This is a genomic window from Vibrio sp. QJM3NY_21 (assembly GCF_057785975.1).
In genome coordinates, this window is sequence record NZ_CM173513.1 from 230,685 (window position 1) to 288,355 (window position 57,671).

The following is a 57,671-nucleotide window of genomic DNA, read 5'->3' on the forward strand; positions in this document are numbered from 1 at the left end:
TTAATTAGAGTCTTTATGTGTGTCGTGCCTAGTGTGCTTTTTTTATATTACCGCAATCACTTTAACATGCTTGTTAAAGAAAAACAGTTGTGGGGTTGGTTTTCATATGCATCATTAATTTCGTTCGCCATTTTGTTTTTAACATCTGCTAGTACTGCGGTAGATCGTGTTGCACTATATTTGCTACCACTACAATTAGTTGTTTTCTCCCACTTGCCTGAAGTTTTAGGAAATCCAAATAAGAAGAATAAACAATGGGTCCTGCTTATTTGTAGTTATTATTTCCTAGTTTTGTTCGTATGGCTTTTCTTTGCTGGGCATAGTTTTGCTTGGTTGCCTTATCAGTTTTACCCATTTACCTTGTTGTAATTAATTATGAATAAAGTAGTTTTTTCCGCCAATACATCTTGGTATTTGTATAATTTCAGATCGTCAACGATAAATGCTTTTCAGAAAAATGGCTTTAAAGTTGTTTGCTTGTCCCCTGCTGATGATTATTCACAGAAGCTAATTTATGAACTTGGTTGTGAGTGGCATCACCTTGAAATGGACAACAAAGGCAGTCACCCTGTTAAAGACTTAGCATTGGTTTATAGGCTTGTTCGCTTTTTTCTTGAAATTAAACCTGTTGTCACTTTTAACTTCACGATTAAAAATAATATCTATGGGACTTGGGCTGCTCGACTTAGTGGTGTGAAATCCATTAATAATGTATCTGGTTTAGGCACTGCTTTTATTAACGATAATTTAACGTCTAAGGTGGTGACGTTGCTTTATCGCTTATCCCAACCTTTTGCCAACAAAGTATTTTGCCAAAACCCAGAAGATATGGATTTATTGATTAGCAACAAGCTTGTACATAAAGACAAATTGACGCTGCTGCCTGGATCTGGCGTCAATATAGATAAGTTTGAACCGTCAATGAAAGTAAGTCGTTGTGCTGACAAACCCTTCCGCTTTTTGTTTGTTGGAAGAATGCTTGGTGATAAAGGGGTTCGAGAGCTTATAGCAGCAGCTCATAAACTGGCTGAAAACGGTTATGTATTTACGCTTGATCTGTGTGGTTTTGCGGGTGTGAAAAATGCTTCAGCTTTGTCATCAGATGAGTTAAATAAATTATCTAAATTCGATTACATTAACTGGCTTGGTCCAAATGATACGATAGCGCAGGTTTATGCTAATGCAGACTGTGTTGTATTGCCTTCTTACCGTGAAGGTATGCCAAGAACATTATTGGAAGCAGGTGCTATGGGTTTACCAAGTGTAACGACGAATGTGCCTGGCTGTAAGCATGTTATTACACATGGTTTTAACGGCTTGCTGTGTGAAGTGAAATCTTCAGATTCTCTGTATGAACAAATGGTTGCAATGCTTAAACTTGACGAAGAAGCATACATTCTAATGTGTTTAAATAGTCGAGCGCGTATTGCAGAAGAGTATGATGAACAAATTGTAGTTCAACATGCCTTGGAGTCCGTTATGAACCTAAGTTATGACTTACCTGTCCTTAATAAATAAAGGTTAAGAACGCATTGGCGGCTTACGGCCTTTTGTTTGATCATACTAAAAGCTTAGTCAGTCTTTGTTCATCGATTTTAGTGGGGTGGAAACCATAAGTTGGAGTCTACCTTTCCTCCGTTTTACAGCGTAACTATATACTTAGCCTCGATATTCACCATAGTAGGTTATGTTCTTTAGTGTGTGTATTCTCATAACTTCGTTCGTTCATTTGGAGCATTGACTTTGCTTGATTGGTTACTGACCCCTGCTGTTCAGGTATTTTGCTTGTTCATTGCAACAGTCTGCGGCTTGATACGCTTTCAGTCTCACTCTGATAGAGTGTTTGGCATATTGTTGTTGGTGCTTTTTAGTTGTTCTCTTGTTACGACAGAGCAAGTTATCTCAAGTTTTTCAAATAAAGGCTTACTCACCTTGATGTTGCTAATGGTTTGTTCGCTGGCATTAGAAAAAACAAAACTCCTACGGGTGATTACCAACTATGTGATTGGGTCTCACTATTACTCAACCTTACTCAGGTTATTTAGTTTAACTACTTTATCTTCAGCAATATTGAACAATACAGCCGTTGTTTCAACTATGTTGGCACCGATCCGCAACAACCCGCATCACAAGGCCAGTAAACTACTTATCCCTCTTTCTTATGCGGCCATACTAGGCGGGACCTTAACCTTAGTTGGTACGTCCACGAACTTAATAGTAAACAGTTTGGTTATCGACTCTGGTTTGCCCAGTTTGAGGTTTTTCGACTTTACCGCGGTGGGCTTATGTTTGGTGCTTGGCTGTGGGATGCTTTTGTTTGCATTAAGCCCATTATTGCCAGAGTATGATAAGAACCAAGTTCAGATTCGCGACTATATTATCGATACTGAAGTTGCCTCAGATTCAGAACTAATAGGAAAATCTGTAGAACAAAACGGTCTTCGTCACTTAGAGTCATTATTTTTGGTGGAAATCTTGCGTAATGAGCGCCTGATATCCCCGGTAACACCACAGGAAGTCATTCTGCCTGGCGATCGTTTGCTGTTTAGCGGCGATGTTAAGAAGGTCACTACTTTAACTCAATTTGGTGGGTTGTCTTTATTTGCCAGTGATATTGGTTTGCCCTTAGATAATCTTTCTGAGGTGGTGATTCGCCCTGAGAGTCACTTAATTGGCAAAACACTCAAGCATGCGGGTTTTCGCGCCTTGTTTGATGCAGCGGTTGTGGCGATTAAGCGCGATGGTGAGGCGCTATGTGGTAAGTTGGGTGACGTAGAATTGCAAGCAGGTGATTATTTAGTGCTTGCAGTGGGCGAGGATTATGCTGCTCGTAACAACATTGCTAAGAACTTCTTTTTATTGAGCGAAGTAGAAACCGAACATTGCCTAGATGGCTGGAAGGAGAAACTGGCAATAGGTGGCTTTCTTGCTGCTATTGTGTTTGCTGCTGTCGGTGTGGTGTCACTGTTTAAGGTGATGCTCATTCTCCTTGGTTTGTTGCTACTTTCTGGCTGCTTGAGTGCCAATGAAGTATTACAGCGCATACCAAAGAACATTTGGTTGATTATTTCCTCTGCATTATTGCTTTCCCAAGCGCTGTCTAACAGTGGTGCGCTTGATAGCTTAGAAACAATGGTACATTCTTATGACCATTTGTTCACACCGTTTATTGGGCTTGTAGTGGTGTATTTGTTGGCATGGCTGATGACCGAGCTAGTCACTAACAATGCGGCGGCGGCATTAGTGTTCCCGATAGGTATTGAATTAGCGTCAAGCTTATCAGCCAACCCTCAAGCTTTTATACTTGCTATTGCCTTTGGTGCCAGTGCGAGTTTTATTAGCCCGTATGGATACCAAACTAACTTGATGGTGTTTAATGCTGGGCAGTACAAGCTGCAAGATTTTGTCAAAGTAGGCGTACCCATGTGCCTGCTTTATGGCGCGATTGTGTTAACCGCAATCCCCGCCTTTATTGGATTGTAAATTAAGGATTTCTTTGAAATGAACATTTCTCAAGAACGCATGACTCACCTAAAGCAATTAGAAGCTGAGTCCATTCATATTATGCGTGAGGTAGCGGCTGAGTTTGATAACCCAGTGATGCTGTATTCGGTGGGTAAAGATTCTTCTGTGATGCTACATCTTGCGCAAAAAGCGTTTGCTCCCGCGATTCCACCCTTTCCGCTTATGCACGTAGACACTACGTGGAAATTCAAAGAAATGATTGAGTTTCGTGATTACATGGCTGAAAAAGTCGGCATGAAGTTGATTGTGCATCAAAACCCTGAAGGCGTGGAAATGGGCATCAGCCCATTCGAGCATGGTAGCTCTCTACACACTGACGTCATGAAAACTCAAGGCTTGAAGCAAGCGTTAGATAAATATGGCTTTGACGCTGCGTTTGGCGGTGCACGTCGTGATGAAGAGAAATCTCGCGCCAAAGAGCGTGTGTATTCGTTCCGTGATGAGCACCACCGCTGGGACCCGAAAAACCAACGTCCTGAGCTGTGGAATGTGTACAACGGCAAAGTGAACAAAGGTGAAAGCATTCGCGTGTTCCCGTTATCAAACTGGACTGAGCTGGACATCTGGCAGTACATCTACCTAGAGAACATTGAAATCCCAGGCTTGTACCTAGCGGATAAACGTCCTGTGATTGAGCGTGATGGCATGCTTATTATGAAAGACGATGAGCGCATGGAGCTGAAAGAAGGCGAAGTGGTTGAAGATAAGATGGTCCGTTTTCGTACCCTTGGCTGTTACCCGTTAACGGGCGCAGTAGAATCAGAAGCCGCCACTCTGCCAGAAATCATTCAAGAGATGCTGCTGACTACGACCTCTGAGCGTCAAGGGCGTGCTATTGACCATGATTCTTCTGGCTCTATGGAGAAGAAGAAACGCGAAGGGTATTTCTAAGCCGTTATGACGACTCCATACCAACGTAAAAACCATGACTCGGTAAGCAGTGATGTCGTATGGCATAACTCAACAGTCACCCATGAAGACCGTGTTGCGCTAAAAGGGCAAAAGCCCGTAATCCTTTGGTTTACTGGCCTTAGTGGCTCAGGTAAATCGACTGTTGCTAATGCCGTTGAAAGTAAACTGCTGCAAATGGGCAAGTACAGCTATTTGTTAGATGGTGACAATGTGCGCCATGGTCTGAACAAAGACCTGGGCTTTTCAGACCCTGATCGCGTTGAAAACATCCGCCGTATTGGTGAGGTGGCGAAACTGTTTGTGGATGCGGGCAATATTGTATTAACCGCATTTATCTCGCCGTTTATTTCTGATCGCCAGCAAGTACGTGAACTCGTCACCGAAGGTGAGTTTATCGAAGTGTTTGTGGATACGCCGCTTGAGGTGTGTGAAGCACGTGACCCGAAAGGACTCTACAAGAAAGCGCGTGCTGGTGAGATTAAACACTTCACGGGCATTGACTCTGAATACCAAGCGCCGGTGAATCCTGAAATCCACCTTTATACAGCAGACTTAAGTATTGAAGCGTGTGCGGACTTCGTTGTTGCTGAACTTGAAAAGAAAGGTTATCTACAACTTGGAGAGTGTGTCTAATGCATTACGACGTATTTAACGGTGATGCTGACGGTATCATTGCGTTGTTGCAGTTGCGATTCGCTGAGCCTAAGGAGTCTACACTGATTACTGGAGTGAAGCGTGACATCAAACTGCTAAAGCTAGTGGATATCGACACGGCTGAATCTGTGACGGCGCTGGACATCTCCATGGAGAAAAACCTGCCAGAGCTTGAAGCGCTACTAGAGAACAACGTAAAAGTGTTCTATTGCGACCATCATCGCAGTGGTGATATCCCGCAGTCAGATAACCTCGACGCGTTAATCAATTTGGACGCAGAAACCTGCACCAGCTTGTTGATTAATGAGCACCTAGGTGGACAGCACGCTAAATGGGCGGTTGCGGCGGCATTTGGTGACAACTTGTTTGCTTCTGCAGAAAAACTAGCCCAAGAGATTGGCTTAACCGAGTCAGAAACCGAGTTCTTAAAAGATCTGGGTACAATGATTAACTACAACGGTTATGGCGCCACGTTAAGTGACTTACACATTGAGCCAAAAGCACTTTATCAACAGCTGACGGCTTACGCTGACCCATTGTCGCTACTCGATGATGAACACTCACCGTACCACACGCTGAAGAAAGGCTATGAGCTTGACCGTAGTCAAGTGCTGAGCACCGTACCAAGTCATTTAGACGCGCAGTGCAAAGTTTTTGAGTTGCCATGTGAAGCGTGGGCAAGACGCATCAGCGGTGTGTTTGGAAACGAGCTGGCAAATCAAAGCCCAGATCTGGCGCATGCGGTATTAACGCTCAATGCAAACCACCAAAATTACACAGTGAGCGTACGCGCACCGCTGAATAATCGTGTGGGTGCGGATGATATCTGTACCTCATTTCCAACCGGCGGAGGCCGCAAAGCAGCTGCGGGTATCAACGAGCTCGCACTGGCGGATAAGCAGAGGTTTGTTGAAGTGTTGAGTGGGTATTACTCACGAGGTTAAAGGTCAGAGGAACAAGGTGAAAGGAAGAACGGAAGTTTAAAAACCATAAGTTAAAAGTGAGTGGTAAATAATCATTGAAGTTTTAGAACGGATGGGAAACGCATCGTACCTCGTACCTTGCAACACATTATTACGTCATTCGGGTGCTTGCGAGGCAAACGTCCGAAGTCGAACAAAATTAAAATTGTTTCGGGCATTGTTTCCCGATAAAGAATATTAGGAGAACGACATGTCTCACAGCTCAGAGCTTATCGCAACGGACATCGAAGCGTATCTGAAAGTCCATGAAAACAAAGATTTATTGCGTTTTTTGACGTGCGGTAACGTTGATGATGGTAAATCCACACTGATTGGTCGTCTGCTTTTCGATTCAAAGCTGATTTACGAAGACCAAATGGCGGCTATTGAGAAGGATTCTCAGAAGTTTAATACGACCGATGGTGATTTTGATTTAGCGCTTCTTGTAGACGGTCTTCAGTCAGAGCGCGAGCAAGGCATCACCATTGATGTAGCCTACCGTTACTTCTCTACCGACAAGCGTAAGTTCATCATTGCCGATACTCCAGGTCATGAACAGTACACGCGTAATATGGTAACGGGTGCGTCTACGTGTGACCTAGCGATTGTAATGGTCGATGCGCGTCACGGCATCCAAACGCAAACCCGTCGTCACAGTTACATTTGTAGCTTGCTGGGCATTAAGCACATTATTGTGGCTATCAACAAGATGGACTTAATGGAGTACAGCCAAGACGTATATCAGAAGATTAAAGCGGACTACCGCGAGATGGCGAAAAACTTCAACATCGACGACATTCGCTTTGTGCCTATTTCAGCGCTGAACGGAGACAACGTGGTGACGCCAAGTGAAGCGATGGATTGGTACCCTGGTGCAACGCTGATGAAGCTGCTTGAAACGGTGAAAGTTGACCAAGACAAAGACCTTGAGCACATGCGCTTCCCTGTTCAGTACGTGAATCGTCCAAATCTGAATTTCCGCGGCTTTTGCGGCACGCTCGCGTCTGGTTTAGTACAAGTCGGTGATGAAGTAACCGCGCTGCCATCCGGTAAGAGTTCACGCGTGAAGTCTATTTACACCTTCGATGGCGAATTGGGTACCGCACGCCCAGGGCAAGCGATTACCATCACCTTGGAAGATGAAATTGATGTGTCACGCGGCGATATGCTGGTACACAACGGTCATGAGCCTAAAGTCACCAATAAAGTGAACGCTCACGTCGTATGGATGGGTGAGAACCCAATGCGTACGCACAAAGAGTACATCTTTAAATTCGCGACCAAATCTTGCGTTGGTAAAGTGACTGGTATCCCTCATAAGATTGATGTCAATACGTTAGAGCAGCACGCTGAAGAGAGCGAAACGTTAGACCTTAACGAGATTTCTTTGTCTGAGATTACATTGACGGATAAGATCGCTGTCGATACTTACCAAACACTGCCACAAACGGGTTCATTCATTGTGATTGATCGTCACAATAATGTGACAGTGGGCGCGGGTATGGTTGCATCGATATCGGATGAAAAAGTAGAAGAAGGTCGAGATTACTCTCCATCAGAAAAAGACTTGAATGCCTACGTGCGTAAGCACTTCCCTGAGTGGGGTTGTGCTGAGGTATAATCTCAATTAGATTGTAACTGAATAAAAAGGGCTCAATCTCATATCGAGATTGGGCCATTTTTACGTTTAACTTGAAATATTTTAGACTTGAGCGCTTTTGCTCTTAATCATTTTCAATTGAAAACCTAAGCCATTAATACACTTTTTCTGGAAGGTTGCGACAAGTTCTAATCCAGCTTGTAATGCGCCAAACATAGCTCATGGCTACGGTGTAAGAGGCAAAGCACATCAGAAATAGGATAAACATGGTTGATTCGGTAATTTCTAGGAACTCACCAAAAATACCGAACCCAGCGAAGCTACTTGCGATTAAACAAATGATAGCCAGAGTTTGACGTGATGTGCATCCAAGGCGTTGGAAGATGTGGTGTAGATGTTCTCTGTCGGGCTTGAATGGGGAGTCACCGCGGCGTACGCGTCTGAACATGATGGCAGCCATGTCCATCAGCGGAACAGCAATTAACCACAGTGCAGTAATTGGTCGTATCAGAGGGTTGGCTATATCTTGGCTAGCGCCCAGCAGTAACCAGATTACGGTAAAGCCAATCATCATACTGCCGGCATCGCCCATGAATATTTTACGTTCGCGGCCAAGAATGCCGAGATTCATTAAGATATAAGGAATGATCGCGACAATAAACACCACGCATAAATACGCTAAGCCGTGTTGGCTGTCGACTTTGAGTAAAATCGCGATACCAGCAAAGGTTACAATCGCAAGCCCACCTAGCAAACCATCGATGCCATCCACCATGTTGAACGCATTGATAGCCCCAATCACTGCAAGTATTGTTACTACGGGGCTAAGAATCCCTAAATGCAGATCTCCAGTACCGAAAAGGTTACCAATATTCTCTAGTCGAATGTCGGCGAAATACATCATGCTGATGGAGAGAATAGCTTGAACCACAAGTCGTATCTTGAAGCTAATGTCGAATTTATCATCAAGCGCTCCGATAATAATAAGCGCTATAATGGATGCTAAAAAGAGTGGGCTATGAGGGATAACATCCGGGTGGGTAACGATGAATTGGCCGATAGTTAAGCTGATCGCTATACCTCCTACCAATGGGATCGCGCCTGTGTGTAGCTTTCTCTCATTCGGTTTATCCACTAAGCCAATGGATTTCGCCACTTTTCGCATCAAAAAGAGTGAGGAAAAGGAAAAGAAGCCAACAAATGATAGCTCTAATAACATGATTAACTCTAGCCAAATTTTTGTATGAATTTTAATTGCGTGTATTTTACGCTAAAAACTGTTTTATGTACATGCTGTTGATTATGATTGTTGTCAATGTAGCTACTGACTTTTATAGCTATTAAGCATGATACTCAAACACAAAATGATATTTTTTTTCATATCCGATCCTCCTACCTGCGCCCTTTCTTGATCTTCCGCTACAGTTTTGACTGTAAACTGTAGTAAAATTACGCTAATTTGTTTTTATACCGATTTATTTTGAATTGAACGAGGTCAGTCCTATGTCAGCTAAGAAGCCAATGGCTCTAGTGATCCTTGACGGTTACGGTTACCGTCAAGACAACCAAGACAACGCTATCGCGAACGCTAATACACCTGTATTAGACGGTCTTATTGCTAACCAACCTAACACGCTAATCTCGGCTTCTGGCTTAGATGTAGGCCTACCAGATGGTCAAATGGGTAACTCAGAAGTGGGTCACACCAACATCGGTGCGGGTCGCGTGGTATACCAAGATTTAACGCGTATTACTAAATCAATCGCAGACGGCGAGTTCGGTCAAACTGAAGCGCTAGTGAATGCTGTTGATAAAGCGGTTAAAGCAGACAAAGCCGTGCACATCATGGGCCTTATGTCTCCAGGTGGCGTTCACTCTCATGAAGACCACATCTACGCAGCTGTTGAAATGGCAGCAGAGCGTGGCGCAGAGAAAATCTACCTACACGCATTCCTAGACGGTCGTGATACACCGCCACGTAGCGCAGAAAACACATTAGCTCGTTTCCAAGAGCTGTTCGCTAAACTAGGCAAAGGCCGTGTGGCTTCTCTTATTGGTCGCTACTACGCAATGGACCGTGATAACAACTGGGATCGCGTTCAAGAATCTTACGACCTGCTTACTCAAGCGAAAGGTGAATTCACGTTTGATACAGCTGTTGCTGGCCTAGAAGCGGCTTACGCTCGTGATGAAAACGATGAGTTCGTGAAAGCGACGGAAATCAAAGCAGAAGGCGAAGAATCTGCCGCTATCGTTGATGGCGATGCGGTTATCTTCATGAACTACCGTGCTGACCGTGCGCGTGAAATTACTCGTGCATTCGTACCTAACTTCGACGGTTTTGAGCGCAGCGTATTCCCAGCAATCGATTTCGTGATGCTGACTCAATACGCTGCAGACATCCCACTTCTATGTGCATTCCCACCGGCTTCTCTAGAGAACACTTATGGTGAATGGCTATCAAAAGAAGGCAAAACGCAGCTACGTATCTCTGAAACAGAGAAATACGCGCACGTGACGTTCTTCTTCAACGGCGGTAAAGAAGACGAGTTTGAAGGCGAAGAGCGTCAGCTTGTTGCTTCTCCAAAAGTAGCAACGTACGACCTACAGCCAGAAATGAGCGCGCCAGAGCTTACTGAAAAGCTTGTTGCAGCAATCAAAGGCGGCAAATACGACGCTATCGTGTGTAACTTCCCTAACTGTGACATGGTTGGCCACACTGGCGTTTACGATGCAGCGGTTAAAGCCGTAGAGTCGCTAGACGAATGTCTGGGTAAAGTAGTTGAAGCAATCAAAGAAGCCGATGGTCAACTGCTTATCACAGCAGACCACGGTAACGCGGAAATGATGGTAAACCCAGAAACGGGCGGCATCCACACGGCTCACACTAACCTACCAGTGCCACTTATCTACGTAGGCAGCAAAGACGTTGAGTTCAAAGAAGGCGGCAAGCTGTCTGACCTAGCACCAACGATGCTGTCTCTGTCTGGTATGGATATCCCAGCTGAAATGTCAGGTGACGTGATCGTTAAGTAATGGTTTGGCTCAGCGGTTCACGTTGAGCTTTGACGATTTTGAAAGCCCGCACTTCAAAGTGCGGGCTTTTTTATAGATGCGAGATACGAGTAAACGAGATTCGAAGAGCTAAACGTTATTTGTAGAGTATGCAGTGTTGAATGAGCAGTTGTTCTAAGTTTTGTTTTTGCAATGCGATCACATCAACAATTACTCTCGTTTCTTTCGGATGAGCTGACGGTAACGTTCGGTAGATAATACGAAAACGATCGAGGTGAAATTCGCGAAAGTTTTTCACTCCAAGATCTAGTAAAGAAGGGGCAATGTTTGCAGCATGAGGGTTATCAGAGACTAAGGCTTCAAATCGGTCGAGAAGAGCTTCTATGCGTTCAATAACAGCCACTTCACTAGAATAATCACTTAAGTAATTAATTAAAGCATCAAGTAGTTGCTCAAAGGTGTCTGTGTACTCGATGGTTGTCATATTATTGAACCGACTGCTTACGCTTTGCCAGTTTATCTCGAATCTGAGAGCCGGAGTTTACTCGGCCATGTTTTTCATCATCAATAGAAAACGACAATAGTTTCATTAGCGCTATAGCTTCATCTCTACGTTTTCGATCTTCATAAGATTCAATCGTATAAGCGGGCTTACCATTTTGAGTAATGGTCATAGGCTCAGATAAATCGAGGTTAGCCGCGTGCTTTTTTAAGTAACTTATCGTTTCAGTGGACATTATCATCATCTCTTAATGTAGGAGTTTAAATGTAGACTATATTTAGTCTGATAACAACGGCGCTTCTTGATGGTGAAACTTTATATTATTGATCTAGCGAGATAAGGTTTGCTTCTTTTTATTCAAAACCGAACGCTCAAAATCCAACAACCATTCTTTGCGGTTCATGCCGCCAGTGTAGCCCGTTAATGTACCGTTCGCCCCAATCACTCGATGGCAGGGGACAACAATGCTAAATGGGTTCTTACCGTTCGCACCACCTACTGCTCTTACTGCTTTCGGGTTATCCATTCTTTTCGCTTGCTCGCCATAGCTGATGGTTTCCCCATAAGGGATACTGGTTAATGCGACCCAAGCTTTGAGTTGAAAATCGGTACCTTTGGGTTCTAAAGGTAAGTCAAAACGGGTGCGTTGGCCTGCAAAGTATTCGTCTAGTTGGCGAGATACTCTAAGGCATAACTCGTCGGGGTTTTCTGTAATCTCTGGTTCGGTATTGATATGGTCAATTTCAATAAGCGACACACCATTACTAACAATGATCATCTTGCCAATCGGTGCGTCATAGAACATTTTGTAAGTGGTGTCTTCCATGTCATCTTCCTTCTTCTAGTCTCTTTCTGCTCTCAAGCTCTTCGAATCTCGATACCCGAATCTCTCATCTGCTCTTAAATCTTTTCGCTTCCTGATTACTCGAATCTCGTATCTGCTCTTATATCTTTTCGCATCCCGGTTACCCGCATCTCTCATCTGCTTTTTTAGGCTCTTCGAATCCCGTTTACTCGCATCTCGAATCTTTCTCTACTCGAAGCGCAAACAAATACCCAGAAATACCGCCCATGATGTTTCCTAGTGCTAAACCAATAAACAGCCCTTCTACGCCATCGATTTGGCTGCCTATCCACGCAAAGGGCAAGGTAAACACAAACAAGCGCATGAAGCTCCATTGGAAGGCTTTCAGTGGTTGATGCATCGCGTTCATGCCGCTGATCAACATCATCACAATGCCTTGAAATCCATAGCTAAAGGGCACTACTAGCAGGTAATGCCACAATATGCCTCGTACGGATTCTTCTTGAGAAAACAGGGCGGCCAAAGGAATGCTTAGCGGCACCATCATTAAGAAAATCAAACCTTGGAACATCACAGCAAAACGCATACTTAGAAACAGTGCCTTAAAGCTGCGTTGAGGGTTGTTCGCGCCAAAGTTCTGCGCCATGAAAGGCGTAAGGGCAGAAGTCAGAGACATCAACACAATGATAAGAATGGATTCAATACGCTGGGCAGCACCATAAGCAGCAACGGCTTCAGTCCCTTGCTTGGCCAGCATCATCATTATGATGGCACCCGCTAATGGATTCAGTGCGTTAGACAGAGCGGCTGGTGTGCCTATTTTTAGGATTTGTCGCCAGTCACTGACGATGTTTATCAGCTTAGGAGGAGCAAGCAGTTTTTCTCGCACCATCAACACGTACAGTGAGCCACACAAAGCACCAAACCAACTGAAACCACTGGCAATGGCTGCGCCTTGAATCCCCAGTTCAGGAAAAGGCCCATAACCGAAGATGAGTAGTGGATCTAAAACGCCATTAATAAGCCCAGCCAGTAGCATGATCTTGGCGGGCGTTTTTGTATCACCTGTTGCTCGAATCGCGCTGTTGCCTGCCATGGGAATGACCAACAATGGGATCGCGAGATACCACACCGACATATATTCCGATATCAGCGGCAGCAACTCTTGCTTTGCCCCTAACAGGGTAAACATAGGTTCTAAGAAGGTAATACCTAGCGTAGAAGCGCAGCCGACAAGAAGCAGAGCCAGCAATAAGCCATGACAGGTAAAGCGTGCTGCATTTTGTGCACAGCCTTGGCCAAGCAATCGCCCAATACATGTCGAAAGGCCGATGCCGATTCCCATGGTGATGCAGTTGATGCCAAAGGTGACTGGAAAGGTAAAGCTCACCGCAGCTAAGGCTTGAGTACCCAGCAATGAAATAAAGAAAGTATCGACGAGGTTAAACATCAAGATCGCCACCATACCGAATATGGTCGGTATGGTCATGGTACGCAATGTACTCTCAATTGGGGCAGTTAATAGCCCGTGCTTATCTTGCATGTAAAACGCCGATAGAAACCAAAAGCGTAGGATAAACAGATGCGGGCGGGAAGGGAATAGCTTAAAGAGCAGATACGAGATGCGAGTAATCGGGATACGAAGAGCTTAAAAGCAGAAGCGGGATTCGAGTAAGCGAGATGCGAAGAGCTTAAAAGCAGATACGAGATGCGGGTAAACGAGTATCGAAGAGCTAAAAGCGGAGAAAAGAAAAGCAGCCTTCTTTTGCTTAACCCCCTGACATTTACACAGGATTATTCGCAGGGGCGTTTTTGTTTTTCGTATCTCGCATCCCGTTTACTCGCATCTGCTCTTATCTGCCTTTTAGATCACAATTTTTATCTTTTCCCCCTTGGGTTCTTCCACATCGCCCCAACATATTGGGTAACCCCATGCCAATCGTGGCAACTATCAAATTAAATGGAAATTATCAGGAGATCTGACCGATGAATATCCGTCCTCTACACGACCGAGTTATCGTTGAGCGCCAAGAAGTTGAATCTAAATCTGCTGGTGGCATCGTTCTAACTGGTTCTGCCGCTGAAAAATCAACGCGCGGTATTATTCTAGCTGTTGGCAAAGGCCGCATTTTAGAAAATGGTTCAGTGCAACCATTGGACGTTAAAGTTGGCGATACTGTTATCTTTTCTGAAGGCTACGGCACTAAAACTGAAAAGATCGACGGCAAAGAAGTTCTGATCATGTCTGAAAACGACATCATGGCGATCGTTGAGTAATCCGCGCCACACATTGAACTGATTTAATAAAGAATTTTAAAGGAAATTAAGATGGCTGCTAAAGACGTTAAATTTGGTAACGACGCACGTATTAAAATGCTAGAAGGTGTAAACGTTCTGGCTGACGCAGTAAAAGTAACGCTAGGTCCTAAAGGCCGTAACGTTGTTCTAGACAAATCATTTGGCGCACCAACGATCACTAAAGATGGTGTTTCAGTTGCACGTGAAATCGAACTTGAAGACAAGTTCCAAAACATGGGCGCACAAATGGTTAAAGAAGTGGCTTCGCAAGCGAATGACGCGGCGGGCGACGGAACAACTACAGCAACAGTATTGGCTCAGTCGATTATCGCTGAAGGCCTAAAAGCGGTTGCTGCGGGTATGAACCCAATGGATCTTAAGCGCGGCATCGACAAAGCGGTTATCGCGGCTGTTGAAGAGCTGAAGAACCTTTCTGTTCCTTGTTCAGACACGAAAGCTATCGCGCAAGTAGGTACTATCTCTGCGAACTCTGATTCGACAGTGGGTAACATCATTGCTGAAGCGATGGAAAAAGTAGGTCGTGATGGCGTTATCACGGTTGAAGAAGGTCAGGCTCTACAAGACGAGCTAGACGTAGTTGAAGGTATGCAATTCGACCGCGGTTACCTATCTCCTTACTTCATCAACAACCAAGAAGCAGGTTCTGTTGACCTAGATAGCCCGTTCATTCTTCTTATCGACAAGAAAGTGTCTAACATCCGTGAACTTCTTCCGACTCTAGAAGCGGTTGCTAAGGCATCTCGTCCACTTCTTATCATCGCTGAAGATGTAGAAGGCGAAGCGCTAGCAACTCTTGTTGTGAACAACATGCGTGGCATCGTTAAAGTGGCTGCGGTTAAAGCACCTGGTTTCGGCGACCGTCGTAAGTCTATGCTGCAAGACATCGCTATCCTAACGGGCGGCACGGTAATCTCTGAAGAGATCGGCCTAGACCTTGAAAAAGTAACGCTAGAAGACCTAGGTCAAGCTAAGCGCATTACGATCACTAAAGAAAACTCAACCATCATCGATGGTGCGGGTAATGAAGAGATGATCAAAGGTCGTGTTTCTCAAATTCGTCAACAAATCGAAGATGCGACGTCTGACTACGATAAAGAAAAACTTCAAGAGCGCGTAGCTAAGCTAGCTGGCGGTGTTGCAGTAATCAAAGTTGGCGCTGCGACTGAAGTTGAGATGAAAGAGAAGAAAGACCGCGTAGAAGATGCACTTCACGCAACTCGCGCTGCTGTTGAAGAGGGTGTGGTTGCTGGTGGTGGTGTTGCACTTATCCGCGCTGCATCTAAAGTTGCTGGCCTTGAGGGCGACAACGAAGAGCAAAACGTAGGTATCCGTGTTGCACTACGTGCAATGGAAGCGCCTATCCGTCAAATCACAACCAATGCTGGTGATGAAGAATCAGTTGTTGCTAACAATGTTCGTGCTGGCGAAGGTAACTACGGTTACAACGCGGCTACTGGCGAATACGGCGACATGATTGCTATGGGTATCCTAGATCCAACTAAGGTAACGCGTTCTGCACTTCAGTTCGCAGCATCAGTTGCTGGTCTTATGATCACAACAGAAGCGATGATCACTGACAAGCCACAAGATTCTGGCCCTGCAATGCCTGATATGGGTGGCATGGGCGGTATGGGTGGCATGGGCGGCATGATGTAATCATCCCCCTTTCTCGTAACAGAGAAAGTCATACATAAGCTTTAAAAAACGGAGACTTCGGTCTCCGTTTTTGTTTGCTCGTTATAATTGGATTCGTCGTTAAACTGAGATTCCAGATACTTCGTTCCTCAGTTCTAGAATGACGGTTGTTATTACTGGAGTTATTTTGCGTTTCGTCATTCCCTATAGCGAGGCACGAGCGTGATAGGGAACCTTTAGTGTTGTGCATCGAAATGTGTGCTGACGGCTACTCTTACTTCTCACCGTATCCCTTTCTTTATATTGCTCTTTATGGTTTTGCGTCTTATATTCAACAGTACAGTTATGACATTGATCTAACATGGATAGCTGTTGAATAAAGGATAATAAATGCTTGATTGAAAATGGATTAATCAAGTCAACAATAAGTCAGTGGAGACTCCCCAATGAAAAAATTACTTTCAGTACTTGCTGTTTCTGCAGCGGTAATGGCGCCAGCAGCATTTGCTTCTTCGCCTGTTATGTTTTCAACGATCAACGGCTTCAATGCTCCGGATTCAGATGCGGTTGGTGGTGTACGTTTGGCTCTGCTTCACGGACAAGTGAACGACGTTAAAGGTGTCGACCTTGCGGTTGTGGGTATGTCAGAAACACAAACCACGACGGGTGTGAACCTGGGTATTTTTGGTGCGCATAAAGTAAACCAAGAAATGACCGGTGCTTCTTTGGGTATATTCAACTGGAACCCAGGAAAAACAACGGGCTTGAACTTGGGTGCAGTGAACATCACCAATGATGTGAAAGGCGCGAACGTGAGCTTCGTCAACTACTCTGAAGGCAACACTATGGTTGATGTTGGTGCGGCGAACCTTTCAGAAGTGTCGACAGTTCAGGTTGGTATCTTCAATAAAACCAACAAAATCGAAGGCGTACAGATTGGTCTGATCAACTGTGCTGATAACGGTTTCTTCCCGTGCTTCCCGATTGTCAATTTCGCTAAATAGAATATGAATTTCACGAAATAGAACGCGGTTGAGCCTCTAGATTCACTATTGGTGAGTTAAGTGATTTATTAGTGCTCAAGCCTATCAATGCCTAAATTCTTTTGTTTAGGCATTATTCTTTTGTTTAGACACTGTTCTTTTGTTGAAGCACTGTTGTTTCAATCCCTTTTCCGATTTACATACCTCAAATTAGTTAATAAGCACTTGGTTTTATACTTTCTATTGCAGTATTTTTACTTATAAGTACAATGTGCGCTAAAATCACAACGTCGACTTATATGCTTTGATAAAACACCATACCATCGATTTTAAAAAGGCTTTCTTAAGCCTTACCGCCAGTTTTTTAGTCGTTTTGGGCTTATTGCTCGTTGATTCAGCGGAAGAATCAGATAAACAGTATGGAATCGAAAACCAAGGTGTCACGCGCTCTCTTGCTGAGCTCACAAAGATCATTAATGCCCTTGAATACAACATCACGGCACTTTACCCACTGCATGGCGATACTTATGTGTTCTCGCATGAAAAAAAGGTAGAGGGTGAGACGTGCTATTTCATCAGTGAGGAGCAACAAGCCCCTCGTTTTGACTTCATGTTCTCAGGCCCTAGCGAAATGTGTGATCCGAAGTCAGATCTTAACTCTGAAGCCGGTAAGCGCTTATTCATCGCTCCAACCATGGCTTATTTTGCCAATACTATTGATACCATCTCTGCGATTTACTTTATCTCGAAAGAGAAGTTTATTATCTCTTCGCCTTCTGATTTTGCTCGCACGATTAAGGGCGATACCTTTGACTCTGTGGTAAACAGTCGTCCGTACTGGGTGAATACGATTCGTTTTGGCTTAGCGCAAGGTCAAGAGCAAGTTGTCTATACGGGCCAATATGATGATTACCTGACGGGTAAAAAAGTCGTGACGTTAACCAAAGGCATTTACGTTAATGGTGAGTTTAAAGGGGTATTGGGTGTCGATGGCTATGTCTCTAACCTCGTATCGAACCCTACTCATGGTTATAAAGTCACCAGTACTCGAGGCGCAAACAAGTACGGGGTTATGGACTTTACCTATTCCAAGCCTTTGTATGTTGATGACATTAACACCCAGTTATATCTCAGTATTGAAGAAGAGAAGAGCGAGCACTTTCTGCATGTATTGGAGATGGAGAAGATTCAGCTTTCGATACTGTTTGTTTTGTATTTGCTCTCGGTTTTATGGCTATGGCGTTTTTATACAAGACAAGAACACCAGCGTTTGAATGACCTAGCAATGTGCGACCCATTAACTGGTTTACTGAATCGACGCGGCTTTGAAGCTCGATTACTGGCTCAGGACGAACAGCCGATTATTGGTGTTGGCGTGTTTGATATCGATGATTTTAAAGTGGTTAATGACCGCTATGGCCACAAAACAGGGGACGAGGTGATTTGCCATGTGGCTCAGTTGATGCTGAACAGCGTTAGGCAGCAAGATATCGTGGCACGGTTTGGTGGTGAAGAGTTTGTTGTCGCGATCACGGGGGAATCCTCAGAGCTGCTTTCGTCGATCTTTGAGCGAATTCAAAACGACATTAGCCTGCAAAGTTATCGATGTCCGACGGGTGACAAGGTGAGTATTTCTGTTTCTGGGGGAGCGACGCTCTATTCTCTGTACAAGTTCGACAGTGTTGGTCACTTGTGGGAAAACCAGAGTATTCGTTCTTCGGATGAGCAACTTTATAAGGCGAAAGCCGCGGGTAAGAATCAAGTGTGTATTCACGTGCATTAAGCGCTTGTCTAAAAACTCAAAGCCTAGTCGTTTGACTAGGCTTCTTTTTCGTTTCTAAGAATTCGTTTCTAAGAATTTGCCTCTAAGAAATAGAATCTAAGGACAAAATGTCTTTAACATAAACGCATCTAAAATTAGAGGTTACTTCTTCACGCGACCTTTATTCATCCACTTCTGATGCACACCACGACGCAGGCTTTGGAAACTGTTTTCCACCTTGTCGACACCAAGCAGTATGACAAGCGCCATTAAAGTGATGATGACAGACTGAGAAAGGTGTCCTAAGGCAATCATCATCCCCAACGCAGCCAACACCCAAATAATCGCCGCAGACGTGACGCCATGAATCTTGCCATCCAATGTCATCATTACCCCGGCCCCAAGAAATCCCACCCCCGTTATTATCTGACCAAGCACACGGGCTTGATCGAGTGTGTTGGGAGATAAGCTAATCGCCATGGTGAGAAAGAAATAAGTACCGCTGATAATCAAAATGGAGGTTCGTATTCCAACGGGTTTACCGCGGGTTTGCCTTTCGATTCCGATTAATGATCCACACAGCATACATGCTGCGAGGCCTGCCCAGCTAAAGGGGGCAAGGTTGAGAGTTTGTTCTATAAATTGTGGCATATCACCCCTCCTAAAAATTTAGAATAGAGCCGAGTATGCTAATAATAGACCGGACGATCGAACAAAAAATTTTTGTCTTAACGGTTGATAGAGGTGACTTAAAAGCTAGCAGCCGCTTGTCGTTAATTCAAAGCTAGGCGCAGAAGAAGAGGTTGCTTCGTTGTAAAGTAAGAAGCAGTCTTCCGAAGATTTCTTCTTACTTTTGGTCATGAAACGAATCCATGGTATTTCTTTAGAAGTATTATGGAAATACCATTCAGCAGGATCATTCGCATTAAATATGGAATCTGCGAAAGTACTTTCAATCAACAGACTCCAAGCATTTGCTGAGTCTGCCGCTGGGTATCCATATGCAAGTTCTATGTTGTCACCTTCGATTGTAATTTTAGCAGTGCTTAACTTTTCTAAACCTTGCTGAATTGCAATCGGGTAAACCATGTCAGCAGCACTTTGCATACCGCCTCTCAAACCTTGAAGGGCTGAAATACGAGCATCACTCTGTAGATTGAGAAACTTAGAAGCGGCAGTCACCGACACAATACCCAGAATGACAATTACGATAACCAATTCGATCATGGTAAAGCCTCGGTTAGAGGACCAGTTATTGTTCGGATGCGTCTTCATTTTGGTAACTTCTTTATTCAATATGTAAGTCGAGTGGTGTCTTGCTGCTACGGCCGCCAATCTCGCGAGTTAACTTAGGTACGAGGTAGCCAGAAACCTCAGAGATCAAACCCTTAAAGTGCATCTTTGCTTCTTCATCGGAGATATAGAAGTGAGCGGCGCCCTGAACTTTATCAAGTACATGCATATAGTAAGGTAAAACACCGGCATCGAATAGCTTTTCGCTTAATTCTTTCAAAGAGTTAGCGCTGTCATTTACGCCTTTTAGCATCACGCCCTGATTAAGCAGAGTAGCACCACTGAGTTTCAACTTATGGAAAGCTTGTTTGAGCTCCACGTTGATTTCATTGGCATGATTAATATGGCTGACCATCACCACGTTGAGGCGAGTTCGAGCTAACAATTGGCATAGCTCATCCGTCACTCGAGCAGGGATCACAACCGGTAATCGGCTATGAATTCGAACGGTTTTTACATGCGGAATCTGTTCGATGGCATTGATCAGCCATTCGAGTTCGCTGTCTTTGGCCATCAAAGGGTCACCACCGGATAAGATAACCTCGTTGATCTCTGGATGAGTGGCCACATAGTCGAGGCTAGTTTGCCACACAGACTTAGAACCCTTGTTGTCTTGGTAAGGGAAATGACGGCGGAAGCAGTAGCGGCAGTTGATGGCGCAGCCCCCTTTTACAATCATTAGCGCGCGACTTTTGTATTTGTGCAGCAGTCCTGGAATTGCGTTTTCTTGCTCTTCTAGTGGATCGGCGGAATAGCCTTGATGAACCTCGAACTCTTCGTTGAGTGGTAACACCTGACGCAATAGAGGGTCGTGTGGGTTGCCTTTTTCCATTCGCTCAACAAAGCTAAGAGGGACTCGAAGTGAAAACAGCTCACGTGCTGCGAATCCTTTTTGCCACGGTGTTGGGTCTATTTCCAATGCTTGAAGCAGTTTTGTCGGGTCAGAGATCGCATTCGATAGTTGTTTGAGCCAGTTTTGCTCAACAGATTCGACTTTTCGGGTTATGATATGCGGCATTGAAATTAACTCAAAGATGTGGAAGAGAAAATCATGGCGTCAGTAAGCACCAATGAATTCAAAGGCGGTTTAAAATTCATGTTAGATAATGAGCCTTGCGCAATTATCGACAATGAATACGTTAAGCCAGGTAAAGGCCAAGCGTTTAACCGTGTAAAACTTCGTAAACTGCTGTCAGGCAAAGTGTTAGAGAAAACATTCAAGTCAGGCGAAAGCTTTGAGCTTGCAGATGTTGTTGACGTTGAACTAGGTTACCTATACAACGATGGCGAATTCTACCACTTCATGAACAACGAAACATTTGAGCAAATCGCAGCAGACGTAAAAGCAGTCGCTGATTCAGCAAAATGGTTAGTTGAAAATGACGTTTGTACTCTAACGTTGTGGAATGATAACCCTATCACAGTTACTCCGCCAAACTTTGTTGAGATCCCAGTAACTGAAACTGATCCTGGCCTTAAAGGCGATACACAGGGTACGGGTGGTAAACCTGCAACTCTAGCAACAGGCGCGGTAGTTCGCGTACCTCTATTCATCGCTATCGGTGAAGTTGTTAAAGTTGATACTCGTACTGGCGAATACGTTGGTCGTGTAAAATAATTTGATTGTGTCCACCTTGTTTAAGGTGGCCCAGTGAAATAGAAAAGGTCGCTTATGAGCGGCCTTTTTTGTATCTCGAGATCAGATGCGCGTAAACGAGATGCGAGATACGAAGAGCTTGAAGGGCAGATGCGAGTAAACGAGATTCGGGATACGAAGAGCTTGAAGGGCAGATGCGAGTAAGCGGGATGCGAGATACGAGATACGAAGAGCGGGAAAGGCAGATTCGAGTAAACGAGATGCGAGATACGAAGAGCGGGAAAGGCAGATTCGAGTAACCGAGATGCGGGATACGAAGAGCTTGAAGAGCAGATACGAGTAACCGGGATGCGAGATACGAAAAGCAGGAAGATCAGAGCGAGTAAGAGAGATAAGAGATTCGACAAGCAATAAAAAAGCAGAGCTGGATAACCTAGCTCTGCTTTCGCTTTTCTGCTTTTAAGCTCTTCGATACTCGTTTACTCGAATCCCGAATCTGCTCTTAACTGTTAGATCATGAAGATGAAGATAACAGATAGCGCGCTGATTAGGCCTGCAACGAAGTAGCAGCCAACTTTACCTGCAACGCCGACGTGGAACTTAAGGTCGTGCATGCCGTGGTGAAGACGGTGCATTGCGTGCCACATTGGTAGTGCTAGTGTGCCGATGATGAATAGCGCACCGATAATGCTGGTGGCGAATTCAGATACACGTTCATAGCTCATTGCATCCGCATCGATAATGCCCATAGGCACTAAGATACCCAGCACTAGAATCGTGATCGGAGTGATCATCGCGAACCAAGTACCGCCAGCGCCAAATAGGCCCCACCAGATTGGTTCATCAGAGCGTTTCGGATCGTGGTTAACAGGTTTCATTTTGTAATTTGTGTTCATAACGAAGCTCCTTACACCACCATCAGAACGATTAAAGAAATAAATGCCACCGCTGCCCACTGGGTCAGTACGATGATTCTTTTATCTACCAATTTGCCTTTAAGGCGGATTGGCATTACTTGAGGCATCATGCTGAAGAAGGTCTGAGCGTGCAGTAAGCTGCCTAGCAGTGCCACGATATTAATACCGATAACGATAGGGTTAGCCATAAAGCTCAACCAACCTTCCCACGCTTCAGGACCTTTCACTAGCGAACCCAAACCGAAGGTTAGGAACAGAGTGAATAGAATCAAAGGCAGTACAGTCGCTTCACGTAGCATGTAGAAACGGTAGAACGGATGGTTGCTCCACCACGTTCTCTTCATTTCACGAACATAAGGTTTACGATTGCTCATATTACGCTTCCTCCGTCGCTTTAACCGGCTCGCCATCAGGTTTGAACATCGAAATAACGAAGTCCATTGAAGACTCAACTTTACCTTGGTTTACTGCAGCCGCTGGATCTACTTTCTTCGGACATACATCAGAACAGTAACCTACAAACGTACAGCCCCAAGCGCCATTGTCGCCATTGATAAGCTTCATACGTTCAGCTTTACCATTGTCACGGCTATCTAGGTTGTAGCGGTGAGCAAGAGCAAGTGCCGCAGGACCGATGAACTCAGGGTTTAGACCAAACTGAGGACACGCTGCGTAACACAAACCACAGTTGATGCAGCCAGCGAACTGTTTGTACTTCGCCATTTGCTCTGGAGTTTGGATGTTAGTGCCGTCTTCTGGCTTGCGGTCGTTACCAATGATGTAAGGCTTGATTGCTTCAAGGCGCTCGATGAACGGCGTCATGTCGACAATCAAATCTTTCTCGATTGGGAAGTTAGCCAATGGTTCAATCTTGAAGCCATTCGGGTAGTCACGTAAGAAGCTTTTACATGCCAGTTTTGGCACGCCATCAACCATGATGCCGCAAGAACCACAAATCGCCATACGACAAGACCAACGGTAAGACAGGTCTTTATCTAGGTTATCTTTGATGTAACCAATCGCATCAAGTACTGACATGGTTTCATCAAACGGAACTTCAAAGGTTTGAAAGTGAGGTTCTGCATCGTGCTCAGGGTCATAACGCAGGATTTCAATTTTTTGGATTCGATTCGCTGACATTATGCTTGCTCCTCTTCGCTCTTCTTCGCATTCTCTTCTGCTGCTTTTTCAGCGGCAGCGGCTTTCTCGGCTGCTTCACCGTATAGACGAGCTTTAGGTTGAGATTTAGTAATCTTAACGCCGCTGTAGTCGATAGTTGGTGCTGCATCTTCGTTGTAGAAAGATAGAGAGTGTTTCAGGAAGTTCACATCGTCACGTTCTGTGCAGTTGTCGTCTAGACGTTGGTGTGCACCGCGAGACTCTTTGCGAAGAATCGCTGAGTGAACCATTGCTTCAGCAACTTCAAGACCGTAGCCCACTTCGATAGCGTAAAGTAGGTCAGTGTTGAACACTTTGCCTTTGTCTTTAATGCTGATCTTCTTGTAGCGCGCTTTCAGTTCAGTGATTTTGTCGATGGTTTCTTGCATCAAGTCTTCTTGACGGTAGATACCACAACCCGCTTCCATGGTGTGACCCATTTCAGTACGGATATCAGCCCAGTTCTCATCGCCTTCTTGAGCTAAGATACCTGCGATGCGATCTTCAACCGCTTTAATTTGCTTAGTAATGGCTTCTTCATTCCAGCCTTTGAATTCAGCTGCACGTTTCACGGCTTGTTCACCGGCTACGCGGCCAAATACTACGAACTCAGCCAGAGAGTTAGAACCTAGGCGGTTTGCACCGTGCAGGCCAACTGAAGCACATTCACCAACGGCGAATAGGCCTTTAATGCGAGTCTCACAGGTACCGTTAGTTTCAATACCACCCATGGTGTAGTGAACAGTTGGGCGAATTGGGATTGGCTCTTTTGCTGGATCAACGTTTACGTACGCTTTTGCAAGCTCACAGATGAACGGAAGACGCTCTTGCAGATACTCTTCACCAAGGTGGCGAAGGTCAAGGTGTACGACATCACCAAGCGGGTGCTTGATGGTGTTGCCTTTCTGCTGCTCGTGCCAGAATGCTTGAGAAACTTTGTCACGAGGACCCAGTTCCATGTATTTGTTTTTCGGCTCGCCCACTGGAGTTTCAGGGCCCATGCCGTAATCTTGCAGGTAACGGTAGCCGTTCTTGTTGACGATGATACCGCCTTCACCACGACAACCTTCGGTCATCAAGATGCCAGTGCCCGGTAGGCCTGTTGGGTGGTATTGAACGAACTCCATATCACGCAGTGGAACACCGTGGCGATAAGCCATTGCCATACCGTCGCCAGTTACGATGCCGCCGTTGGTATTGCAGTGGTAAACACGACCTGCGCCACCGGTTGCTAATACAACAGATTTCGCTTTGATCGTAACAAGCTCACCTTCAGACATATGAATCGCGATTAGGCCTTGTACTTCGCCATCTTCAACGATCAAATCCACCACAAAGTACTCATCAAATCGTTTGATTGTGTCGTACTTCATCGAAGTCTGGAACAGAGTATGAAGCATGTGGAAGCCGGTTTTATCCGCTGCGAACCACGTTCTCTCTACCTTCATACCGCCGAATCGGCGTACGTTTACTTCACCGTTTTCTTTACGACTCCATGGGCAGCCCCATTGTTCCATTTGGATCATTTCGCGAGTCGAGTTTTCAACAAAGTATTCAACAACATCCTGTTCACATAGCCAGTCGCCACCGCCAACAGTATCGTTGAAGTGGTTATCTAGGCTATCTTCGTCTTTAATTACTGCTGCTGAACCGCCTTCTGCTGCTACCGTGTGCGAACGCATTGGGTAAACTTTAGAAATCAGTGCTACTTCCAATTCAGGATTAGCTTCAGCCGCAGCGATAGCTGTACGAAGACCAGCGCCGCCTGCGCCGATGACTGCGATATCTGTGGTAATTGTCTTCACAGTTATTCTCCAGTGTGATGCGGAGTATTCCGCTTGTTATTATAAAAAGCTTATTTAGGAGATTCTAAATCGTAGGAACCATTTAGCACCCCTAAGCCTTAAGTGGTAGGTTCAGTGTACGAGAGGAAGGTATTTGAAAAGTTGATGTATTTGGGTTTTTAGGTCGGTAATGCATATGGAGGCATAGAAATTATAGGTTATGTGACTGCAATCACGGCAATGAATTGTTGATAACGATTAACCCACAGGACTGGTGTTAACGGCTTGTTGAGTATGATTTTCGTTATCAATGTTGATGTGGAAGCTGTATTGATAATTGTATTGTAGAACGTAATTTTCTGGCTTCATTAAAACAACATTTTGCTTTCATCAATAGACAGATAGAAGCTTACAAAAGAGACGAAAGGTGGTAATTTTCGTCGCCTAGAATTCAGTGATATGGAACTTGATAATGCACTCTACATGGCAACCGGCCGCAACCATTAAGCAGTTAAAGCAACGTGCTGATATCCTTAATCAAATTCGTCAGTTCTTTACAGAACGAAACGTGATGGAAGTGGATACGCCTGCGATGAGTCACGCTACGGTGACGGATGTGCATTTGCATACGTTCAAAACTGAATTCGTAGGGCCGGGTTATGCGCACGGCCAGCCATTGTTCTTTATGACTAGTCCAGAGTTTCATATGAAACGACTGTTAGCGGCGGGCAGTGGCTGTATCTACCAAATTTGTAAGTCTTTTCGTAATGAAGAAAACGGCCGTTACCATAACCCTGAGTTCACCATGCTGGAGTGGTATCGCGTTGGCTTTGATCATCATGACTTGATGGACGAAATGGACGTGTTGTTGCAACAGATACTGAAGTCAGGCACTGCAGAAAGAATGACGTATCAACAAGCTTTTATTGATGTGTTAGGTGTTTGTCCGTTGGAAGACTCGATGGATACGTTGAAGCAAGCGGCTGCACCACTTGGACTCAGTGATATTGCAGATCCAGAACAAGACCGCGATACGCTATTGCAGCTTCTTTTCAGTATTGGCGTTGAAGCGAAAATAGGCCAAGACGTTCCTGCCTTTGTTTATGACTTCCCAGCATCGCAAGCAGCGTTAGCTAAGATCAACCCTAATGATGCTAGGGTAGCGGATCGCTTTGAGGTGTATTTCAAAGGAATCGAGTTAGCAAACGGCTTCCATGAGCTAGATAAACCTCAAGAGCAACTCAAGCGCTTTGAAGATGACAATGCAAAACGTATCGAGATGGGCTTATCGCCTCAACCGATTGACCATCACTTAATTGAGGCGTTAAAAGCGGGCTTGCCAGACTGTGCCGGTGTTGCTTTAGGTATTGATCGTCTGATCATGTTGGCTTTGGGCTATGACCATATCGATGACGTGACGGCTTTTCCGTTCCCGCGTTCTTAGCTTTTTGTTTTTGTTTTTTTTGTTATTGAGAGTTAATGGTCATTAGCTATTAACGGTTAACTATTAACCATTAGCTCTCAGCTTCCAACTCGCTTCACTAGCTGACCAGAATTCCGGTGCCACTAGCTGACCAAGATACCGGTGCCCACTACAGCAACAATGGCGCCGAACCAAGCGTAGGCATTTGGCCTCTGTTTGGTGTACAACCAGAGTATTGGTAACAACATGATGGGTGTGGTCGAAGATAATAGAGCGACCATGCCGACATTGCCTTCCTGTAGCGCATATAAGATCAGCGTCATTCCTACAGCCATCGCTAAAAAGCCATTAACCGCAGTAATTGCGAATATTTGTTTATTCATTGGATTGATCGCGCGCGAAAGCTTGGCGCCTGTTAAGCGAAACAGTGAGTGAGCAACAAAGGCGGTGATCATTCGAATGGCAGAGGCTGCAATTGGGTCGATACTGGTTTGCATCACGGGTTTGGCAATAATGCCGCCCAATGCTTGGCAGATCGCGGCGGTGATTCCCAGCGCCACACCAATCCACACCGTACCCTTAATGGTTTCGAGTTGGTTATTCGATTGCCCTCGACGACCAAAGAAGATTGCGGTTAATACACCACTAAACACCAACGCCGAGCCAATAAGCTCCACCGAAGTCATGCTTTCGCTAAACAGGAAGTAACCAAGAATCGCCGAGAAAACGGCGTGACAAGAGAACAGCAAACCCGCTTGGCGCGGACCCATGCGGTTCAAACAGGCAAATAGGGCGGTATCACCAATGAAGATGCCAATTAGGCCAGATAGCATCATGGGTGTGACTAGGTCGGCTTCGACACTTGACCACCCACCCGTAAACCAAGCCATGCTCGATAAGATGATCGCGGTACAACCCATTCGCCAGCGGCTATAGGCAAAAGATCCTAAGTGTTGAGCGGGTTTTACTGACATCAGGCTCGCAATCGCCCAAAGAAAAGCGGCAGCTAGAGCTAACCATTCGAATCCCATCTGAATAACATCCTTGTGTCTGGGATAAATTAGCTCATCAATATGCATCAAACCGAACTGAGAACAAAGTGATTCTTATGAAAGAACGACTTTGTTTCAGTGATTAGTTTATGTCAGCTGTCGCTTGCTGGTGTGGTTCAACTTACTTTGCTTGAGGTGCGCTATACCTCAAAGTGCTATACCTTAAAGCGCTCTACGTCTTGGCGCATTGACTCAGCAGCACTGCTCATTTCATTTGAGCTATTGCGACTGCTTTCCGCTTGTTGTGCTAGATCGTCAGAGGCATCTTTGATTCCTTGCGTATTGCGGCTGATGTCCTCGCTTACGGCGCGTTGCTCTTCTGCAGCACTCGCGATTTGCAGCGCCATATCGTTGATTTCAGTGATCGCTTGCGTGATTTTAGTCAGGCTGCCATGGGCTTGTTCTGCGAAGCCAACACTATTCTCTGCCAGTTGAGTGCTGGTGGTCATGCTTTCAACGGCATGTTCGGTATTCTTTTGCAGCGTATCAATCATCACGCGGATTTCTTCGGTCGAGCCATGCGTTCGTTGGCTGAGCACTCGAACTTCATCGGCCACAACCGCAAACCCACGACCTTGTTCACCCGCACGAGCGGCTTCAATCGCTGCATTCAATGCCAACAGGTTGGTCTGTTCGGCAATGCCTTGAATGGTGGATAGGATCTGATTGATGCTTTGCGCATTGCTCTCTAATTCACGAATCACATTGGCGGCGTCTTCAACTTGAGTCGCAAGGCCAGTAATCGCATCACGGTTTTGTTGGATTACCTCTTGGCCTTCATTACAAGCGGTAGCGGATGCCTGAGAAGCGGATGCCGTTAATTCGGCATGGCTAGCCACTTCGGCTGCGGTAGCCGACATTTCATGAATCGCGGTCGCAATTTGGTTGATATCGTTTTGTTGATTCTCAACGCTAATCGAAGATTGGGTCGCCAGTTGATTGGCTTTCTCTGCATGGTTGTTGAGATCGTGGCTGTGCTCTATCACGCCCTTCAACATGCTTTGCATCTGGCTTAAGAACTGGTTCACAAGCTCGGCAAGTTTACCAATCTCATCCATACGTGTGATATCAATGCGTTGGGTAAGGTCGCCTCTGCCTTGAGCGAGTTGAGTCAGCGCTGTAGACAGTGTTTGTAATGGAGAAAGTAGGCGGTTGATAACCACGGTACTCGCTATTGAAATGATGATGTACAAAATCAAAGAGGTCAGCGTGATGAATTGAATGGCATCGGAGACTGCAGAAAACGCCATGTCTTTATCGATAACGATACCTAACGACCAATCAGTATTCGGGACATTGGCAATATAGACCAGCTTATCGCCTTGACCAGGCCAAGTTAGAGTGGTGATCATTTGGTCTTGAAGCAGTTGTGACACCTTGTTGGTTGTGAGTTCGGGGTTCAAACTGGTCAGTGGTTTCTGACTCAGTTCTTCATCACTGTAAGCCACAATGTTGTTGTTACCATCGACTAAAAACGCAAAGCCATCGTTATCCAGTTTTACATTGAGTACGGTATCGATAATGCTGGTTACGGTTAGATCGGCCGCGAGAACACCTTGTCTATCACCACTGAATGCTTTCGCAAAGCTGATGACAATGCTGCCGTCAAAGTCCTGATAAGGTTCGGTAATGATGAGGTCTGATGTTGCGTTTGCATCTTTATACCAAGGGCGAGTGCGCGGGTCGTAGCCTGCTGGCCAATCTTCACCTTTGTCGCCATAGGCGATAGTGCCATCGCTGAACCCTGCATAAACAGACAAGAATTGTCCGGCTTGCTTGGTGATCAATAACTCGCGATCAGAGTTGCTATTGCTTGAAATGGTCGATTCATTGGCAAGCATCATATCACTGCGGATTGAGAGCCAATCGGCAATGTAATTGGTGGTGCCAACACTGACATTTTTCATTTCTTGGTTGATCGCGACTTCAGTCTCTTGAGTCAGCTGATTAACCGATATCCAAGCTTGAGCGCCACTTACGACGGCAATAATGACCGCAATGGCGATCTGAATTTTAAACTTAATAGTATGTCTCAAGGTCCATTCCTCTTTATTAGACAAAAACCTAACTACGGTGACGTACTTGATATTGAAGTGATGTGTTTCTTATAGGGGTATATTGTCGTTGTCTTAGGCAGAATGAATGTGTTTAAAATCATAAATTCTAAATATATTTACTCTGATTTTTGTAAAACAGTGAAGTAAAGTCACAGTTATTTATTGATTTAAAAATCAATCACTTGTTGTGGCCATTGTGCGTGAGATAGCGCTAATAGGCGCTAAATTTACATTTAGCACCTTAGTCGGAATAAAAGTGATCGTTGAACGTCTATTAGGTGATGATGAACAACGCGAGGTAGACCATTAACAAGCCGACAAGACCTAAGATGATACCCATCTTCGCCATGTCTTTACTTTCGATGAGCCCGGTCGAGTAGGCCAACGAGTTTGGTGGTGTCGATACGGGTAAAATCATACCTAGCGATGCAGAGAAGGCGACCACAACCAGTAGTCCTTGCAGGCCTCCTATCGCAACCAAGCTTTCCATGGATGCGCCAATCGCAGCGGCGATCGGCATCAACAAGTTGGCAGTCGCGGTGTTCGACATGAAGTTCGCCATTAACCAACATACGATTGATAACGTTAGCACTACCGCCGTTGGTGAGAGCGACTCATAATCAATCGCGTGTGCGAGTGCCACGGCTAAGCCTGTTTTATCTAGTCCTATACCAATCGCAATACCACCTGCTACTAGCCACAATACATCCCAGTTAATCAGCTTAAGCTCTTCTTTGCCCATGATGCCGGTGAGAGTAAAGACAGCCAATGGAATGATAGACACCACATAGGTGTTCATGCCATGCAGTTTGGTGGTCATCCACAATAGGATGGTGGCGGCGAAGGTGACGTAAACGACAATCGCACGCCAGCTTTTTCTAAATTGCCCATCAAGCTTGAGCACCATGTTTCTTTCCTTGGACGGAAAAAATTTCTGAAGTAGGAACCAAGCGATGGTCAGTTGAATGATTACGAAGGGCAAGCCCATCATCATCCAGCTTAGGAAGTCGATACTGTTCTCACCCGTCAGGTATTGCAGTGCGATCGCATTGGGCGGTGTACCGATTGGTGTCGCGATACCACCGGTGTTAGCAGCAATTGGAATACACAACACTAACGCCTTGATCCCCATGTCGCCTTTTGGTGCTGACGCCACGATTGGGCCTAGCAGTGCGAGCATCATTACCGTTGTTGCGGTATTTGACATGAACATTGAGAATACGGCGGTGATCAGCATTAAGCCGAGCATAATGAAGCGCGGTTCTGTACCAAATGGTTTGAGCAATACTCGCGCTAAGTTGTTGTCGAGTTCGTACTTAGATGCCGATATTGCGAGAGCGAAACCACCCATGAAGAGGATGATGATTGGTGACGAAAATGCACCGAATATGTCGGTATATTTGATTAACTCACCGAGATCGTGTCCCGCTGGTGGATTTCTAAATAGGTGTAAGCCTTTGTCGGAAATCATCACCAGTTCAAGCGCAATGATCAAAATGGAAGTGGCGAATACCGGAACGGGTTCAAGCACCCACAGTAGAGCGGCCAACAAGAATATTGCCAACAAGCGGTGTTGAATCAGCGTGAGATCATCGATTGGTATTGAATCTATCGGCATGAATAACACGCCCAAGGGAATCGCAAAACAAATCAACAGCTTGGCCAGAACGCCAACATTGAGTTTAGGCATGTACAAAGACCCTATGAATAAAATATCTTCAAATAGAGTAAGTTATCTGGATTTTTGGTACTTGGAGACGGGTTGTAAAATCGGAAAGTTGTTTAAGGTTTCGACAGTTGTTTTGTTTTTGGTCAATCTTTTTATGAGGCAATTCGACGTACTGCTCGTTGGGAGCAAGGTTGTCGGTAGTTAGATTGGTTGAAACCTTGAAGGGAGATATCTCGAACTAGATAAGAAAAAGGCGCGTTATTCTCTAAAAATAGAAAACTAACGCGCCCTTAAAGCTTACTAAGTTAACTCAGAGAGTTAGACTTGGTCTGTGTTCTCTGTTGAATCAACAGCTTCAGTCTCAGCGTCTTTGCCCGCGATATGCGCGAAAGGGGTGCCTAGAACGGTTTTCTCGCCATTTTGCATCGTTTCGTCAAACTTGATTGCGTCTTTAGCGAACAGGTTGATAACCGTTGAACCAAGCTTAAAGCGGCCCATCTCTTCGCCTTTCTTCAAGACGACGGCTGTATCACCTTGTGCAGGGTAATCCCACTTATAAACTGAGTTACCGCGAGGTGGAGTAATGGTGCCAGCCCAAACTTGCTCGATGCTGCCAACGATAGTTGCGCCAACCAGCACTTGTGCCATTGGGCCAAACTCAGTATCAAAGATACAAACTACACGCTCGTTACGTGCGAATAGGTTTGGAACGTTCTCTGCCGTTAACGGGTTTACAGAGAAAAGGTCACCCGGAACGTAGATCATCTGACGCAGTGTGCCGTCACATGGCATGTGCACGCGATGGTAATCACTTGGCGACAAGTAAAGCGTTGCGAATTCGCCGTCTTTAAATTCATCCGCTAGAGCAGCATCACCACCCAATAGCTCACGAGCTGAGTAGTTATGGTTTTTAGCTTGAATCAGTTGACCGTCAGTAATTGGGCCAAACTGACTTACGCGAGCATCAGCGGGGTGAACAATCACGGATTCGCCTTCAGCGACAGGGCGCATGCCTTCTTTCAATTCACGTACGAAGAATTCATTGAATGTTTTAAAGTGTTTTGGATCGCTATGCAGAGCTTCATCCATGTTTACTTTGTATTGCTTGATGAACCAGTTGATGATCGCTGTCGTTAAGCCACCCGCTTTAGCAGACGCCAGTTTGCCGACTAGGCGAGTTAGCCCATGCTGTGGGATCCAGTACTGCAATCCAACTTTAATCTTATCCATTGTATTAATTTTCCAATGCTAATTGTTTTTCAATTAAATCTGTCGATGACGGTTTAGGGCGCGAGATGTTACTTAAATTCGCGCCAATTGTCAGTAAATGCACACATTTGTTCACAAAAACGCGATTAGAGATCGGCTTTCTTGCTGCGTGAGTACTGACGGTTATCTTTGTTGTCAGCCATTGTTTCAATAATGCGATGGTAGCTAGCAAAACGTAAGCGGCTAATTTTACCGTCTTCAACGGCTTCACGTAGCAGGCATCCAGGATCGTCATTGTGTTTACAGTCACGGAATTTACAACCACCTAGGTATGGCTTGAATTCAATGAAAGCATCTGTGACTTCATCGGGTTCTAAATGCCATAGGCCGAATTCACGTACCCCTGGGGAATCGATAAGATCACCACCAGAAGGGAAGTGATACAAGCGCGCTGCTGTGGTGGTGTGTTGACCCAGACCTGAGTTTTCAGAAACTGCGCCTTCTTCAATGTCTAATGTTGGCATGAGTGCATTCACGACGCTGGATTTACCTACGCCAGATTGACCAACGAAAATGTTGATACGATCTTTCAGTTCGGCTTCCAACTCTTTGATGCCGTAACCCGACTCTTTACTGACGAACATGACTTTATAGCCGATTTTCTCGTATATTTTCAGCGTTTCGCGGTATTCGCTAATTTGTTGTTCTGTCAGCAAGTCGACTTTATTGAGCACAACTAACGGGGCAATATTCACCGTTTCAGAGGCGATCAAGTAACGGTCGATGATATTAAGTGATAGCTCTGGCAGTACAGCTGAAACGATAACCATTTGGTCAACGTTAGCAGCAACCGGTTTTAGGCCGTCGTAGTAATCAGGGCGAGTTAGCATTGACGTTCTTGGCTCAACGGCTTCTACAACACCAGAGATGCCGGCCATTGATTCAAGTCCTGCGCGCCAAATGACTTTGTCTCCAGAAACTAACGTTTCAATACTGCGGCGTAAGTTACAACGGTGAACTTCGTTGGTTTCAAGATCTTCGATATCGGCATGTTGGCCAAAGCGCGTAATTACGAGTCCGCTTTTTGTTCCGCCAAGCATGTTCTCATCCCACTGGATAGAATCTTCTTTCTTGAGTCGCTTGTTCTGGTTGCTACGTACACGACGCACTTGACCTTTGGTTAACTTCTTTTTTTTAGCCACAATTTTTCACTTAACACATCTAACTTGATGATTGAGGACTCAAACGGAATGTTGTTGGTACCATTGATTTCGATGGCCCTAAAGCTAGTTTGAGTATAGTTATTTGGGTATAGTACCTCTTTTATACATAAACAAATAGGCGACGCCTTATGTCCTTTAGCGATCAGAACCTTATTTGGGTTGATCTAGAGATGACAGGACTTGATCCTGAAACTCATAAAATCATTGAAATTGCTACTATCGTTACTGATAGTGAGCTTAACATCCTGGCTGAAGGACCTGTTTTGGCTATTCACCAACCTCAGAGTGAATTGGACAAGATGGACGAGTGGTGTACAACCACCCACACCGGTAGCGGCCTAGTGAAACGAATTCAAGAAAGCACGGTTTCAGAGCAAGAGGCTATTCAACAAACGATTCAGTTTCTTGAGAAGTGGGTACCAAAAGGTAAATCACCGATTTGTGGTAACAGCATTGGCCAAGATCGCCGTTTCTTATACAAACACATGCCAGAGCTGGAAGAGTACTTCCATTACCGTTATGTCGATGTAAGTACCCTGAAAGAGCTGACTCGTCGTTGGAAACCCGAAGTACTCGATGGTTTTTCAAAGTCGGGAAGTCACCTTGCATTGGATGATATTCGTGAGTCGATCGCTGAACTGCAGTACTACCGAAAAACGATTATTAACATCTAATCAGATCAAATGATCACGTTTATCTAACTTTTCAGGGGCATAAGAGCTGATTTTTTTGCAAATCTGCGTGCTTTTACAGCAGTTGAGTAAAAACTTTCGTAATTTTGCATTAAGGACTTGCATCACAAAAAAATGCTCTTATAATTCGCAGCCCTGAACGACGAAAGACGTTTCAGATTGCGATACTAGCTCAGTTGGTAGAGCGCAACCTTGCCAAGGTTGAGGTCATCGGTTCGAACCCGATGTATCGCTCCAATTTCTTTCTTAGGATTGATGTTGGGAAATAGACTCATTGACTTAAACAATGCATCCGGACGCGGGATGGAGCAGTTTGGTAGCTCGTCGGGCTCATAACCCGAAGGTCGTCGGTTCAAATCCGGCTCCCGCAACCACATTACAGTTACACGTTGAACACTGCCTTACAGTAGAACTTAGCTTCTTAGCAGACAGGATTAACGGTTAGCTTATGCGATACTAGCTCAGTTGGTAGAGCGCAACCTTGCCAAGGTTGAGGTCATCGGTTCGAACCCGATGTATCGCTCCAATTTCTTTCTTAGGATTGATGTTGGAAATATAGAGTCATTAACTCAAATAATGCATCCGGACGCGGGATGGAGCAGTTTGGTAGCTCGTCGGGCTCATAACCCGAAGGTCGTCGGTTCAAATCCGGCTCCCGCAACCACATTACAGTTACACGTTGAATACTGCCTTGCAGTAGAACTTAGCTTCTTAGCAGACAGGATTAACGGTTAGCTTATGCGATACTAGCTCAGTTGGTAGAGCGCAACCTTGCCAAGGTTGAGGTCATCGGTTCGAACCCGATGTATCGCTCCAAATTCAGTTCTTAGAAGTCATCTCCTAGAGAAAGTACTCAGAATGAAAATGGTTTAGTCTCATTGTCCTTAAACGGTAATGATGCGAAAAGAGAAACATCCGGACGCGGGATGGAGCAGTTTGGTAGCTCGTCGGGCTCATAACCCGAAGGTCGTCGGTTCAAATCCGGCTCCCGCAACCACATTATAGCTAAACGTTGATAGCTTCTTTGCAGTAAGAACTTAGTTTCTAGCAGACAAGTTTAACGGTTAACTAAGCGATACTAGCTCAGCTGGTAGAGCGCAACCTTGCCAAGGTTGAGGTCATCGGTTCGAACCCGATGTATCGCTCCAATTTCTTTCTTAGGATTGATGTTGGGAAATAGACTCATTGACTTAAACAATGCATCCGGACGCGGGATGGAGCAGTTTGGTAGCTCGTCGGGCTCATAACCCGAAGGTCGTCGGTTCAAATCCGGCTCCCGCAACCACATTACAGCTAAACGTTGATAGCTTCTTTGCAGTAAGAACTTAGTTTCTAGCAGACAAGTTTAACGGTTAACTAAGCGATACTAGCTCAGCTGGTAGAGCGCAACCTTGCCAAGGTTGAGGTCATCGGTTCGAACCCGATGTATCGCTCCAATTTCTTTCTTAGGAATGATGTTGGGAATATAGAGTCATTAACTCAAATAATGCATCCGGACGCGGGATGGAGCAGTTTGGTAGCTCGTCGGGCTCATAACCCGAAGGTCGTCGGTTCAAATCCGGCTCCCGCAACCACATTACAGTTGAACGTTGATTACTTTCTTGCAGTAAGAACTTAGCTTCTTAGCAGACAAGATGAACGGTTAGCTTATGCGATACTAGCTCAGTTGGTAGAGCGCAACCTTGCCAAGGTTGAGGTCATCGGTTCGAACCCGATGTATCGCTCCAAATTCTCTCTTTTTAGAGAACAGAGTCATTAACTTAAATAATGCATCCGGACGCGGGATGGAGCAGTTTGGTAGCTCGTCGGGCTCATAACCCGAAGGTCGTCGGTTCAAATCCGGCTCCCGCAACCACATTACAGTTGAACGTTGATTACTTTCTTGCAGTAAGAACTTAGCTTCTTAGCAGACAAGATGAACGGTTAGCTTATGCGATACTAGCTCAGTTGGTAGAGCGCAACCTTGCCAAGGTTGAGGTCATCGGTTCGAACCCGATGTATCGCTCCAAATTCAGTTCTTAGAAGTCATCTCCTAGAGAAAGTACTCAGAATGAAAATGGTTTAGTCTCATTGTCTTAAACGGTAATGATGCGAAAAGAGAAACATCCGGACGCGGGATGGAGCAGTTTGGTAGCTCGTCGGGCTCATAACCCGAAGGTCGTCGGTTCAAATCCGGCTCCCGCAACCACATTACAGTTAGGCGCCATTTATTGCCCAAGGCAGTAAGAGCCGCGATTAACTAATGCGATACTAGCTCAGTTGGTAGAGCGCAACCTTGCCAAGGTTGAGGTCATCGGTTCGAACCCGATGTATCGCTCCAAATTCTTTCTTAGGATTGATGCTGGAAATATAGAGTCATTAACTCAAATAATGCATTCGGACGCGGGATGGAGCAGTTTGGTAGCTCGTCGGGCTCATAACCCGAAGGTCGTCGGTTCAAATCCGGCTCCCGCAACCACATTACAGTTACACGTTAGTCACTGCTTTACAGTAAGCTCTTAGCTTCTTGGCAGACAGAATTAACGGTTAACTAATGCGATACTAGCTCAGTTGGTAGAGCGCAACCTTGCCAAGGTTGAGGTCATCGGTTCGAACCCGATGTATCGCTCCAGCTTTCTTCTAAAAAGCTATTAAGACTCTTTAAGCCACCGTGTTTTTCTTTAGATCACAGAGTTTAAAGACGACCTTAAAGGTCACGCTCTTTCTTTAATGCTGCGAAGCATAATCCCCCCAAAAAGCAAATAATCCTCCATCATGGTGGATATTTTTTTGTCTTAAATTTTTCTTAGCAACTGGAATGCTAGTAAACATCAGGTCTCTGAAGCAGATACTTGAGGTTTTTCACATCTATAAACAGACTTATCCACAAAATGTTAGGTGTGGATAACTTGGTTGATAAAGTTATTTCAGACTTAATTCTTTACATATCCCCAAAAGATCTTTCTTGTTTTCAATATATTAGCTGAATTGTGGCGATCGTAACTTGTTGTTTTTTATCAGTTTGAGTGTTTATCTTGAATTTGATAAAAGATCGTTAACTTGTTGTTTTTTGATCTTAATCATTTATCGGTACTGTGTTTAACTTTGTGAGAGTGTCGGAAGTTTACGAGAGTTCTGAATTTTTTCCACATTGCTAAAATTGAGAACAAGGTCAAACATTGTTCTAAAATTATGTGCAACGGGTTGTCTTAAATATTGGACTATTTAGGTAGGTTAACGAGCTAATCGTTGCTGCTAAAGGGCTAGGCGTCTCTCGGTAGTCCTTTTTCCACGATACGGATAAGTCTGTGCTTTTTGGTGGAGACTTTATTCTTGCCTTCTTGGATGCTACTGGCATTCGGCAACTGTTGTAGTTGTTTATTCAAAGCCCACTCAATATGCACATCTAGCATTTCATTTTTGCCTTGATGAGATTCTAGTGTTTCAACAATGCGTTGTTGAAATGGCGCATTGCCCATCGCAACAAAGATATTGCGCAACCACTGGGTGTGGCCGATACGTCTTATTGCTGAGCCTTCCATTTTCTTTAGGAAGGTTGCTTCGTCCCAACTTGAAAGTGAAACCAGATCGGCTTCTTGGAAATCTTCTCTGCGATGAAAGTCTTTTTGCTCTGTGAGTTCGGCATGACGATTCCACGGGCAAACTAACTGACAGTCATCACAACCATAAATACGGTTACCAATTGCGTCTCTAAATTCTTCAGGGATCACACCATCGTATTCAATGGTTAAGTACGAAATACATTTTCGAGCATCCACTACGCCATCAGCAATAATGGCACCCGTTGGGCAAGAAGTGATGCATGCGGTGCATTTGCCGCACTCATCGATACTTGGCGTATCTACTGGGAGAGGGATGTTAACGAGCAGTTCTCCTAGGAAGAACCAAGACCCCGCGTCTTTATCGAGAATTAACGAGTGTTTACCTGTCCAACCCAACCCCGCTTTTTGAGCGAGCGGTCTTTCTAAAATAGGCGCTGAATCCACGAAAGGACGTGAGTCTAAATCTTCGACCTCTTTTTCGATTCTTTGTCCCAGCTTTTTCAACTGGTTACGGAACAATTTGTGATAATCGCGGCCTAAAGAATAACGGCTGATATAGCCTTGAGTGGTATCGCTTAGGTTAGAAGCAAACTGAGCTTCTGGTGGCAGGTAGTTCATTCGGGCGCTGATCACTCGAATGGTGCCTGGATGAAGTTCATCAGGACGTGCGCGCATCATTCCATGTCGAGCCATCCAATCCATTTCGCCGTGGTTGCCAGCATCTAGCCATGCTTGAAGAGGGGCTTCGTGTTCGCTTAAATCAACATCGCAGATGCCAACTTTTTGAAAGCCGAGCTCTTTTCCCCAGATTTTAATTTTTTCAGCAAGATGGTCTAGATTCATGGCTTCATTCTTAATTCTTATTTTCTCTATTTTACAATTAGAGATAAGGCTAATTAAAACTAGGTTCGGCAAAAATGGGGGCGGATCTTAACGGATCTTAGTGATATTGACCAGAACTGACGTGTTTTGATCAGTATTTTTCATAGAACTTACACTTGAGTGCTTGTCTACTAAAAGCATCACGGTTTACTATTCTTGTTCTTTTGATTTTTATATAGTCAACGATCGATTTTTAGAGAACGTATTCATGAGCACGAAACAATTTACTTTGAAAGATGAACAAGCAACGATTCAATTAGGAACGGAGCTTTCTAATCTTTGCTCACAGCAGACGACTATTTATCTGCATGGTGATCTTGGCGCAGGTAAAACGACCTTCAGTCGTGGCTTTGTAAAAGCACTTGGCCATCAAGGAAATGTAAAGAGCCCAACGTATACTCTAGTTGAACCTTATCAACTTGCCGATTGGCAGGTATATCACTTCGATCTTTATCGCTTAGCCGATCCTGAAGAATTAGAGTTCATGGGGATTCGTGATTACTTCACACCAGATGCTATCTGTTTGGTTGAATGGCCTGAGAAAGGCTATGGGATGCTACCAGAAGCCGATTTGGACATTGATATTCGTTACCAAGACGACCACCGTATTGTTTCTTTAACCGCTAATAGTGAATACGGACAGCGCTTACTTAGTCAGTTGGAGTTATGTTGATTTCTAGACGCCTTATTTCAGCAGTAGCCATGATGGCTGCTGTTTTTTCTATACTGTTTTCTTCACTTGTTTCTGCAAACTCACTGAAAAGTTTAAGGGTTTGGCCTTCCCCAGAAGAAACTCGTGTGGTTATTGACTTAAAATCAGAAGCGGACTTTAGCTATTTCACCTTGAGTAGCCCGAGTCGTTTAGTGGTCGATTTAAAACATACTAACCTTGCAACTAAGTTACCGGTCGTGGTGAAAGATAGCCCCGTTCTATCTAAGATTCGTAAGAGTTCTCCGCCAGACAAAAATACCTATCGCTTGGTTTTTGAGCTGAAGAAGTCCTCTACAGCGGAGTTGTTTAAACTCAGCCCGACTCCTGGTGGTCAGTACGGACATCGTTTGGTGATCGATCTACCTCATGGTGCGGCAAGCAAGGGGACTACGACGTCGAAGCCGAGTAAACCAACGGTGAGCAAAAATATTAATCAGGTTAAACGTCAGAAAGACATTCTGATCGTGATTGACCCTGGTCACGGTGGTGAGGATCCAGGCTCTATTGGTCCAAGTCGTAAGTATGAAAAAAATGCGACTCTGAGTATTTCTCGTAAGCTTGCTGCACAGTTGAATGCGGTTCCTGGGATCAAAACTCGTATGACCCGTAACGCCGACTACTTTGTAAACCTTAACCGACGTGTCGCGATTGCTCGTGAAAATGAAGCTCATCTGTTTATCTCTATTCACGCGGATGCTTTTACGACCCCTCAACCAAGAGGTGGTTCGGTGTTTGTGTTGAATACTCGACGCGCAAATACTGAGATCTCTCGATGGATCGAGAACAAAGAGAAGCAGTCTGAATTACTCGGTGGTAGCGGTGCGGCTTTCACTGGCAATATTGATGATAAGAACGTAAACCAAACTCTGCTTGATTTGCAGTTCAGCCACTCACAGAAAGAGGGCTATAAGCTTGCAACCACCATTCTGTCTGAGATGGGTAAGGTTGCTAAGCTTCATAACAGTAAACCAATCAATACCAGTTTGGCGGTATTACGTTCACCACAGATACCATCGGTCTTGGTCGAGACGGGCTTTATTTCGAATCCGACCGAAGAGAAGCTGCTCTTCCAACGTTCGCACCAAGATAAATTGGCACGAGCGGTGACCAAAGCGGTCGTTAAGTATTTGAAGGCTAACCCGCCAGAAGGGATTATCTTGTCTAATGCAACGTCGTCAACGGGTAGCGTGAGCCAACATAAAGTGTCTCGTGGTGAATCTCTGTCTGTGATTGCGAGTAAATATGGCACCTCGACACAGACGTTGATGAAATTCAACAATCTGAAATCGAGCAGCCTAGCGATCGGCCAAGTGCTTAAGATCCCAAGCAGTACTTCAGGGTCATCATCAAGCAGCGCAGTGAAAACCAAGACCATAACCCACACGGTTAAGTCTGGAGAGTACCTAGGCAAGATAGCCAGCCGTTACAAAGTACGGGTAGCTGATATCAAACGTGAGAACCGCTTGAAGTCTGAAACATTGAAAGTGGGTCAGAAGCTACGTATTACGGTTGAAGTGAAAGATGTCCCTCTGCGTAAACATAAAGTCGCAAGAGGTGATTATCTTGGCAAGATTGCGTCGAAATACGGCGTGAGTGTTAACAGTATTCGCCAAGCGAATAAGCTACGATCTGACAGCCTAGCGGTAGGGCAGGTGTTGATTATTCCGCACAAGTAAGCTTTTTAACGCAGACATGTTTCCATCAATGGCAGTAAGGTAGCTGTAAATATGACGATCAAAATACTGCCAGCTCGGTTAGCTAACCAAATCGCAGCGGGTGAAGTGGTAGAAAGACCAGCCTCTGTTGTAAAAGAGTTGGTTGAGAACAGTTTGGATTCAGGTGCCACACGTATCGATATTGATATCGAGAAAGGTGGCGCTAAGATGATCCGCGTTCGTGACAACGGCAAGGGCATCGTCAAAGATGAGCTTGCCTTAGCGCTGAGCCGTCATGCTACCTCTAAGATCCATACCCTTGATGACCTTGAGGCGATCGTCAGCCTTGGTTTCCGTGGTGAGGCGCTCGCGAGTATTAGCTCTGTTGCGCGCTTAACCATGACTTCACGCCCTGCCACTCAAGATCAAGCTTGGGCAGCACACAGTGAAGGCCGTGACATGCAGGTGAAACTGCAGCCTGCGGCGCATCCCATTGGTACTTCGGTCGAGGTGTTGGACCTGTTCTTCAATACGCCAGCACGCCGCAAGTTCTTACGCACCGAGAAAACCGAATTCACGCATATCGATGAGCTGCTTAAACGCATCGCATTGAGTCGCTTTGATGTGACGATTAACCTTCGTCATAACGGCAAAATGATTCGTCAGTACCGCGCTGCCAAAACACAAGTTCAAGCAGAAAAACGCATCGCTGCGGTATGTGGCAATCCTTTTGTTCGTCATATGCTTAAGATCGAACTTGAGCATCAAGGCCTAAAACTTCATGGCTGGATCACCACGCCAGAAGGAGCAAGACAACAAAGCGATCTACAATACTGCTATGTGAATGGTCGTATGATGCGTGACAAGCTGATCAATCATGCGATCAGACAAAGCTACGAAACCAGCCTACGTCCAGACCAATTCGCAACTTATGTACTGTTTATTGAATTAGACCCGCATCAGGTGGATGTGAATGTTCACCCTGCAAAACATGAAGTGCGTTTCCACCAAGCTCGCCTTGTGCATGATTTCATTTATCAGGCATTGAGTGATGGACTAGCCCAAAGCAAACAGATTAATGCGGTACCAATCAAGCGGTCTGCGTTTCATCAATCAGAAGCAACGAATTATCAGCAAGATAATGCAATTCCTGAATCTAGTGATGCGACGAGTTACCCAACGCAAGAAAGCACTGTCCCTGCTTATTCGGATCAAAACCCAGCATCTGATCAAAGCCCTCCATCTGAAAGGGCGCGACATGCTATTGATCAAACGCCTTCATACCCAAGAAAGGCTGAGTCTGAACAAGCGAATGATCAGCCTCAACACAGCGTTAATGATGGTGGGCAACACTATAGCTCAACAGCCAACCGAGGTTCATCGTCTAGCAGGGGCTCTTCAACCAACTTAGATTCGTCTACTAGCATTAGTTCAGCTAACACAGGCTCGTCGGCTCGCGAAACCAGTTTTACCGGGTCTCCTCGTCAAGAGTGGATCGAGTCTCGACCTGAACCTAAAAAAGAGAAAGAGCCACACCAGCATCATGGTGAACCCGCGCCCTCTAAGCGAGAAGTGAAAGCCTACAAAGAGCTTCTGAAAACGCCAGATTTTGATGATCAAGTTGTAGCTCCATCATCTCCTCAAGAGCATGTGGCACCAGTAGGAGCCAGAGACAACATAGAAAATAGAGAAAACATAGAAAATATAGAAGCTAAGCCTGCTCAACAGAATCCTGTTCATTCAAAGCCAAGAGCACCTGTGACGGACTTAGGCAAAGCCGTCTCGGTAGTGGAACGCCAGTATTTGGTAATGGGAAACAAAAACGGCAGCGTATTGCTGTCTCTAGCCAAAGCGGAATTGCTACGTGTGATTGGCCAACTTGATACTCGAGAAGGGGCGTTAAAAAGCCAACCGCTATTGGTGCCTTTATCGATTAAGCTTGGTAGTGAACTTGTCGAGGTTGCTAAGGCGTTGAGCCAAACACTGGCGTTATTGGGGATTGAGCTTAAGGCGCGAAACAGTGAAGCGGTAATGGTGATGGGCGTGCCTTCTCCTTTGAGGCAGCAAAACTTACAAATTTTGATCCCAGATCTGTTATCTTACGCGGCTTCATTAAACGCTCAGATTGTCGATAATCACGCTGCTACTGTTTTTAACGCAGATAATGGTTCTAACGCTGCTAATGTTTTTAACGATATGTTGCCATCATTGGTCAACTGGATCGGGATTCAAACGGCACAAGTAAAAAGCGACTACACTTTATCTGAAGCGGTTCAACTAGTTGGGGAACTTGAACAGCTTTGGCATGGTCTACTTCCATTAGATGATCCAGAGTTTGTCAATCCTATCGACTTTTCAGCGACCATAGCCGCGTTTACGGTTTAACTTTTTCGCGATGGCATTTGTCTTTTTAGCTGAATACGTCGCGACACAAAGCCCTTTTTTATAAAGCGCTCTAACAGAGAAACAAATACAAAATATCATGACTGAAAAATTACCTTTAGCGTTGTTTTTAATGGGCCCTACGGCATCAGGAAAAACAGATTTAGCTATCCGCTTACGTCAGAAATACCCAGTAGAGATCATCAGTGTCGACTCAGCATTGATCTACAAAGACATGGATATCGGCACCGCTAAACCGGATGCAGGAGAGCTCGCGCTCGCGCCCCATCGTTTGATTGATATTCTCGATCCAAGCGAAGCGTATTCTGCGGCAGATTTTCGTCGTGATGCGATCAATGAAATGAATAAGATTGTAGCGGAAGGAAAAATTCCGTTACTGGTTGGTGGCACAATGCTGTACTACAAAGCATTGTTGGAAGGCTTATCGCCATTACCGGCCGCGGATCAAGAGATTCGTAAGCAGATTGAAGCGGAGTCTATTGAACAGGGTTGGCAGGCATTGCATGATCAATTAAGAGAGATAGATCCCGTATCCGCTGAAAGAATACACCCAAATGATCCACAAAGGCTTTCAAGGGCATTGGAAGTTTACCGAATTTCGGGTAAAACATTAACAGAGCTAACTCAAACGAAAGGCGATAGCCTGCCATTTCGTGTAAAACAATTTGCAATAGCTCCCAAGGAAAGGAAAGAGCTCCATCGCCGTATTGAACTTCGCTTTGAGAAGATGATAGAGGCGGGGTTTGAAGATGAGATGAAGGCGTTATATGCCAGAGACGATCTTCACCCTGAACTGCCATCGATCCGATGCGTTGGTTATAGGCAGATGTGGGATTATTTAGATGGGAATTGCGATTTAGACGAAGCGGTTTTCCGTGGTGTCTGCGCAACCCGTCAATTGGCCAAGCGACAAATCACCTGGTTACGCAGTTGGGATGATTTAACTTGGTTGGATAGCGAAAACATTGATCAGGCGTTAGAAACTCTTTCAGATGCAATAGCATCTGATTAGTATTGCTGTGTATAATGTGATCGCTTTTTGCGTGAATATACTCTGAAAAGGATCAGTTATTGAGGCTTTTAAAAATCACAGCCTTTCAATAACAACGGAGTTTTTTTATTCGTTTAGCTCAGATGCAAAGGCCGCACCTTTTTGTGCACCACTAGCTAAATAATTACAACAAAATATAAATAAGGAAAATAAAATGGCTAAGGGGCAATCGCTACAAGACCCATTCCTAAATGCACTCCGTCGTGAGCGCATTCCAGTCTCTATCTATCTTGTTAACGGCATCAAGCTGCAAGGTCAGATCGAGTCTTTCGATCAATTCGTGATCTTATTGAAGAACACAGTAAACCAAATGGTTTACAAGCATGCGATTTCTACTGTGGTTCCTGCTCGTGCAGTTAGTCACCACAGCGGCGAGCAACAGCGTGCGCCATCTGATCGTCCAGAGAAGACTGAAGATTAATCGTTCAATTGATACAGCTTGCGCTGTAATAAGGAGTTGGTTGCTTGTTTGACCGTTATGAATCCGGCGAGCGAGCCGTACTTGTTCATATCAACTTCACGCAAGAGGGAGAATGGGAAGACCTAAGCGAATGTGAAATGCTGGTCTCCTCAGCGGGGGTAGAAACGCTACAAGTGATTACTGGTAGCCGACAATCCCCACTCCCTAAATACTACGTTGGAGAAGGTAAAGCCCTAGAAATCGCTCAAGCCGTTCAGCTGACCGGTGCTGAAATTGTGATTTTTAACCACTCTCTCTCTCCTGCCCAAGAGCGAAACCTCGAGCAATTGTGTAAATGTCGTGTGATTGATCGCACGGGTTTAATCTTAGATATCTTTGCACAACGTGCGCGAACTCATGAAGGTAAGCTACAAGTTGAGCTCGCTCAGCTTCGTCATATCTCTACCCGATTGATTCGTGGTTGGACTCACCTTGAAAGGCAAAAAGGTGGTATTGGTCTTCGTGGTCCAGGTGAAACTCAACTGGAAACCGATCGACGTTTGTTGCGTGACCGTATAAAAGCGATATTACGTCGTTTAGCGAAAGTGGCTAAGCAGCGTGAACAAGGACGACGTGCTCGTAATCGAGCTGAAATCCCAACAATTTCTTTGGTTGGTTATACCAACGCAGGGAAATCAACACTTTTCAATCAAATCACTAGTGCAGGTGTTTATGCGGCAGACCAACTGTTTGCAACTCTAGACCCAACACTACGTAAGATTGAATTGGCAGATGTCGGGCCTGCAATTCTCGCAGATACCGTAGGTTTTATCCGTCATCTACCACACGACTTGGTCGCTGCGTTCAAGGCTACGTTACAAGAGACGCAGGAAGCTGACATTTTGTTACATGTTGTTGATGCCAGTGATGACCGCTTTCGTGAGAACATTCAGGCTGTTCATGAAGTATTAGAAGAAATCGATGCTCATGAAGTGCCAACCCTTGTAGTCATGAACAAAATTGACTGCATGGAAGACCAAAAACCTCGAATTGAAAGAGACGAAGAGGGCGCACCACGCGCTGTTTGGGTTTCTGCAATGGAAGGAGAAGGAATTGAACTGCTGTTTGAGGCTTTAACTGAGCGTTTAGCGAGTCAAATGGTTCAATTCCGGTTGTGTATTCCACATCAACATCAAGGCCGTATTCGCAGCTTATTCTTCGAGATGAAATGTATTCAACAGGAAGAGTATGATGAAAATGGTAACTTGTTGATAGATATCCGAATGCAACAAATAGATTGGTCTAAACTTGAAAAAAGAGAAGGGGCGCTCTTAGGTGACTTTATCGTTACCAAAGAGACTGCTACAGTATAACGTCATATCAAATGATGGAGCTTTCTAATGGCGTGGAATGAGCCTGGAAATAATAACAACGGCGATAATAACGGCCGCGATAATGACCCTTGGGGTAAGAACAATAATCGCGGCGGCCGAGATCAAGGACCGCCAGACTTAGACGAAGTGTTTAGTAAACTAAGTCAAAAGTTAGGTGGCAAGTTTGGTAAAAAAGGTGGCAACGGTAACGGGCCATCTATTGGTGGTGGCGGTGCGATTGGCTTTGGTGTCATTGCTGTCATTGCGATTGCTATCTGGTTCTTCGCTGGTTTCTACACCGTTGGCGAAGCAGAAAGAGCCGTTGTACTTCGACTGGGTCAATTCGACCGTATCGAAGAACCGGGTCTTAACTGGCACCCACGCTTCATCGATGAAATTAAAGATGAGCAACTGGTTAACGTTCAAGCGATTCGTTCTCTACGTGCTTCTGGCACCATGCTAACGAAAGATGAAAACGTTGTGACGGTTGAAATGGGCGTTCAATACCGTGTTTCTGACCCGTACAAGTACTTGTATCGTGTAACGGATGCGGATGATAGCTTACGCCAAGCAACTGATTCTGCGCTTCGTGCGGTAATTGGTGACTCACTAATGGATAGTATCCTAACAAGTGGTCGTCAGCAGATTCGTCAGAGCACTCAAGAAACGTTGAACCGTATTATTGATAGCTACGACATGGGTATTCTGATTGTTGACGTGAACTTCCAGTCAGCACGTCCACCTGAGCAAGTGAAAGATGCATTTGATGATGCTATCGCGGCTCGTGAGGATGAAGAGCGTTTTGAACGTGAAGCTGAAGCTTACCGAAATGACATTCTTCCAAAAGCAACAGGTCGAGCTGAGCGTTTGAAGAAAGAAGCGGTCGGTTATTCTGAGCGTATTGTTAATGGTGCTTTGGGTCAGGTTGCTCAGTTCGAGAAGCTTTTACCTGAATACCAAGCTGCTCCTGAAGTAACACGTAACCGTATGTACCTTGATACAATGGAAAAAGTGTACTCAAGCACATCGAAAGTCCTGATTGATTCTGAATCAAGCGGTAACTTGCTATACCTACCAATTGATAAGCTAGGCGCACAAGGTGGTTCTCAGTCGGGCACTCGCCCTGCAAAAGCATCATCAACTTACGATCAAATTGAGTTAGAAACTCAAGCGGATCCAAAGTCTAGCACTCAAACTCGTTCAGACAGTTCACGTCAAGGGAGATACTAATAATGCGTAAATTAATGATCCCTGTATTAGTTGTGACGATTGCCCTTCTATTGATGTCACTATTTGTGATTCAAGAAGGCGAACGTGGCATGGTAATTCGTTTTGGTCGAGTTCTCGATGACAACGGCGTATCACGAATCTATGAACCAGGCTTGCATTTTAAACTGCCACTGTTTGATCGCGTAAAAGTACTTGATGCTCGTATTCAAACGATGGATGGTCGTTCTGACCGTTTCGTAACATCAGAGAAAAAAGACGTTCTAATTGATACCTACGCAAAATGGCGTATTGCTGATTTTGGACGTTTTTATCTGAGTACCGGCGGCGGCAATATCATGACGGCAGAAGCACTTCTTGAGCGTAAAGTGACAGATGTTCTTCGTTCTGAAATTGGTGCTCGTGAAATTAAGCAGATCGTGTCAGGCCCTCGTAATAAGGACATCCTGCCAGACTCTGCTGATAGCGAAGTTGTTACAACGGTAGCGGCTGCAGAAGCTCTAGAAGTTGATGGCGAACGCGACAAGATCATGGAAAACGTTTTGTCTGGAACGTCAGAAAGTGCGATGGCTGATTTAGGTGTTGAAGTTGTTGATTTCCGAATGAAGAAGATTAACCTTCCTGACGAAATCAGTGAATCTATCTACCGCCGTATGCGTGCAGAACGTGAATCGGTTGCTCGTAGACACCGTTCTCAAGGTCGTGAGAAAGCAGAAGTTATCCGTGCTCAAGCTGAGCTAGAAGTAGCAACAGTTCTTGCAGAAGCTGACCGTACAGCTCGAATCACTCGTGGTGATGCAGATGCAGAAGCAGCGAAGATCTACTCTGATGTGTACAGTAAAGATCCTGAGTTCTATGGCTTCATGCGTTCATTGCAAGCTTATGAGACTTCATTTAGCGATAAGAGCGACATTCTAGTACTGGATCCGAAGACTGACTTCTTCCAATACATGAATCAAGCGAGCGGCGCTCCAGCAAAATAAGCTGATGCGTTAGCGGATGCTGAGCTCAATAAGCAAAATACGTTAAAACTTAAAAGGCTCCCATTATGGGAGCCTTTTTGTTTTCTATTCTTTGAAGACTAAAGACTAAAGACTAAAGACTGAATATTGGCCATTGCGTCCTCGAGGGAAATCAAGCGACAGAGCCTTGCTTTGAGAGAGCCTAGCGGTAGGTCATGAAAGCGATAACGACGCCGGCAACCACAAGGCAACCGCCAATTCGGCGCAGTTGCGTGTCTGGCTGTTGGCTTAATTGAGCAACCATGTTTCTCCAGCCATTGGGTGCAATCAAGGGCCCCAGCCCTTCAACGATAAGAACAAGCCCGATTGCGAGCCAGATAGAATTAGACATGTTGCTGCCTTTTGCCTGTAAAAAGATAATAATATCAGCATCTTTACGGATTTTCGCGGTGTCATTGCAAATTTGCTTGTCGTTAGCTTTAACAATTATGAACAAAAAATGACTGCAAGAAATGTGATTCGGTGCTAGAATCCATTTTTAATTAGCAACAGAAATTGGAAAGATGGGAAATAACGTAGTCGTTCTAGGCACCCAATGGGGTGATGAAGGTAAAGGTAAAATCGTTGACCTTTTAACTGAAGATGCAAAATACGTGGTTCGCTACCAAGGCGGTCACAATGCAGGTCACACACTTGTAATTGACGGTGAAAAAACCGTTCTTCACTTAATTCCATCAGGTATCCTACGCAATAACGTTAAATGTGTTATTGGCAACGGTGTAGTATTATCGCCTGACGCACTTCTTAAAGAAATGAAACCTCTTGAAGATCGCGGTATCCCAGTACGTGAGCGTCTTTTCATCTCTGAAGCTTGTCCTCTAATTCTTCCGTACCACATTGCAATCGACAACGCGCGTGAAATTGCTCGTGGCGCTAAAGCTATCGGTACAACGGGTCGTGGTATCGGTCCTGCTTACGAAGATAAAGTTGCTCGTCGCGGTCTACGCGTTGGCGACCTTTTCGATAAAGAAGCATTTGCTGAGAAGCTAAAAGAAGTTATGGAATTCCACAACTTCCAACTAGAGCACTTCTACAAAGCTGAAACAGTAAGCTACGAAGAAGTTCTTGAGCAAGCGATGAGCTACGCAGACATGTTAACTGCGATGGTTATCGACGTAACTGACGAACTAGACGCAGCACGTAAGCGCGGCGACAAGATCATGTTCGAAGGTGCTCAAGGTACGCTACTAGATATCGACCACGGTACTTACCCATACGTAACGTCTTCTAACACGACTGCTGGTGGTGTTGCTGCAGGTTCTGGTTTTGGTCCTCGTCACATCGGTTACATCCTTGGTATTACTAAGGCTTACTGTACTCGTGTTGGTTCAGGTCCATTCCCAACTGAGCTATACGATGGCCTTGAAAAACAAGACCCAGTTGGTAAGCACCTAGGCGATGTTGGTCACGAGTTTGGCGCAACGACTGGTCGTCTACGCCGCACTGGTTGGTTCGATGCTGTTGCTATGCGTCGTGCAATCCAAATCAACTCTCTATCTGGTATCTGTCTAACTAAACTAGACGTTCTAGATGGCCTAGAAGAACTAAAAATCTGTACTGGTTACAAGATGAAAGATGGTTCTATCCTAGAAGTTTCTCCAATGGCTGCTGAGTCATTCGAAGAAGCGACGCCAATCTACGAAACAATGCCTGGTTGGTCTGAAAACACATTTGGTGCTAAATCTATCGACGCGCTTCCACAAGCTGCTCTAGATTACATCAAGCGTATCGAAGACCTAACTGGCGTTCCAATTGATATCGTATCAACTGGCCCAGATCGTAACGAAACTATCATCAAGGTTCACCCATACGGCGCATAATGCCCGCTGAGTGATTACCAGGCACTAACCGTGCTGTGGTAATTAAAGTACTTTGTTACTTTGTTAATTAGTTAATTAAAGTGCTCTGATAATGAAATAGTTTTCTAAAAGCCGACTTTATTAAGTCGGCTTTTTAATACCTGCAATTTAGCCACGCACTCTTTGATGGTGATCTTTTAAGCGTCATCAGGCAAAATATTGCCCATTAGCGGCAAGTTTTGTCTAAAGCCGTCAGGGTTATTGCCGATACAGATATCATGGAAAGTGAAGTTCACCCTGTTTTGTGCGTGTAGAAATCCTCTGCGGCCCTCAATAGATAACTTTAGCGACAGATAATAGAGTGCAGGTATGAAGCTACGAATTGTAGCAGCTTCATTGATAATGGCGCTGAGCTCACCCTTGAGTCATGCAAATTTGACTGACGTGGGAGAGCCCGTTCCAATATATACAGAAGCTGAACTGATTAATTTAATTGAGAATAATCAACATCTAGAGCGAGTGAAAGCTGATAAGTGCCAGTTAGTTGAAGATATCGTTGCTCGTGCGACGCGTATTAGCTTGCCTTCTTATGAGTTTTTATACGGTGATATGTTGGCTTGGGGCGTGTGTGTTCCACAAGATGTCGAGCTTGGCATTTACTATATGGAAAACGCGGCGCATCAAGGTTTACCGGCTGCACTAGAGCAGCTAGGTCGTTATTATTCTCGTGGAACCTTGGTTCAACAAGACAAAGAGCGCGCGATTCCGTATTTACGTGAAGCGGCCTCTATGGGTAACCTAAGTGCGAGTATTCACTTAGCGGAACTCTTGCTGCGTGATTACGGTAGCCCGTTAGATTATGAAGATGCTTACCGCTGGTTATACAACTCGGTGACTGCGGATGATAGGCAACACAAACGCATCACCGTGCTTCGTAGCGGTCTGGAACAGAGAATGCCGGACAACATTATCGCTCGAGCAAAACGTCGAGACGTGTTCTGGTAATTACGAATATTAATTAAGGTTGATGATGAACGACTGCACTCGTTAGCCATCTATCTTGATATAGAAAGATATCGTATTAAAAAGGCCTCGTAGGTAAATACCTATGAGGCCTTTTTTGATCTGAACTGCTTTTTTGTTTAACCGCTTTTTAGATTAAAAAGAAAGCGCAGTGATTTATAGTCCTAGCCGTTATTGAACAACTTCACCAGATTCAATCACCGTCTTACGAACGACTTTGGTGAAATCGAGTGCTTCTTGGCGAATTTTATCTTCATCGACCGTTAGCATGTCGCGGTCTTGCATGATGATCTTACCGTCAACTATGGTGTGGCGAACGTTACCCGAGTTAGCTGAGTAAACTAATGCAGAGTATGGGTTGTAGACCGGAACCATGTTTGGCGCTTTCGTATCGATCACTATGATGTCGGCGAGTTTACCGGCCTCAAGAGAACCGATCTTATCTTCCATGTGTAGCGCTTTTGCTGCGCCCATTGTTGCCATGTCGATCACTTTGATCGGCGGCATTGCGGCACGATCTTTATTCACCAGCTTGTGAACTTTAGCGACTTGGTTGAATTCATCAATGGTGCTCAGTGTGTTACCAGACATTGGGCCATCAGTACCTAAACCAATACGAACGTTTTCGTCGTACATCTTAAGGGCAGGAGATACGCCTTTTGCTGACTTGATGTTGGCACTCATGTTGTGAGCGACACCCATATCCGATTTTTTCACCAGTTCGATATCATGATCGTCAACGAGGATCATGTGTGCACCCACCAAGTTTTTGTTGAGTGCGCCAATGCTGTCCATGTATTGAACCGGTGATAACCCATCTGAACGCTCGGCGATTTTCTCTTCTTCACGGTGTGATTCTGCAAGGTGAATCATTACTGGTACATCGAGCTCTAGAGAGAGCTTAGAGATCTTCTGCAGTATCTCTGTGGTGTTGGTGTAAGGCGCGTGTGGTGCAAACGCGGGTGTGATACGCGGGTGGTCTTTGTATTCTTCAATGAAATTCAGCGCGTATTGGATGCCTTCTTCCGCGTTGGCAGCGTCTGCGACTGGGAACTTAATAACGGTTTCACCAAGAATGGCACGCATACCGATCTTATCGACAGTTTTCGCAACTTCATCTTCGAAGTAGTACATGTCGGCGTAAGTCGTGACACCGCCTTTTACCATTTCAACGTTACCGAGATTAGCGCCAATGCGTACCATGTCTCGCGATACCAGTTTCTTCTCTAGAGGGAAGATATAACGGTGAAGACGGTCAGGCACATCATCGGCCAACGAACGGAAAACCGTCATCGATACGTGAGTATGAGTATTGATGAGACCTGGCATCACGATATCGCCATCCACGTCTAACACTTGTTTCGCTTGGTACTGCTTCTCTAGTGAAGCATCACCAACGGCAATGATTTTGTTGTCTTTTACGACAACAGTACCGCTCTCATAAACCGTTTTGTCTTGGTTCATGGTTAGAACCATCGCATCGGTAATCATCAAGTCAGCTTTTTCCATTGCTGAACTCGCAAATGGAAATAGAGCGAGGCTTGCCATTGCTGAAGCCAATAGGGTGCGTTTTAGTTTCATATCAATACTCAGAACAGGAGTTGGTAAAGTGTCAGGATAATAGTGTATTTCATTCATGGCGCAAACGTTTGTTTTATCGTTTGCTTGAAATTTTGATGATAGTCCGCCTCTATGAAGCGATGTTTCACAAAGTGAAGATATGTATCAATCTTAGGTTATTTTAGGCTTTTCCAAAGCATATCTGTAGCTTACCCCTAGCATCAGATATACTAGGGGTATATACATTCCTTGCTTAAGCAGGCCCGCCTATGTCAAAAAACACACCAATGTCAGAAAACACGACAGCGACAACCACTGTTGATCCTTTTGCCGACCGAGAGTCGAAAAATTACGAAAACCCAGTACCAAGCCGAGAGTTCATTATTTCGTTTCTAACAGACGCGAATATCCCAATGAACCGTAACGATCTATTCGAAGCTTTGGGTTTGGCTGGAGAGGAACAATATGAAGGGCTGCGTCGTCGTTTACGTGCAATGGAACGTGATGGACAGCTTATCTTTACCCGTCGTCAGTGCTACGCATTGCCTGAGAAGATGGAATTGATTAAAGGCTATGTGATTGGTCATAAAGACGGTCATGGTTGGGTTCGCCCAGACGGCAGTGTGGGTAAAGACAATGATATCGTGTTGCCGCATCACCAGATGAAAACCATCATGCACGGTGATTACGTACTGGCTCAGCCGACTGACAACAGTAAACGTGGTCGTCGTGAAGGTCGTTTGGTTCGTGTTCTTGAAGAGCGCAAAACCCCACTTGTTGGCCGCTTCTTCCTAGAATACGGTCATTCTTACGTGGTTGCTGATGATTCTCGTATTAGTCACGACATCCAGATCCCTACCGAGCATAAAGGCGGTGCTCGAATGGGTAATGTGGTTGTGATTGAAATTACGGATCGTGGTGGTCGTTCTCGTAACATGATGGGTAAAGTGACCGAAGTTCTTGGTGAAAACATGGCTCCGGGTATGGAAACGCAGATCGCGATCCGTACTCACCAGATCCCACAAGAGTGGCCTGAAGCGGTAGATAAGCAAATCGTAAACCTCGGTGAGCACGTTCCTGAAGAAGCAAAAGAAGGACGTGTTGATCTACGCAAACTGCCATTGGTTACCATTGATGGCGAAGATGCACGTGACTTCGATGATGCGGTTTACTGTGAAGCGAAGAAAGGCGGAGGCTGGCGCCTGTGGGTAGCGATTGCTGACGTAAGTTACTACGTTCGCCCAGACACTGCGCTAGACAAAGAAGCGATTAACCGTGGTAACTCGGTATACTTCCCGTCACAAGTTGTGCCAATGCTGCCAGAAGTCCTTTCTAATGGTTTATGTTCATTGAACCCTCAAGTTGACCGTTTATGTATGGTGTGTGAGATGACTATCTCAGACAAAGGTAAACTGTCGGGTTACAAGCACTACGAAGCGGTAATGAACTCTCATGCCCGTCTGACTTACAACAAAGTTGGCGCTATCTTAGATGGCAATGAAGAACTTCGTGAGCGTTACGAGCCAGAAGTGCCGCATCTTGAAGAGCTTCATAAGATGTACAAGGTACTTAAGAAAACGCGTGACGAACGTGGTGCGATTGAGTTTGAAACGGTAGAAACTAAGTTTATCTTCAATGCGGATCGTAAGATTGACCGTATTGAACCAGTCATCCGTAACGATGCACACAAGATCATCGAAGAGTGTATGATTCTTGCGAATATCGCATCGGCGTCTTACGTAGAAAAAGCGAAAGAACCTGCACTGTACCGTGTTCACGATACTCCGGGAGAAGAGCGCTTAACGGGCTTTAAGAGCTTCCTTAGTGAGCTAGGTTTAACGCTGGAAGGTGGCCTGTCGCCATCACCAGTAGACTATGCACAACTGATGCAACAGATTAATGAGCGTGAAGATCGTGAGTTAATCCAAACCATGCTACTGCGCTCGATGAAGCAAGCGGTATACAACGCGGACAACGCGGGTCACTTTGGTTTAGCTCTTAAACGCTATGCTCACTTTACCTCGCCAATTCGTCGTTACCCAGATTTGTTATTGCACCGCGCGATTAAGTACCTTATTGCGAAAGAAGAAGGCCGTCAGAGTGAGCGTTGGACGCCAACCGGTGGTTACCACTACACTTTCGATGATATGGACTTCTACGGCGAGCAGTGTTCAATGACTGAGCGTCGTGCTGATGATGCTACGCGTGAAGTGAACGATTGGCTGAAGTGTGAGTACATGCAAGACCATGTCGGCGAAGTGATGGATGGCGTAATTGCTAACGTGACTGGCTTCGGCTTCTTTGTTCGTCTCACTGAACTGCACATCGATGGTCTGGTACATATTTCAGCGCTAGCGAATGACTACTATCAATTTGATGCTGTTGGTCAGCGTTTAGTCGGTGAAAGCTCAGGTAACATCTACCGCTTGGGTGATTCGGTTAAAGTGAAGGTTTCTGCGGTTAATCTAGAAACTCGCCAAATCGACTTTGATTTAGAAGACACCGATCGTCAGCCTCGTGGTAAAGGTAAAACGGCCAAGAAGCGTGCAGCTGAAGCGATGAAAAAGGCGAAAAGCAAAAAGCGTTCAGCGGTGAAGAGTAATAAGCCGGGTGTACCTGCGACGCCTTTAGTTGAACCCACTAAGCGACCAGACGGTAGCTCTGAAAGTTCAGCTAAGAAGAAGTCAGCGAATAAAACCGGTGCTGCGAAAGCGCGAGCTAAGAAAAAGCGTACCGCAAGTCGTAAGCCAAAGGCTGATAAGTCTTAAGTTTATAAGTCTTCAGCTTAATAAGGGGCTTTGCTAGTTAGGTTTAGCACAGCGCTAATTTAATGCGACATGACTTTAACGCGAGATGACTTTAACGCGAAAAGATTTTAATGCGAGAGTATCAGGCGCAAGACGCATACTCTCGAAATAAACAACACAGGGGTGGGTGCATCGGGTTTGATGTCATTCATCTCTGAGCAATAAGAGTAACCAGAGACAATGAGTAACGAATTTATTTACGGTATTCACGCGGTGAAAGCCGTACTAGAAAAAGATCCAGCACGCTTTATTGAAGCGTACGTGCTTAAAGGTCGTCAAGACGATCGTCTTCTTCCATTACTGAATCAACTGCAGCAATTTGGTGTGTCGATTCAACAAATGGGCCGTAAGCCGCTTGATGAAAAAGCACAGGGTGCAAATCACCAAGGTCTTATTGCTAAGGTGAAGCCTGCTAAGCAGCTTAATGAAACTCACCTAGACGATATCCTAGCGCAGCACGAACAGCCTCTGCTGTTGGTTCTAGATGGCGTAACAGACCCTCATAACCTAGGTGCTTGTCTACGTAACGCGGATGCTGCTGGTGTGGCGGCTGTTATCGTACCTAAAGATCGCTCTTCGCCGCTAACGGCAACCGTAAGCAAGGTAGCGTGTGGTGCGGCTGAAACCGTTCCTCTAGTGCGCGTAACCAACCTAGCCCGTACAATGCGCGCTCTACAAGAGCAAGGTGTATGGTTCGTGGGTACCGCAGGTGAAGCGACGCATGACATCTACCAAGCGAAGCTAACGGGTCCTCTTGCGGTAGTTATGGGTGCAGAAGGTGACGGTATGCGTCGTTTAACGCGTGAAACCTGTGATGACCTAATTAAGATTCCAATGTCAGGCAGCGTGTCGAGCCTCAACGTTTCGGTAGCATCAGGCATCTGTCTGTTCGAAGCGGTACGTCAGCGCCTAGCTCAATAGCGTTAAGCTGAGTCAAAAGGCAGAACGACTCTAAGTTCATGAATTTATTAGCGCTCACCACTTGCTGGTGGGCGTTTCTTTTTAAGGCGTAGAGTGACAAATTGACAGAATCACAGATGGCTAGATGGCGAAAGAAAAACTGTTTCATTATTAGCCAAATACCGCTTGCCAATACCGGGTTCTTTCTATAATATTTGCCGTCCTTAAAACTCGGTCATTTTTCTTTAGTTCCTTGCTTCCCTTGGACGACCGAGCCTTTCGTGGAAGCTAATAATCCGTAAGGAGCAACCAAATGCGTCATTATGAAATCGTATTCATGGTTCACCCTGATCAAAGCGAGCAAGTTGCTGGCATGATCGAGCGTTACACTGGTTCAATCACTGAAGCTGGCGGTACTATCCACCGTCTAGAAGACTGGGGCCGCCGTCAAATGGCTTACCCAATCAACAAACTTCACAAAGCTCACTACGTTCTTATGAACGTTGAAGCTGGCCAAGAAGTGATGGACGAGCTAGAAACTGCTTTCCGTTTTAACGATGCAGTTCT

The 57,671-nt window shown here is 45.2% G+C and carries 48 protein-coding genes and 17 tRNA genes (2 of these 65 cut by a window edge); 45 read left to right on the forward strand and 20 right to left on the reverse strand.

Annotated elements, in window-relative coordinates; all coding sequences use genetic code 11:
- From AC3CID_RS01055 to cysN, 7 genes are all read left to right on the forward strand, one after another.
- Positions 1–369: the 3' portion of an EpsG family protein gene (locus AC3CID_RS01055; protein ID WP_488526833.1), read on the forward strand. The gene continues 705 nt to the left of window position 1, outside the view; only the last 369 of its 1,074 coding nucleotides appear in the window; the start codon falls outside the window, past its left edge; it ends in the stop codon at positions 367–369.
- Between the two features lie 6 nt (positions 370–375).
- Complete coding sequence (locus AC3CID_RS01060) at positions 376–1,518, forward strand: glycosyltransferase family 4 protein (protein WP_488526834.1); 1,143 nt, start codon at positions 376–378, stop codon at positions 1,516–1,518.
- A gap of 225 nt (positions 1,519–1,743) precedes the next feature.
- Positions 1,744–3,483 carry an SLC13 family permease gene (locus AC3CID_RS01065; RefSeq protein ID WP_488526835.1) on the forward strand — a complete coding sequence of 580 codons (1,740 nt, stop codon included), beginning with the start codon at positions 1,744–1,746 and terminating at the stop codon, positions 3,481–3,483.
- Between the two features lie 18 nt (positions 3,484–3,501).
- Positions 3,502–4,416, forward strand: a complete 915-nt coding sequence (gene cysD / locus AC3CID_RS01070; RefSeq protein ID WP_488526836.1) for a sulfate adenylyltransferase subunit CysD — start codon at positions 3,502–3,504, stop codon at positions 4,414–4,416.
- Between the two features lie 6 nt (positions 4,417–4,422).
- Positions 4,423–5,070, forward strand: coding sequence for an adenylyl-sulfate kinase (gene cysC, locus AC3CID_RS01075; protein ID WP_488526837.1), 648 nt, complete (start codon positions 4,423–4,425; stop codon positions 5,068–5,070).
- Complete coding sequence (locus AC3CID_RS01080) at positions 5,070–6,035, forward strand: DHH family phosphoesterase (protein ID WP_488526838.1); 966 nt, start codon at positions 5,070–5,072, stop codon at positions 6,033–6,035. Before cysC ends, AC3CID_RS01080 begins: the two co-directional genes overlap by 1 nt.
- Positions 6,036–6,264: 229 nt before the next feature.
- On the forward strand, positions 6,265–7,674 hold the full coding sequence (cysN, locus tag AC3CID_RS01085) for a sulfate adenylyltransferase subunit CysN (RefSeq protein WP_488526839.1): 1,410 nt from the start codon (positions 6,265–6,267) through the stop codon (positions 7,672–7,674).
- A gap of 133 nt (positions 7,675–7,807) precedes the next feature.
- Here cysN and wecA read toward each other — a convergent pair whose 3' ends face one another.
- Positions 7,808–8,872 carry a UDP-N-acetylglucosamine--undecaprenyl-phosphate N-acetylglucosaminephosphotransferase gene (gene wecA, locus AC3CID_RS01090; protein ID WP_488526840.1) on the reverse strand — a complete coding sequence of 355 codons (1,065 nt, stop codon included), beginning with the start codon at positions 8,870–8,872 and terminating at the stop codon, positions 7,808–7,810.
- Between the two features lie 284 nt (positions 8,873–9,156).
- On the opposite strand from wecA, the gene gpmM reads away from it, so the two are divergent.
- On the forward strand, positions 9,157–10,689 hold the full coding sequence (gene gpmM / locus AC3CID_RS01095) for a 2,3-bisphosphoglycerate-independent phosphoglycerate mutase (protein WP_488526841.1): 1,533 nt from the start codon (positions 9,157–9,159) through the stop codon (positions 10,687–10,689).
- A gap of 115 nt (positions 10,690–10,804) precedes the next feature.
- Here the strand turns inward: gpmM and AC3CID_RS01100 are convergent, their stop codons facing one another.
- The 4 genes from AC3CID_RS01100 to AC3CID_RS01115 form a co-directional block, all read right to left on the reverse strand.
- Positions 10,805–11,152 (reverse strand): type II toxin-antitoxin system RelE/ParE family toxin, encoded by a 348-nt coding sequence (locus AC3CID_RS01100; protein ID WP_488526842.1) that lies wholly within the window; start codon positions 11,150–11,152, stop codon positions 10,805–10,807.
- Position 11,153: 1 nt separating this feature from the next.
- Positions 11,154–11,405 carry a type II toxin-antitoxin system Phd/YefM family antitoxin gene (locus tag AC3CID_RS01105; RefSeq protein ID WP_052880189.1) on the reverse strand — a complete coding sequence of 84 codons (252 nt, stop codon included), beginning with the start codon at positions 11,403–11,405 and terminating at the stop codon, positions 11,154–11,156.
- A gap of 93 nt (positions 11,406–11,498) precedes the next feature.
- Positions 11,499–11,996 (reverse strand): methylated-DNA--[protein]-cysteine S-methyltransferase, encoded by a 498-nt coding sequence (locus AC3CID_RS01110; RefSeq protein WP_488526843.1) that lies wholly within the window; start codon positions 11,994–11,996, stop codon positions 11,499–11,501.
- Positions 11,997–12,180: 184 nt separating this feature from the next.
- Positions 12,181–13,518, reverse strand: coding sequence for an MATE family efflux transporter (locus AC3CID_RS01115; RefSeq protein WP_488526844.1), 1,338 nt, complete (start codon positions 13,516–13,518; stop codon positions 12,181–12,183).
- A 443-nt stretch (positions 13,519–13,961) separates the two neighbouring features.
- On the opposite strand from AC3CID_RS01115, the gene AC3CID_RS01120 reads away from it, so the two are divergent.
- The 4 genes from AC3CID_RS01120 (at position 13,962) to AC3CID_RS01135 (ending at position 18,695) form a co-directional block, all read left to right on the forward strand.
- On the forward strand, positions 13,962–14,252 hold the full coding sequence (locus AC3CID_RS01120; protein ID WP_076667770.1) for a co-chaperone GroES: 291 nt from the start codon (positions 13,962–13,964) through the stop codon (positions 14,250–14,252).
- A 51-nt stretch (positions 14,253–14,303) separates the two neighbouring features.
- The gene (gene groL / locus AC3CID_RS01125) at positions 14,304–15,950 is read left to right on the forward strand and encodes a chaperonin GroEL (protein WP_017079119.1); all 1,647 of its coding nucleotides are present in this window, start codon (positions 14,304–14,306) and stop codon (positions 15,948–15,950) included.
- A 425-nt stretch (positions 15,951–16,375) separates the two neighbouring features.
- Positions 16,376–16,933: a VC2662 family protein gene (locus tag AC3CID_RS01130; protein WP_004733330.1), complete on the forward strand. Its 558-nt coding sequence runs from the start codon at positions 16,376–16,378 to the stop codon at positions 16,931–16,933.
- Between the two features lie 283 nt (positions 16,934–17,216).
- The gene (locus AC3CID_RS01135) at positions 17,217–18,695 is read left to right on the forward strand and encodes a sensor domain-containing diguanylate cyclase (protein ID WP_488526845.1); all 1,479 of its coding nucleotides are present in this window, start codon (positions 17,217–17,219) and stop codon (positions 18,693–18,695) included.
- 141 nt (positions 18,696–18,836) lie between these two features.
- Here AC3CID_RS01135 and AC3CID_RS01140 read toward each other — a convergent pair whose 3' ends face one another.
- From AC3CID_RS01140 to epmB, 3 genes are all read right to left on the reverse strand, one after another.
- The gene (locus AC3CID_RS01140) at positions 18,837–19,325 is read right to left on the reverse strand and encodes an MgtC/SapB family protein (RefSeq protein WP_017076347.1); all 489 of its coding nucleotides are present in this window, start codon (positions 19,323–19,325) and stop codon (positions 18,837–18,839) included.
- Between the two features lie 105 nt (positions 19,326–19,430).
- A complete protein-coding gene (locus AC3CID_RS01145; protein ID WP_488526846.1) occupies positions 19,431–19,949 on the reverse strand; it encodes a prepilin-type N-terminal cleavage/methylation domain-containing protein in 519 nt (172 codons plus the stop codon).
- Positions 19,950–19,962: 13 nt separating this feature from the next.
- Entirely contained in the window at positions 19,963–20,985 is a 1,023-nt protein-coding gene (gene epmB / locus AC3CID_RS01150; protein ID WP_488526847.1) for an EF-P beta-lysylation protein EpmB, read from the reverse strand.
- Between the two features lie 33 nt (positions 20,986–21,018).
- Here epmB and efp point away from each other — a divergent pair, with 33 nt between their 5' ends.
- The gene (efp, locus tag AC3CID_RS01155) at positions 21,019–21,585 is read left to right on the forward strand and encodes an elongation factor P (RefSeq protein ID WP_004733338.1); all 567 of its coding nucleotides are present in this window, start codon (positions 21,019–21,021) and stop codon (positions 21,583–21,585) included.
- Between the two features lie 488 nt (positions 21,586–22,073).
- On the opposite strand, the gene frdD is transcribed toward efp, so the two are convergent.
- The 4 genes from frdD to frdA are packed head-to-tail and all read right to left on the reverse strand — an operon-like array spanning position 22,074 to position 25,444.
- Positions 22,074–22,460 (reverse strand): fumarate reductase subunit FrdD, encoded by a 387-nt coding sequence (gene frdD, locus AC3CID_RS01160; RefSeq protein WP_054547900.1) that lies wholly within the window; start codon positions 22,458–22,460, stop codon positions 22,074–22,076.
- A gap of 11 nt (positions 22,461–22,471) precedes the next feature.
- Complete coding sequence (gene frdC / locus AC3CID_RS01165) at positions 22,472–22,855, reverse strand: fumarate reductase subunit FrdC (RefSeq protein WP_017076351.1); 384 nt, start codon at positions 22,853–22,855, stop codon at positions 22,472–22,474.
- Position 22,856: 1 nt separating this feature from the next.
- Positions 22,857–23,621: a succinate dehydrogenase/fumarate reductase iron-sulfur subunit gene (locus AC3CID_RS01170; protein WP_004733343.1), complete on the reverse strand. Its 765-nt coding sequence runs from the start codon at positions 23,619–23,621 to the stop codon at positions 22,857–22,859.
- Positions 23,621–25,444: a fumarate reductase (quinol) flavoprotein subunit gene (frdA, locus tag AC3CID_RS01175; RefSeq protein ID WP_004733344.1), complete on the reverse strand. Its 1,824-nt coding sequence runs from the start codon at positions 25,442–25,444 to the stop codon at positions 23,621–23,623. The genes AC3CID_RS01170 and frdA overlap by 1 nt, the downstream gene beginning before the upstream one ends.
- Positions 25,445–25,895: 451 nt before the next feature.
- Between frdA and epmA the strand changes: the two genes are divergently transcribed.
- Positions 25,896–26,867: an elongation factor P--(R)-beta-lysine ligase gene (gene epmA, locus AC3CID_RS01180; RefSeq protein ID WP_488526848.1), complete on the forward strand. Its 972-nt coding sequence runs from the start codon at positions 25,896–25,898 to the stop codon at positions 26,865–26,867.
- 122 nt (positions 26,868–26,989) lie between these two features.
- Here the strand turns inward: epmA and AC3CID_RS01185 are convergent, their stop codons facing one another.
- The 5 genes from AC3CID_RS01185 to rsgA all read right to left on the reverse strand — a co-directional run bounded on the left by AC3CID_RS01185 (position 26,990) and on the right by rsgA (position 34,035).
- A complete protein-coding gene (locus AC3CID_RS01185; protein WP_054547897.1) occupies positions 26,990–27,877 on the reverse strand; it encodes a DMT family transporter in 888 nt (295 codons plus the stop codon).
- Positions 27,878–28,053: 176 nt separating this feature from the next.
- Positions 28,054–29,934 carry a methyl-accepting chemotaxis protein gene (locus tag AC3CID_RS01190; protein ID WP_146456586.1) on the reverse strand — a complete coding sequence of 627 codons (1,881 nt, stop codon included), beginning with the start codon at positions 29,932–29,934 and terminating at the stop codon, positions 28,054–28,056.
- A 295-nt stretch (positions 29,935–30,229) separates the two neighbouring features.
- Complete coding sequence (locus AC3CID_RS01195) at positions 30,230–31,645, reverse strand: SLC13 family permease (protein WP_488524813.1); 1,416 nt, start codon at positions 31,643–31,645, stop codon at positions 30,230–30,232.
- 297 nt (positions 31,646–31,942) lie between these two features.
- Positions 31,943–32,854, reverse strand: coding sequence for an archaetidylserine decarboxylase (gene asd / locus AC3CID_RS01200; RefSeq protein WP_065207274.1), 912 nt, complete (start codon positions 32,852–32,854; stop codon positions 31,943–31,945).
- A 125-nt stretch (positions 32,855–32,979) separates the two neighbouring features.
- The gene (gene rsgA / locus AC3CID_RS01205; protein WP_004733350.1) at positions 32,980–34,035 is read right to left on the reverse strand and encodes a small ribosomal subunit biogenesis GTPase RsgA; all 1,056 of its coding nucleotides are present in this window, start codon (positions 34,033–34,035) and stop codon (positions 32,980–32,982) included.
- Positions 34,036–34,184: 149 nt separating this feature from the next.
- Between rsgA and orn the strand changes: the two genes are divergently transcribed.
- From orn to AC3CID_RS01295, 18 genes are all read left to right on the forward strand, one after another.
- On the forward strand, positions 34,185–34,730 hold the full coding sequence (gene orn / locus AC3CID_RS01210) for an oligoribonuclease (protein WP_065682092.1): 546 nt from the start codon (positions 34,185–34,187) through the stop codon (positions 34,728–34,730).
- Positions 34,731–34,909: 179 nt separating this feature from the next.
- Positions 34,910–34,985, forward strand: a tRNA-Gly gene (locus AC3CID_RS01215).
- Positions 34,986–35,045: 60 nt separating this feature from the next.
- A tRNA-Met gene (locus AC3CID_RS01220) sits at positions 35,046–35,122 on the forward strand.
- A 76-nt stretch (positions 35,123–35,198) separates the two neighbouring features.
- Positions 35,199–35,274: transfer RNA gene (locus AC3CID_RS01225), tRNA-Gly, on the forward strand.
- Positions 35,275–35,335: 61 nt separating this feature from the next.
- Positions 35,336–35,412, forward strand: a tRNA-Met gene (locus AC3CID_RS01230).
- Between the two features lie 76 nt (positions 35,413–35,488).
- A tRNA-Gly gene (locus AC3CID_RS01235) sits at positions 35,489–35,564 on the forward strand.
- A gap of 104 nt (positions 35,565–35,668) precedes the next feature.
- A tRNA-Met gene (locus tag AC3CID_RS01240) sits at positions 35,669–35,745 on the forward strand.
- A 75-nt stretch (positions 35,746–35,820) separates the two neighbouring features.
- Positions 35,821–35,896: transfer RNA gene (locus tag AC3CID_RS01245), tRNA-Gly, on the forward strand.
- A gap of 60 nt (positions 35,897–35,956) precedes the next feature.
- Positions 35,957–36,033: transfer RNA gene (locus AC3CID_RS01250), tRNA-Met, on the forward strand.
- Between the two features lie 75 nt (positions 36,034–36,108).
- Positions 36,109–36,184: transfer RNA gene (locus AC3CID_RS01255), tRNA-Gly, on the forward strand.
- Between the two features lie 61 nt (positions 36,185–36,245).
- A tRNA-Met gene (locus tag AC3CID_RS01260) sits at positions 36,246–36,322 on the forward strand.
- A gap of 77 nt (positions 36,323–36,399) precedes the next feature.
- Positions 36,400–36,475: transfer RNA gene (locus tag AC3CID_RS01265), tRNA-Gly, on the forward strand.
- 51 nt (positions 36,476–36,526) lie between these two features.
- Positions 36,527–36,603 (forward strand) — tRNA-Met (locus tag AC3CID_RS01270).
- Positions 36,604–36,680: 77 nt separating this feature from the next.
- A tRNA-Gly gene (locus tag AC3CID_RS01275) sits at positions 36,681–36,756 on the forward strand.
- A 103-nt stretch (positions 36,757–36,859) separates the two neighbouring features.
- Positions 36,860–36,936 (forward strand) — tRNA-Met (locus tag AC3CID_RS01280).
- Positions 36,937–36,992: 56 nt separating this feature from the next.
- Positions 36,993–37,068 (forward strand) — tRNA-Gly (locus tag AC3CID_RS01285).
- A gap of 61 nt (positions 37,069–37,129) precedes the next feature.
- Positions 37,130–37,206: transfer RNA gene (locus tag AC3CID_RS01290), tRNA-Met, on the forward strand.
- 77 nt (positions 37,207–37,283) lie between these two features.
- A tRNA-Gly gene (locus AC3CID_RS01295) sits at positions 37,284–37,359 on the forward strand.
- A gap of 631 nt (positions 37,360–37,990) precedes the next feature.
- On the opposite strand, the gene queG is transcribed toward AC3CID_RS01295, so the two are convergent.
- The gene (gene queG / locus AC3CID_RS01300) at positions 37,991–39,133 is read right to left on the reverse strand and encodes a tRNA epoxyqueuosine(34) reductase QueG (RefSeq protein ID WP_054548398.1); all 1,143 of its coding nucleotides are present in this window, start codon (positions 39,131–39,133) and stop codon (positions 37,991–37,993) included.
- A 247-nt stretch (positions 39,134–39,380) separates the two neighbouring features.
- On the opposite strand from queG, the gene tsaE reads away from it, so the two are divergent.
- The 8 genes from tsaE (at position 39,381) to hflC (ending at position 48,976) form a co-directional block, all read left to right on the forward strand.
- The gene (tsaE, locus tag AC3CID_RS01305; RefSeq protein ID WP_004735870.1) at positions 39,381–39,845 is read left to right on the forward strand and encodes a tRNA (adenosine(37)-N6)-threonylcarbamoyltransferase complex ATPase subunit type 1 TsaE; all 465 of its coding nucleotides are present in this window, start codon (positions 39,381–39,383) and stop codon (positions 39,843–39,845) included.
- Entirely contained in the window at positions 39,839–41,560 is a 1,722-nt protein-coding gene (locus AC3CID_RS01310) for an N-acetylmuramoyl-L-alanine amidase (protein WP_488526849.1), read from the forward strand. Before tsaE ends, AC3CID_RS01310 begins: the two co-directional genes overlap by 7 nt.
- 51 nt (positions 41,561–41,611) lie before the next feature.
- Positions 41,612–43,924, forward strand: coding sequence for a DNA mismatch repair endonuclease MutL (mutL, locus tag AC3CID_RS01315; RefSeq protein WP_488526850.1), 2,313 nt, complete (start codon positions 41,612–41,614; stop codon positions 43,922–43,924).
- 97 nt (positions 43,925–44,021) lie between these two features.
- Positions 44,022–44,954, forward strand: a complete 933-nt coding sequence (gene miaA, locus AC3CID_RS01320) for a tRNA (adenosine(37)-N6)-dimethylallyltransferase MiaA (RefSeq protein ID WP_054548395.1) — start codon at positions 44,022–44,024, stop codon at positions 44,952–44,954.
- 193 nt (positions 44,955–45,147) lie between these two features.
- Positions 45,148–45,414 (forward strand): RNA chaperone Hfq, encoded by a 267-nt coding sequence (gene hfq / locus AC3CID_RS01325; protein ID WP_004735866.1) that lies wholly within the window; start codon positions 45,148–45,150, stop codon positions 45,412–45,414.
- Between the two features lie 44 nt (positions 45,415–45,458).
- On the forward strand, positions 45,459–46,766 hold the full coding sequence (gene hflX / locus AC3CID_RS01330; RefSeq protein ID WP_004735864.1) for a ribosome rescue GTPase HflX: 1,308 nt from the start codon (positions 45,459–45,461) through the stop codon (positions 46,764–46,766).
- 27 nt (positions 46,767–46,793) lie between these two features.
- Positions 46,794–47,996, forward strand: coding sequence for an FtsH protease activity modulator HflK (gene hflK / locus AC3CID_RS01335; protein ID WP_017078236.1), 1,203 nt, complete (start codon positions 46,794–46,796; stop codon positions 47,994–47,996).
- Positions 47,997–47,998: 2 nt separating this feature from the next.
- Positions 47,999–48,976, forward strand: coding sequence for a protease modulator HflC (gene hflC / locus AC3CID_RS01340; RefSeq protein ID WP_054548394.1), 978 nt, complete (start codon positions 47,999–48,001; stop codon positions 48,974–48,976).
- Positions 48,977–49,157: 181 nt separating this feature from the next.
- Here hflC and AC3CID_RS01345 read toward each other — a convergent pair whose 3' ends face one another.
- Positions 49,158–49,346: a DUF2065 domain-containing protein gene (locus tag AC3CID_RS01345; RefSeq protein ID WP_026012244.1), complete on the reverse strand. Its 189-nt coding sequence runs from the start codon at positions 49,344–49,346 to the stop codon at positions 49,158–49,160.
- 172 nt (positions 49,347–49,518) lie between these two features.
- Between AC3CID_RS01345 and AC3CID_RS01350 the strand changes: the two genes are divergently transcribed.
- Positions 49,519–50,835: an adenylosuccinate synthase gene (locus AC3CID_RS01350; protein ID WP_017078237.1), complete on the forward strand. Its 1,317-nt coding sequence runs from the start codon at positions 49,519–49,521 to the stop codon at positions 50,833–50,835.
- A gap of 348 nt (positions 50,836–51,183) precedes the next feature.
- Positions 51,184–51,819, forward strand: coding sequence for a flagellar protein MotX (gene motX, locus AC3CID_RS01355; protein WP_004735859.1), 636 nt, complete (start codon positions 51,184–51,186; stop codon positions 51,817–51,819).
- A 189-nt stretch (positions 51,820–52,008) separates the two neighbouring features.
- Here the strand turns inward: motX and AC3CID_RS01360 are convergent, their stop codons facing one another.
- Complete coding sequence (locus AC3CID_RS01360) at positions 52,009–53,418, reverse strand: amidohydrolase (protein WP_029224282.1); 1,410 nt, start codon at positions 53,416–53,418, stop codon at positions 52,009–52,011.
- A 248-nt stretch (positions 53,419–53,666) separates the two neighbouring features.
- On the opposite strand from AC3CID_RS01360, the gene rnr reads away from it, so the two are divergent.
- The 3 genes from rnr to rpsF all read left to right on the forward strand — a co-directional run.
- Positions 53,667–56,165, forward strand: a complete 2,499-nt coding sequence (gene rnr, locus AC3CID_RS01365; protein ID WP_017078239.1) for a ribonuclease R — start codon at positions 53,667–53,669, stop codon at positions 56,163–56,165.
- 219 nt (positions 56,166–56,384) lie between these two features.
- Positions 56,385–57,125, forward strand: coding sequence for a 23S rRNA (guanosine(2251)-2'-O)-methyltransferase RlmB (rlmB, locus tag AC3CID_RS01370; protein ID WP_004735856.1), 741 nt, complete (start codon positions 56,385–56,387; stop codon positions 57,123–57,125).
- Positions 57,126–57,417: 292 nt separating this feature from the next.
- A protein-coding gene (rpsF, locus tag AC3CID_RS01375; protein ID WP_004735855.1) for a 30S ribosomal protein S6 crosses the window boundary here: on the forward strand, positions 57,418–57,671 show its 5' portion. Its footprint extends 160 nt past the window's final position; 254 of the gene's 414 nt are visible here — the first part of the coding sequence; the start codon lies at positions 57,418–57,420; its stop codon lies off the right edge, out of view.

What these genes read in the sequence shown, in the direction of transcription:
- AC3CID_RS01060 (WP_488526834.1), top strand. Translation starts at nt 376, where the DNA reads ATGAATAAAGTAGTTTTTTCCGCCAATACATCTTGGTATTTGTATAAT.
- cysD (WP_488526836.1), top strand. Translation starts at nt 3,502, where the DNA reads ATGAACATTTCTCAAGAACGCATGACTCACCTAAAGCAATTAGAAGCT.
- cysC (WP_488526837.1), top strand. Translation starts at nt 4,423, where the DNA reads ATGACGACTCCATACCAACGTAAAAACCATGACTCGGTAAGCAGTGAT.
- AC3CID_RS01080 (WP_488526838.1), top strand. Translation starts at nt 5,070, where the DNA reads ATGCATTACGACGTATTTAACGGTGATGCTGACGGTATCATTGCGTTG.
- cysN (WP_488526839.1), top strand. Translation starts at nt 6,265, where the DNA reads ATGTCTCACAGCTCAGAGCTTATCGCAACGGACATCGAAGCGTATCTG.
- wecA (WP_488526840.1), bottom strand. Translation starts at nt 8,872, where the DNA reads ATGTTATTAGAGCTATCATTTGTTGGCTTCTTTTCCTTTTCCTCACTC.
- gpmM (WP_488526841.1), top strand. Translation starts at nt 9,157, where the DNA reads ATGTCAGCTAAGAAGCCAATGGCTCTAGTGATCCTTGACGGTTACGGT.
- AC3CID_RS01100 (WP_488526842.1), bottom strand. Translation starts at nt 11,152, where the DNA reads ATGACAACCATCGAGTACACAGACACCTTTGAGCAACTACTTGATGCT.
- AC3CID_RS01105 (WP_052880189.1), bottom strand. Translation starts at nt 11,405, where the DNA reads ATGTCCACTGAAACGATAAGTTACTTAAAAAAGCACGCGGCTAACCTC.
- AC3CID_RS01110 (WP_488526843.1), bottom strand. Translation starts at nt 11,996, where the DNA reads ATGGAAGACACCACTTACAAAATGTTCTATGACGCACCGATTGGCAAG.
- AC3CID_RS01115 (WP_488526844.1), bottom strand. Translation starts at nt 13,518, where the DNA reads ATGCAAGATAAGCACGGGCTATTAACTGCCCCAATTGAGAGTACATTG.
- AC3CID_RS01120 (WP_076667770.1), top strand. Translation starts at nt 13,962, where the DNA reads ATGAATATCCGTCCTCTACACGACCGAGTTATCGTTGAGCGCCAAGAA.
- groL (WP_017079119.1), top strand. Translation starts at nt 14,304, where the DNA reads ATGGCTGCTAAAGACGTTAAATTTGGTAACGACGCACGTATTAAAATG.
- AC3CID_RS01130 (WP_004733330.1), top strand. Translation starts at nt 16,376, where the DNA reads ATGAAAAAATTACTTTCAGTACTTGCTGTTTCTGCAGCGGTAATGGCG.
- AC3CID_RS01140 (WP_017076347.1), bottom strand. Translation starts at nt 19,325, where the DNA reads ATGCCACAATTTATAGAACAAACTCTCAACCTTGCCCCCTTTAGCTGG.
- AC3CID_RS01145 (WP_488526846.1), bottom strand. Translation starts at nt 19,949, where the DNA reads ATGAAGACGCATCCGAACAATAACTGGTCCTCTAACCGAGGCTTTACC.
- epmB (WP_488526847.1), bottom strand. Translation starts at nt 20,985, where the DNA reads ATGCCGCATATCATAACCCGAAAAGTCGAATCTGTTGAGCAAAACTGG.
- efp (WP_004733338.1), top strand. Translation starts at nt 21,019, where the DNA reads ATGGCGTCAGTAAGCACCAATGAATTCAAAGGCGGTTTAAAATTCATG.
- frdD (WP_054547900.1), bottom strand. Translation starts at nt 22,460, where the DNA reads ATGAACACAAATTACAAAATGAAACCTGTTAACCACGATCCGAAACGC.
- frdC (WP_017076351.1), bottom strand. Translation starts at nt 22,855, where the DNA reads ATGAGCAATCGTAAACCTTATGTTCGTGAAATGAAGAGAACGTGGTGG.
- AC3CID_RS01170 (WP_004733343.1), bottom strand. Translation starts at nt 23,621, where the DNA reads ATGTCAGCGAATCGAATCCAAAAAATTGAAATCCTGCGTTATGACCCT.
- epmA (WP_488526848.1), top strand. Translation starts at nt 25,896, where the DNA reads ATGCACTCTACATGGCAACCGGCCGCAACCATTAAGCAGTTAAAGCAA.
- AC3CID_RS01185 (WP_054547897.1), bottom strand. Translation starts at nt 27,877, where the DNA reads ATGGGATTCGAATGGTTAGCTCTAGCTGCCGCTTTTCTTTGGGCGATT.
- AC3CID_RS01195 (WP_488524813.1), bottom strand. Translation starts at nt 31,645, where the DNA reads ATGCCTAAACTCAATGTTGGCGTTCTGGCCAAGCTGTTGATTTGTTTT.
- asd (WP_065207274.1), bottom strand. Translation starts at nt 32,854, where the DNA reads ATGGATAAGATTAAAGTTGGATTGCAGTACTGGATCCCACAGCATGGG.
- orn (WP_065682092.1), top strand. Translation starts at nt 34,185, where the DNA reads ATGTCCTTTAGCGATCAGAACCTTATTTGGGTTGATCTAGAGATGACA.
- queG (WP_054548398.1), bottom strand. Translation starts at nt 39,133, where the DNA reads ATGAATCTAGACCATCTTGCTGAAAAAATTAAAATCTGGGGAAAAGAG.
- tsaE (WP_004735870.1), top strand. Translation starts at nt 39,381, where the DNA reads ATGAGCACGAAACAATTTACTTTGAAAGATGAACAAGCAACGATTCAA.
- AC3CID_RS01310 (WP_488526849.1), top strand. Translation starts at nt 39,839, where the DNA reads ATGTTGATTTCTAGACGCCTTATTTCAGCAGTAGCCATGATGGCTGCT.
- mutL (WP_488526850.1), top strand. Translation starts at nt 41,612, where the DNA reads ATGACGATCAAAATACTGCCAGCTCGGTTAGCTAACCAAATCGCAGCG.
- miaA (WP_054548395.1), top strand. Translation starts at nt 44,022, where the DNA reads ATGACTGAAAAATTACCTTTAGCGTTGTTTTTAATGGGCCCTACGGCA.
- hfq (WP_004735866.1), top strand. Translation starts at nt 45,148, where the DNA reads ATGGCTAAGGGGCAATCGCTACAAGACCCATTCCTAAATGCACTCCGT.
- hflK (WP_017078236.1), top strand. Translation starts at nt 46,794, where the DNA reads ATGGCGTGGAATGAGCCTGGAAATAATAACAACGGCGATAATAACGGC.
- hflC (WP_054548394.1), top strand. Translation starts at nt 47,999, where the DNA reads ATGCGTAAATTAATGATCCCTGTATTAGTTGTGACGATTGCCCTTCTA.
- AC3CID_RS01345 (WP_026012244.1), bottom strand. Translation starts at nt 49,346, where the DNA reads ATGTCTAATTCTATCTGGCTCGCAATCGGGCTTGTTCTTATCGTTGAA.
- AC3CID_RS01350 (WP_017078237.1), top strand. Translation starts at nt 49,519, where the DNA reads ATGGGAAATAACGTAGTCGTTCTAGGCACCCAATGGGGTGATGAAGGT.
- motX (WP_004735859.1), top strand. Translation starts at nt 51,184, where the DNA reads ATGAAGCTACGAATTGTAGCAGCTTCATTGATAATGGCGCTGAGCTCA.
- AC3CID_RS01360 (WP_029224282.1), bottom strand. Translation starts at nt 53,418, where the DNA reads ATGAAACTAAAACGCACCCTATTGGCTTCAGCAATGGCAAGCCTCGCT.
- rnr (WP_017078239.1), top strand. Translation starts at nt 53,667, where the DNA reads ATGTCAAAAAACACACCAATGTCAGAAAACACGACAGCGACAACCACT.
- rlmB (WP_004735856.1), top strand. Translation starts at nt 56,385, where the DNA reads ATGAGTAACGAATTTATTTACGGTATTCACGCGGTGAAAGCCGTACTA.